Genomic DNA, 57,671 nt, shown 5'->3' on the forward strand with positions numbered 1-57,671 from the left:
TGGCGTAGTACCCGCGCCAAGGTGGGGGGCATGCTCGGCTCCGAGGCGGGGCGGCGGCACGCCGAGGAGTATCTCGTGCCCCTGACCGAAGCGCGACTCCATCTGCCGTTCGAGGTTGCCGACTTCGTGGACTTCTACTGTTCGGAGGACCACGCCAGCAACGTGGGACGGATGTTCCGGCCGGACCAGGAACCGCTGAAACCCAACTGGCGGCACCTGCCCGTCGGGTACCACGGTCGCTCCGGAACGGTTGTCCTGTCTGGGGGTGACATCGTACGCCCCCACGGCCAACGCAAGGCCCCCGATGCGGAGCTGCCGAGCTTCGGGCCGTCCGAACGTCTGGACTTCGAGGCCGAACTGGGCTTCGTGGTGGGAACCCCCTCGCGGTTCGGAAGCTCGGTGACCACCGCTGACTTCGCCGAACACGTGTTCGGGGTGGTGTTGGTCAACGACTGGAGCGCCCGTGACATTCAGGCTTGGGAGTACGTGCCCCTGGGGCCGTTTCTCGGCAAGTCGTTCGCAACCTCGATCTCCCCGTGGGTGGTTCCGCTGGACGCCCTGGCGGCGGCCCGTGTCCCGGGGCCGGTACAGGAGCCTGAGCCGTTGCCGTATCTTCAGCGGGTTGCCGACTGGGGCCTGGATCTACGAATGGAGGTTCGGGTCAACGACACCGTGCTCTCCCGGCCGCCCTACTCCCGGATGTACTGGACGGGAGACCAGATGCTCGCCCACCTCACCAGCAACGGGTCCCCCCTACGCACCGGCGACCTGTTCGCCTCGGGAACCGTGTCCGGGATGGATCGGGCAGAACGCGGCTCCCTCCTGGAGCTCAGCTGGGCCGGGACCGATCCCGTGACCCTGGCTGACGGCAGCGAGCGCACCTTCCTCGCCGACGGCGACACGGTGACGATCGGTGCGAGTGCCCCCGGAGCCGGTGGTTCCCAGGTCAGCCTGGGGGCCGTTACCGGGACGGTGCGGCCCGTGGCGTAGCCCGGACCGGGTACCCCCGGGTGGGGCCGCGGTAGCCCGAATCCGGCCGCGGGTCGATAGCCGATGAGGGCTCACCGCCCGCGGCCGGGTAGCGGCCCGGACTCACAGGCCGGGCAGTTGATGCCAGATGCGGTCTGCGGTGTCCGGCTGCTCGTCCGTGTCCGCCTCGACCACATGCGCGAACGGGGATGGAACCTCGTCCAGGTCCAGCTCCGTGACGCATTCCTCGACGGCGGCCGCCAGCTCCGTGGCCTCGGGTGTGTCGTCCGTGACCACCAGTGGTTCGAGCAAGGGTGTGGTGTCGGCGGCTGTGGTGGACGCGCCATCGATGCATGCGGCGAACTCCTCCTCGACATTCTCCGCATCCGATGACGGCGCTTCCGCGTCCGGATCCTCCGGGACGGTCCCGGTGTCCTCCTGCTCCGCGGATTCGGTGCCCGCTTCGGAGTCCTCGTCCGCCTCCCCAGTCCCGTCGGTCACCGGTGTGACATCGGCGTCGGAGTCCGCCGGTTCTTCGGCGTTCTCCGCTGCGTCGGCGGGCTCGTCACCGTCCTCGGACGCGCCGTCCGGGGGCTCGGTGTCGGTGGAGTCGGTGTCCTCGTCGCCGGGATCAGCCCCACCGGTCATCCCGTCGTCCTGGACGTCCTCGTCCGAGGCGCCGTCGGTTCCCTCGTCCGGCACCGGAGCCGGCTCATTGGGAAGCGCCGGCTCCGACGCTCCGCCGTCCGTGTCACCATCCGTACCGGCATCGGTGGTGTCTTCCGGCTCCTCCGTGTCGGTTTCGTCCTGCTCCGCAGCGTCGTCGCTGCCGGCAGGATCATCCTCGTCGTGGCTGTCCGCGTCCTCGCCGTCGGTCCCCTCCTCGGGGGCCTCGTCTTCGTCCTCCTCCTCGTCCTCCTCCTCGTCCTCTTCGTCGTCGTCTTCGTCGTCTTCGTCGTCTTCGTCGTCGTCCTCGTCCTGCTCTTCCTCGTCGTCTGTGTCGTCCTCGTCGTCCTCGTCCGTGGCGTCGAGGGAGACGACACCCTCACTGAGCTCCGACAGCTCCGCGGAGTCCCAGGTCTCGGGTTGGAGATAGGCCTTGACGATGGTTTCCGAGTCGGCCCGCCAGAACAGGTCCCCGGTCTTCTCGGAGAGATAGCCGTCATAGTCCCCGACTGTGACCGGTTCCAGAGTTCCGGGATTGAGGTGTGCGTAGTGGGTGTCCCGCACGTCCTCCAGAGTCTGTTCCCCGTCCGTGCGGATCACGGTGACCTTGCCGTAGACGATGCCGGGCCCCTGGACCCAGGCGATCTCCGACGTACGATTACCGCGCTGATCTGCCGACGACGACGCCTGCACCCCGTACCCGCCGAGCCCGGCGGGAAGGTAACGCAGCTCGAAGCCGTCCAGCAGGTAGGACGAGGACTGTGCCCGGACCACGGACTCCTCATGGTCGTCTGCTGCGGCGGTCGCCAGTGGCCCGAAACCAGCGATCGACACGCCTGCGATTCCCGCTAACCCAGCCAGCGACATCCAGCGGTGATGAAAGTTTCGCATGTCCGATCTTCCCCCGTGATGTAGGACCGACGACCGCTGCGGCGCTTGGAGCCGGACTGCGGTGGACCCGCAGCGGTTCCGCGGTCGCGTGTGGCCATGGTGGGGATTTCGCTCCCCTGCCATCGCTCCAAAAATCTCACACCAAGTAACTGAGATCGCACATATAGTCGCTCGTGTCGCGGACCGGACGGGATCGGGACAGTCGGGGACAACAGGTCTTGTTTTCCGTAGGCCCCAGAGTTCATGTTCCGGACAGGCCGGAGTCAATCAGCGCTGTGAGAGTTCCTGGCGGCCCCATCGGCACTACCCCGGTGCCGCTGGAGCCCGGATCCAGCGGATCGGGGAACCGGACCCACCGGGATTCGGGCGGCGGCCGAACGGCACTGCCAGCAGAACCGCCCCATCCACCAACGACAGGACATCCGATCCTGGTTGCACGACAGGAGTGCTGTGGTGAACTCTGCCCAGTTCGTATTCGACGATCCCCAAGCTCGCCCCGCGCTGAACCTGCGCCGCGCTTCCCTCCGCATCACGGCTGTCACGGCCGGATTGACGATGGTCGCCCTGTCCAGCACAGGCGTGGCCAACGCCGAGCGCGGCGCGCCAGCCGCCCCGAATACCGACGACGTCGGTGTCCCCGGGCCACCACACAGTTCCGAGGTCCTCGACATCGCGCATCGTGGAGCCTCCGGTTACGCCCCGGAGAACACCCTCGCGGCCATCGAGGAAGCCGCCCAGCGTGGCGCGAGCACTGTCGAGACCGATGTGCAGCGCACCGCGGACGGTGAGTTGATCTTCATGCACGACGCCGACCTGACCCGGACCACCGACGCAGCGGATGTGTATCCGGACCGCGACTCCTACGACGTCGCCGACTTCACCCTGGACGAGATTCGGGAACTTGACGCCGGCTCCTGGTTCAGCGAGGAGTTCGCGGGCGAGCCGGTTCCCACCCTTCAGGAGGGCCTGGACCTGATGCGTGAGCTGAAGCTGGGGTTCCTGCTGGAGATCAAACTCTCGCATCGCTATCCGGGAATCGACGAGGATATCGCCGAGGTCCTGTACGACAATCCCTGGTTCCTCTCCCCGGGGGCGCTTCCCGGACGTCCCGGCTACGACCGGTTGGCGATCCAGGACTTCAACTGGGACACCGTGCAAAGCTCCCGCGAGCTCTACCCCGACCACGTCCCGCACGGGCTGCTCGGGGTGGTTCCCGAGGACGAGCTCCAGGCGTACGGCGCGTGGGCCGATCAGGTGAACCCGAATCACAGCCTGATCGATGCCGACTATGTCGCCGCGGTCCAGGACGCGGGCATGGAGGTGCACGTCTACACCGTCAATGACCCAACCGACATGCGCCGGGCCATCGATCGCGGCGTGGACGGCGTCATCACCGACTACGTCGACGTTCTCCACGGGGTCATCGCCGAGAACCAGACGTAGCGCCCCCAGTGGCCCGGTCCGTGGCCCCAGCAGCCGCGGTGGTGGCCGGCGGTGCCGGGGTGGGGCACGATCCCCACCTCGGCCTCAGGACCGGCCCGCAACCCCCGGGCGTTGCTGCCAGGGGTGGGGACCGGACCGGGGACGGTATTCGACTCCGAGCGCGTCCAGACGCCGGAGGTGTTCGGTCAGGCGCGGGAGAAACTCCTGGTAAGAACGCTGCCCCCGCATCCACACCGATTCGGCGAAGGCCGAAACCCGCGGGAAAGCCATGTAGTCGACACGGCGTGCCGAGTCCAGGTGTTCACTCCAGATGTTGACCTGTCCCCCCAGGACGTGCTCGGCTTCCCGGGCACTCAGTTCACCGGGAACGGTCTCGGCCGTGTACACGTCTTCCAGACTCAACCGCGGCCCCACGGGAATCGGTTCCTGCGGGTCGTCGGACTGCCGGTAATCGAGGTAGGAGGTCTCGACGGGGCACATGATCACGTCATGGCCCGCCCGGGCCGCATCGATCCCGCCGCTGGTGCCCCGCCAGGACAACACGGTCGCCCCCGGTGCGAGACCGCCCTGGAGAATCTCGTCCCAGCCCAACAGCCGGCGCCCATGCGCGGTGAGGAAGTCGTCAAGCTGGCGGATGAACCAGCTCTGTAGCTCCTCCTCGTCCGCCAAACCCTCGGCGCGGATCCGTTCCTGGGCTTCGGGGCTGGCTCGCCACTGGTCCTTGGGGCACTCGTCTCCCCCCACACAGATATAGGGGCTGGGAAACAGGTCCATCAGTTCGGTGAAGACCCCCCGGTAGAAGTCCAGCGTCGCATCGGAGACGTTGAGAACCTCCGGAATGATGCCCCACTGCGTCGCCACCTCCAGGGTGGCGCCGGAGCCGAGTTCGGGGTAGGCGGCGATCGCGGCCTGGGAATGCCCCGGCACATCCACTTCGGGAACCACCGTGATGTGCCGCTGTGCGGCGTAGGCGACGATCTCACGAATATCGTCCTGGGTGTAGTACCCGCCGTGGGGGCGGTCATCGAAGGTCGGTGGCTGGCTCGCACCCACCTGACTTTCCCGCCGCCAGGAGGAGACCTCCGTGAGTTTGGGGTAACGCTGGATCTCGACCCGCCAGCCCTGGTCGTCGGTCAGGTGCAGATGCAGCACATTGAGCTTGTGCATCGCGAGCAGATCGATGTAACGCAGAATCTCGCGTTTGGGCAGGAAGTGCCGGGCGACATCCAGCATCACGCCTCGCCAGCGAAAGCGGGGACTGTCCGCGATATCCACCGCGGCGAGTTCCAACTTCTCGGTTCCGTGCACGGGGGCCTGACGGAAACTGCTGGCAGGCAGGAGCTGGCGCAGGGTCTGCGCGCCGTAGAACACGCCCGCCGGATCCGTCCCGAGGATGCGCACGCCATCCGGGGTCACGGTGAGGCGATACCCCTCCGAGGGCTCGCCCAGGGAGGCATCCACCGTGAGTTCGATCGTCGGGGCATCTCCGCTCTGGGGTGCCGTCAGGGGGAGTCCGGTGGCCGCGCCCAGCTCGCGTCGCAGCCAGTTCGCCGTGGCGACGGCCTCCGAGTTGGCGTCGAGGGTGCTGGTGATGTCCAGCTGGAGCGTGCCCTGGCCCGGGGTGAGTTCACGGGGATGGGGTACGGGGGCGGTGGTGGTCACGAGTGATCCTCCTGATCCGGTCTAGACCAGGTCCATCGTCGCATGTGGATGTGTATCGGCGCATGGGGTAGGACGATCCGATGTATAGGTGTGTCACCAATTCGTTGTCGGGATTGCGCAGTTTTTACGGGGTGACAGAACGTTGTTGCTCGAACACGGGAAACACCGTAGGTGTGTGGTTTTGGACGCGGACGAGGATGCCCCGGCGCACCGGCCAGCGCGCACGGGCCCTGCACCTGCGTGCCCGGGTCGAACAACTGGAGACCGAGGTGGTGTGTGCCGCGGACAATATGGCCACCTTGGAGGAGGAACACGCCCAACTGGACCGCAGGGTGGACAAGCTCGAGGAGGAGCTTGCGCAGGTCCGCCGGGAGCGTCTGGATACCTACACCCGGTGGTGGCGGGAGCGGGAGCGGCACAACCGCTCCCGGCACCTGATCCGACGGCTGCGTCGGCGCCTGGGCCGGCTACGGCGTGCCGCGGACCGGGCCGACGGGGCTGTCCATCCCAGCGGCAGCGATGGTTCCGAGAACGCGAACAGTCTCGACCCCGGAAACCGGTCCGACCAGTACTCTGACAACGGGCGCGCGCAGGGTCACGGGGACATGCGCGTCTCGGATGGACAGGGCAACAGCGAGCCCAGATCGCAGGTTGACGGGTCCAGTCGCCGACACGGTTAGGCCGGATACTGCGGGGCTGAAGTGCTCGCCTGGTGGGGGCGCCTTGGCGGTGAGCCCTGCCCGTTCCCATGTTGGTCTGGAATACGGACATAGGGCTCCCACGGGCGTCCCAGATCCTGGTCCGGGCACTGACCGATCCGCGCGCGCCGTGTTGGCCGCCGGCGGCGTCGCGCCCTGGGGGCGCTCCCCCGCACGACGGCCAGCGGGGTGGGGGCGGTGGTTGTGGGGGCGCCTTGGCGGTGAGCCCTGCCCGTTCCCATGTTGGTCTGGAATACGGACATAGGGCTCCCACGGGCGTCCCAGATCCTGGTCCGGGCACTGACCGATCCGCGCGCGCCGTGTTGGCCGCCGGCGGCGTCGCGCCCTGGGGGCGCTCCCCCGCACGACGGCCAGCGGGGTGGGGGCGTGGTGGCTGTGGGGGCGTAGCCCTTGTGGTGGGGGTGTTTCTCAGCGTGGTGGCCGTGCGGGTCGTGGTGGTCGTCGGTGGTGCCGCGCCTGGGGTGCTTTTCCGCAGGGTGGCCGGTGGGGTGTTGGGGTGGGGGTGGTTGGCATCGCGCGCGCCGTGTTGGCCGCCGGCGGCGTCGCGCCCTGGGGGCGTTCCCCCGCACGACGGCCAACGAGTGTGGATGCGGTGGCCGTGGAACGCATCCCGCTACCCGGGGGATGCGCCCACCAGCCGCCCCACATCCCGCTGGCCGTCGTGCGGCGGACCACGGCGCTCCCATCACAGGGGCACCCCCACAGCCACCGTGCCCCCACACCCCGCTGGCCGTCGTGCGGGGGAGCGCCCCGGAAACAGGACACCACTGGTGACCACCACGGCGCGACGCCGCCGGCGGCCAACACGGCGCGCAAGGTCAACCAATCACCGCCACCACGATCCCCTCGGGGACGGTGAGGCCTGCGGCTTCCTCGTGCCGCCCGGGTGCATCCCCACGGCGGGGACGCCGTGGTCTCCCACGCACCACGGGCCACCGGGCAGGCCGCCGTCCCCGGCACCCGCGCCCCAGAGCTGCGGGCCGTCACGTCACATCGTGCCCCCGCGGATATCCCAGTGGTCGGCACATCTAGCTCGGGTCGGGCTCTACGGGCAGTTCGGCGCTCAGGGTGCGGTTGATGTCGTGGGCCGCTGAGTGGATGGCCTGGAGCGTGACGTTCACGGCGGGGCGACGGACCCTGGCCGCGCGTACCACCGCGTAGACGTCGCGTACCGGGGCGTCCCCGGGAAGGCGTCGGAATCCGAGGCCGGCCGTTCCCGCGGTGAGTGCCAGCGAAGGCACGGTAGCGATCCCGATTCCCCGGGCGACCAGGCTCAGGATCGTGCCCAGACCCTCGAACTCCCAGGCTGTGGTGGGGGCTCCGACGACGTTGGCCAGGAGAGTGTCGGTGGCTCTGCGGGAGGGCTCCCCACTCGGAGTGGCCAACCAGGACTCCTCGGCCAGCTCCCGCAGATCGACGGGACGCTCCTGGTCGGCCATGGGGTGTGTCTCCGGCACAACCAGCACCATGGGGTCGCGCAGCAGGTGATAGTAGCGCAGTTTTCCCGCGGCGGTGTCGGGCGTTCGTCCGGACCAGTCGTCGATCAGCGCGATCTCTGAGCTTCCCTCACTGACCTTCTGGACTCCGGTGCCTTTCAGTGCCTGACGGAGGATCAGGCGCATGGCGGTATGTTCGCGCAGGCTGTGGGCCAGGGCGGGGGCGAATGCGACGGCGGCGGTGGGAAAGGCGGTTACCGACACCTCGCCGACCGCGGCGTCGGTCTGCTCGGCCAGCACGGACTCCGCGGCCTCGACCATGGCCAGGATCTGTTCGGCGTGTTGCACGAGGAGTCGGCCCGAGTCCGTGAGTTCCGCACTGCGGGCCGTCCGATCCAACAACGGGGTGCCCGCTTCGCGCTCCAGCCGTCCGATCTGCTGGGAGACCGCCGCGGGGGTGTAGCCGAGGGCCGCGGCAGCTCCGGCGATGCTGCCCTGTCGGGAGAACTCATGCAGGATACGGAGACGTCGAAGATCGAGCATAAGGTCAGCTTATGCTATGCATCGAAATTCGTTGCTTGTGCTAATGGATTGAGCGGGGCAGGATAGGGAGTGACCGGGACAAACGCAATGGTTGTCCACGCGATAATCCCCGAGTATGCGGAGTTGATCTCTTCATGCCTGTCGCCGTGTCCGCGACACTTGCCGCTAATGAGGCCCTCGCGCGCAAGCGCGGTGCGGGGGAGCCCGTACTACCGATGGCGTTCGGAGAGGCAGGACTGCCCGTCCACCCGGAGCTGCGGGCAGCCCTCACCGACGGTTCTGAGTACGGCGGATACGGGCCGGTCGCCGGCAGTAGCCGTCTGCGCGACGCCGCAGCCGGCTACTGGGAACGCCGGGGACTGCCCACCGATCTGGAGCTCGTGGTTGCTGGCCCCGGGAGCAAGCCACTGCTGTACAGCCTGTTGCTCGGCATTGGCGGCGATGTCGCCATGGCCAGCCCGAGCTGGGTGAGCTATGCGGCACAGACCCAGCTCGCGGGACGCGAACCCGTCTTCGTGCCCACCCCCCCGACCCAGGGCGGGGTTCCCGAGCCCGATCTGCTGGCCCAGGCCGTTCGGGAGGCACGGGGCCGGGGCCGCAGTGTGCGCGCGGTCATCGTCACCCAGCCCGACAACCCCACCGGCACCCTCGCGACGCGGGACACGATCCAGCGTTTGGCCGAGGTGGCCCGGGAACTGGACCTGGTGGTCATCTCGGACGAGATCTACCGGGATCTGGTGCACGATCCCACCGTGTCCGTCACCAGTCCCGCGGAGTTCGCCCCCGAACGCACGGTGATCAGTACCGGCCTGAGCAAGAATCTCGCACTGGGCGGATGGCGCCTGGGGATCGTTCGGCTGCCGGACAGCCCGCTGGGGCAGCGGCTGCACGCCGAACTGGTGGGAGTGGCCAGCGAGATCTGGTCCAGCCCCGCCGGACCCATCCAGCACGCGGCCGCCTACGCCCTCGACGAGCCGCGGGAGCTGGTGGACCACATCCACCGCAGCCGGCGACTACACGGAATCGTCGCCCACGCCGTGGCCGACCGGTTCGCCGCGGCGGGGGTGCTCGCGGTGCCGCCGCAGGGCGCGTTCTACCTCTATCCGGATTTCGCCGGCTGGCGGGACCAGCTGGCAGGGAACCACGGGGTGGCTACGGGGGCCGACCTCGCGGCCTTCCTGCTGGAGAATTTCGGCCTCGGGGTGTTGCCGGCATCCGAGTTCGGTGAGGGAACGGAGGCACTCCGGGTTCGGGCCTCGGTCAGCCTCCTGTACGGCGACACCGAAGCCCAGCGCTACGCCGCGCTCGCTGCGGAGGACCCGCTGGCCCTGCCGTGGGTGCGCCAGCACCTTGACCGGCTCACCGAGGTGCTCGCCATGGCCGGCCGGGGATGTGCGGTGACCTGCTGAGCCGCACTGTGCACACGGGCCGGGCTGGCCAGTACGGGGGCGCCGGGCGGGTCCGGCCCGCCTGGGCGACCCCCGGTTACGGAGACACCACCGGGGGAATGCAGCCGGCGTGAAACCGACATGCTGCACTCCCCAGATCTGCCGGGTCTATACCGCACTCCGTGGGGAAGTGCCGCCTGGGGCGCGCTTCCTCGTTGACCGGCTGTGGCCCCGCGGCGTCGCCGCGTCCCGACTGCTGCTGGAAGGCTGGCTTCGTGAGGTCGCCCCCAGCTCCGCACTCCGAAACTGGTTCGGGCACGATCCCGGACGCTGGGAGCAGTTCCGCACTGCCTACCTGGACGAGCTGGCCGAGCGGCCGGAAGCCGTGGAACCGATCCTGAGCGCCCTGGGGAACGGTCCGGTGGTCCTGCTCTACGCGGCCAGGGACACCGAGCACAACCACGCCCTGGTTCTCCGCGACCATGTGGCAGCGCTCTGCGCGCAACGGGCCACCCAGGGTGGGCCGGAGCGTTCATGAGCGCGACGCCAGCCCGCCACGGCCCCCACCAGCGGCCGACCGGCGGGATCCCCTGGCGTGTCGCGTTCCCGCGCGGGATGTCCTAAGGTTATGCCGTCGATACGCTGTGTCGACAACAGTGATGGCCGCAGCTGAGAGGAGTCCCGCGTGCAGCTGACCGAGTGGGCGCGGCTGGTACGCGCGGAGCTGGCTATGGAAGCCGAGGACAGCGGCTCCGGTCCGCGACCCGACAGGCTCACCCAGGCGGACATCACCCGAGTGCTCGATGTTGCCAGGGACGCTGCCCACAGCGTCACGCGCCCCGCGGCGCCGGTTACCACCTATCTGATGGGGATCGCGGTGGGGCGCGGCGCCGATCCGGAGGCCGTGGCGGCCACCTTGCGAGAGCTTGCGTTGGCGCAGGCCAGCGAGCCGGACGAGGACAGTTCCCCGGCTGGGTAGTTGAGAGCGGGATGTCGGGCAACCGTGACACCGTAGTGACGAATCGGTGTAAATCTGGCACGGCGTCGTTGCCGCCACAGCTGACTCTCCGGTCACTGTCGACACCACAAGTGAGCGACGCCGATGGTGGCACCCCCACTGATGAATAGGGAGCACAGGCATGGAGCAACTCGGGGACATCCTCGATCTGTTAAGCGGCATCATCTGGGGCCCGTGGGTGCTGATCCCACTGCTGTTGGCCACCGGAGTCTTCCTGACCGCCCGCCTCAAGGCGCTACAGCTCTGGACGTTGCCGCACGCGTTGTGGCTGGCCCTGATCCGTCGTAAGGAGCACGACGAGACCGAGGGCGACATCTCCCATTACCAGGCGCTGAGCACCGCCCTGGCCGCGACGATCGGAATCGGCAACATCGGTGGTGTCGCCTCGGCGATCGCGATCGGCGGGCCGGGCGCCCTCTTCTGGATGTGGGTCACCGGGCTGCTGGGCATGGCCACCAAGTACAGCGAGGCGCTGCTGGGGGTTAAGTACCGCGAACGTGACGCCAAGGGCCAACAGAGCGGTGGCCCCATGTTCTACCTGAAGAACGGGATCGAGGGGAACCTGGGCCTGATCCTGGGTGGCGCCTTCGCCGTCTTCGGCGCCATCGCCGCCTTCGGGATCGGCAATGGTCTCCAGGCCGGTCAGGCCTCCGGACAGCTGGAGGACACCTGGGGTGTTCCGCAGTGGCTGACCGGTGTGCTGCTCGTCGTCGCCGCCGGTGCCGTGATCCTCGGCGGAATCAAGAGCATCGGTCGTGCCGCGGCAGCGATTGTCCCGTTCATGGCGCTCGTCTACATCTTCAGCGCCATCTTCGTGCTGATCGTGTTCGTCGGTGACCTTCCCGCGGCGCTCGCGCAGGTGTTCAGCGACGCCTTCACCGGCAACGCTCTCGTCGGTGGGACCACGGGCGCCGCCATCATGATCGCTCTCCAGATGGGCCTGGCGCGTGGCATCTTCTCCAACGAGTCCGGTCTGGGCACCGGCGCCATCGCGGCGGCGGCCGCCAAGACCACCCAGCCGGTGCGTCAGGCCATGGTCTCCATGACCCAGACCTTCATCGACACCCTCATCGTGGTCACCCTGACCGGACTCACCCTGATCGTCACCGGCGTGTGGGAGGCCGGCGAAGACGGTTACGAGGCCGACGTGCTGATGACCTCGGCCGCCTTCGACCAGGGACTGCCCCTGGAAATCATGGGGATCGGTCTGGGCACGCACGTGATCACCTTCAGCGTGCTGATCTTCGCGTTCACCACCATGCTGGGCTGGTCCTACTACGGTGAGCGGTGCATGGACTTCCTGTTCGGCCGGGGTGCGGTTGTGCCCTACCGGGTGGTGTTCGTCGGGCTGATCTTCGTCGGTGCGACCGTGCCGCTGGACCTGCTGTGGACCTTCTCCGACATCTTCAACGGCCTGATGGCACTGCCCAACCTGCTCGGGCTGCTCCTGCTGTCGCCGGTGATCGTGGCGGAGACACGCCGCTACTTCAACAACCCGCAGTGGAAGAATCCCGATCTGAAGATTCCGGACGTGCGGGAGTAGGAACCGCACCGGCACGGATACGGCACACGGTGGGGGCGGGATCACGATTCCGCCCCCACCGGCCTTACCGGCCCCCCATCGGCGTCCCTGTTCCTCTCGTGTGGGGTTCACTCCAGACGTCATAGCCGCCCTGAGCCCACCCGCACCGGTGCCCGGGCCCACCGGTGGCGCCGCGCCCCAGGTCTGGTGGATACGGGAGGGGCCGGCTGCGGGGCCTACTACCGCGAGTCCTCCGGCTCGGGCCACCACGCGTGGAAGTGCTGTACCGGGCCGCGGCCGCGTCCAACGTTCAATTCGTCGGCGCGACGCAGGGCCTGAGTGAGATAGTCCTTGGCATCTCGGACCGCCTCGTGCACGGTCGGACGCTGCGGCAGCAGGGAGGCGATCGCCGAGGACAGTGTGCATCCGGTGCCATGCGTGTTGCGGGTGGCGACCCGTTCCGCGGACAGCGAGTCGGGGGCTGCCCCGGGCACGGCGAGCAGGTCGGTACTGGACTGTCCACTCAGATGTCCGCCCTTGACCAGTGCTCGCTGTGGTCCCAGTTCCAGCAGCCGGGTCGCCTGGTCCGCCATGGCGGCGAGGTCGTGGACCTCGGGCTCGTCCAGCAGATCAGCGGTCTCCGGGAGGTTGGGGGTGACGATGTGGGCCAGCGGCAGGAGGCGGCTGCGCAGGGCCTGCACGGCCTCGGCGGCGAGGAGCCGGTCTCCGCTCTGCGCCACCATGACCGGATCCACGACCACGTTGGGCAGTTCGTACTCCTCGACCGCATCGGCGACCGCGGCCACGATGTCGGCGTTGGCCAGCATGCCGATCTTGACCGCGTCCACCCGAACGTCGGCCAGCAGGGTCTCGAGCTGTTCGGTGACGAACTCCGCCGGGACGGCGTGCACCCCGGTAACCCCCGTGGTGGACTGCGCGGTCAGTGCGGTCGGTACCGCCATGCCGTAGCACCCGAGCGCGGAGAAGGTCTTGAGGTCTGCCTGGATACCGGCCCCGCCACTGGGGTCGCTGCCGGCAATGGTCAGGAGCTTATACGTCACGGAGGTCTCCTCGGTATGCGCTGACTCGCCCAGGTCATGCTCGCACTGGGACGCCGCGGGGGGCCACTCGGCCCGCCCCGGAGCCCCCGGGGCTCAGGAAGTTCCGGCCGGGGTCGAACCGGACGGGGTGGGGGCCGTGTTCGTGCTGCTCGCGGCCTGAGCGTCGCTCCCGTTATGGGGGCTGCGCGCCCGAACCATCCGCTCGATGACGAGGATGGCCGTGACCACCGCGAAGCCGGCCACGATCAGGGAGACGTTCAGCCCCACGTCGGTGGTGGGCGCCAACAGGCTACGATCCCCGTCCACCTCCCAGGGCTGCCAGGGCCACATGGCCCGCAGCGCCCCCGCCATCAGCCCGGTGATGATGACCAGGGTGACGCGGTGGTGGTGCTCCAGCAGCCACTGCAACACCTTGACAATGACCACCAGCCCGATGACCGCGCCCACGGCGAAGGTTCCGATGAAGGCGAAGTCCAGGTCCCGCGCGGCCTGGCTCGCGGGTTCGTAGACACCGAACACCTCCAGCAGGAACGCACCCGAAACCCCGGGCAGCACCAGCCCGGACACCGCGACGGAGGCGGCGCCCAGCACCGCGAGGGAACCCGGTTCCCCCTGGGCCATCGGAAGCCCGGTGAGGAAGAACGCGCCCGCGGTCATGACTGCGGCGAGTAGCCATTCGGGGGCGCGCCACCGCCCCCCGGACTGGCTGTAGGGCACCCACAGGGAGGCCAGAACCAGCCCGAAGAACACCGCCGAGGCCTGCGGCCGGTAGTGCTCCAACAGCGGGGCCAGCAGGGGCAGGCCGGTGGCGAAAGCCAGCACCATACCGATCAGAACCGCGACGACCACCGCCCAGTGTGCCTGGCGGAACTCACCGCTGGCACGCTGCCAACCGCGCCCACGGGGCAGGTCAGCGACCATGCACTTGATCCCGCTGAGCACGTGCCCCGCGGAGCTGATCAGGCGTTCGTACACCCCGGTGATCAGAGCGATGGTTCCACCGCTGACGCCGGGGACGATCTCCGCGGTACCGATAAGCGCACCGCGGATTCCGTTGAGCAGGTGGAATCCCGCCCGGGGGGCGGGGCGGTGCTGGGGGGATGTCGCTGCGTGGGCCATGCTCGAAAGACCTGTGTTCCCTCATGGTTCGATCGCGATGTGCTGCCCCAGTGTAGGGCCGCCAGCGCGACGGGGGAGCACGGCCGGGCCGCACCGTGTGGGCGTTGTCGGCTGGCCGGGCCGCCCACCAGCTGGGGTGGGGGCGCCGGAACCGGCCGGACCCGAGTGTGCGGGCCCGTGGCTTCACAGAATGTTCTCGGTGATCTCCTGCGCGGTATCCATCGCCTCCTCGGCGCGGATGGAGGACGCGTCGGTGCTGCTTCGGGCGGCGTCGTAGCAGGTGCGTACGTACAGACGCCCCGTTGCCGTACCCAGGCAGCCCACGTTGTTGTCCTCGTCGTACCACCGTTGTGCCCTGTCCCCGATGCCTTCGACCGGGGTGCCGCCGAACTCCTGGGCGTCGAGGTCCAGCTCGGTGGCCGCGGCCTCCGGGCCGTCCCGGTTGTCCAGCATGAGCACCGATGCGAAGCCGTCGGCCTCCTGGGTGGTGGGGGCGCTCTCCCATTCGCAGTACCGCCCGTCCCCCTGCGGATCGTCCAGGAACTCGTCGTCCTGCTGCTCCAGGTCGGGAATGTGGCGGGCCAGGACCTCCCCGTCCACATCGGCACACTCCGGTACGGGGTCCGCGCCCGCGACCACCCCCCGCTCTGACGCGGTTTCATTGGTGTCGGCGGTGTCGTCGTTGTCGCCGGCGGCGTTCGCGTCCTCCGCGGCCACCTGCGCGGGGTCGTCCCCGCCCGTCCCGACGACCTGGGTCACCAGGAGCACACCGACGATGCCGAGGATCGCGACGACCAGCACACCCGCTGTCACCAGGGCGACGATTCGGCCGGTGCTGGATCCGGCCCCGGACTTCTCGGCGGCGGGCGGAGCCCAGTGCGGGGGTGGTGCATGCTGTGCGGGTCCGGGATGCGGGGCCGGCCCCGGCAGGGCCTCCGCCGGCCGTGGGTCGGAATCGTGGGGTGGCGCAGCCCTATGGGCAGCCTCGGGGGGCGGGGCTGCGCCGGGGGCGGTGTCCGGGGACTCGTGCGCGGCCACCGCCCCGGGGTCCGAGCCCACGGCACGCAGTCGCGATTCCAGGGTGGAAACGTCGGGGCGGGCGGTGGGATCCCGGCTGAGGAGCTGCTCCAGCAGGGGCCACAGGGATCCGGCGCGCTGCGGAGGATCGGGGTCGGTGGTCAGGGGGGCCATGGCGGTGGCGGCCGCGGTCTCGCGCCGATAGGCCGGGCGGCCCTCCACCAGATAGTAGAGGGTGGCGCCCAGAGCCCACAGATCGGCGGCGGGGCCGACCTGGTCCTGCTGGAGCTGTTCCGGGGCCAGATAGCCGGGGGTGCCGATCACCCCCGCCTGGGTCAGTCCACTCTCGCCCTGCTGGGTGGCGATACCGAAGTCGGTGAGGACCACCTGGTCCTCGTCGTCGATCATGATGTTCGCGGGCTTGATGTCCCGGTGCAGCACCCCGGCCTCGTGGGCGCGGCGGAGTGCGCTGGCGGCCTGCGCCCCCACGTCGGCGGCCCGGGCCGGGGTGAGCGGACCCTGTTCCGCGACGATACTGTCCAGACCGCGTCCCTCGATGAGCTCCATAACCACCCAGGGGCGTTCGTCCACACGCACCACGTCGTGCACGGTCACGATCGCGGGATGGTTGAGCTGGGCGCAGATCCGGGCCTCGCGCATCGTGCGTTCCACGAGTCGGTCCCGCTCGTCGGGGGGCAGCCCTTCGGCGATGCGGACTTCCTTCACGGCCACCGAGCGGTCCAGTAACTCGTCGTGGCCCAGCCACACCGTCCCCATTCCGCCGCGGCCGATGGTGTCCACCAGTCGGTACCGCTGTGCCAGCAGGCGCTCAGACATGACAGCGACCATATCGGGAGATAACGGCGGTAGGGGAGTCGAGGACGGCGGCGAACCGCCGCGCAACCACTATTGCGCCGGCGATGGGATGTTTGGTCCACTACCTGGGTGCCCCGGCGGCGACCGACCCCGCCGGAACGATCAACGGTGATCGGAGGAGGACTCATGAGCCATCCGCTCAGTGTCACATCGAGCGCGGCCAACGGTGGAAACCCCGCCGGGTCCGCGGATTCGGTATCGGAACACATCGCGGCTGCCACCGCGCACTCGGCCCACAACTACAAGCCATTGCCAGTCGTGCTCGCCGAGGGGGAGGGGGCTTGGGTCACCGACGTGACCGGTCGTCGTTACCTGGACTTTCTCGCGGGCTACTCCGCGCTCAACTTCGGTCACCGCAATCCGGAGCTGCTCGGCGCCGCCCAACGCCAGCTGGAGCGGCTAACCCTCACCAGCCGGGCCTTCCATAATGACCAGTTCGCCCCCTATGTGCGTGCCCTGGCCCGCCTGGTGGGCAAGGACCAGGTCCTTCCGATGAACACCGGGGTCGAAGCCGTCGAGTCGGCCATCAAGGTCGCCCGTAAGTGGGGATATGAGGTCAAGGGAGTGCCCGAGGGCGCGGCCACGATCGTGGTCGCCGGAGGTAACTTCCACGGACGTACCACCACCGTGATCTCGTTCTCGCAGGATGCCGACGCCTACACGGGGTTCGGCCCCTACACCCCCGGCTTTCGGGTGGTGCCCTACGGTGACGCCGACGCCGTCGCCGAGGCGATTGACGAGACCACCGCTGCCGTGCTTGTCGAACCGATCCAGGGAGAGGCCGGGGTGGTGGTTCCCCCCACCGACTACCTGCCCCGTCTCCGAGACCTGTGCGACCAGCGCCGAATTCTGCTAATCGCCGACGAGGTGCAGTCGGGGCTCGGACGGACCGGCACCGTCCTCGCCTGCGAGCATGCGGGCATCGAAGCGGATGCCTACGTGCTGGGCAAGGCGTTGGGCGGGGGAATCCTGCCGGTGTCGGCGGTGGTCGCCGACAGTGACGTTCTCGGGGTACTCCAGCCGGGGCAGCACGGCAGCACCTTCGGTGGCAACCCCCTCGCCTGCGCGGTTGGGCGGGAGGTCGTGCGCCTGCTGGAGGAAGGTCCGTACCTCGCCGACGCGCGACGGCTGGGAGAGAAGCTGCATGCGCGGGTGCAGGGCTTCCTCGGCCGGGGCCTGGTCGCGGTGCGTGGCCTGGGTCCGTGGGCCGGACTGGACGTGGATCCGGCGCTCGCCACTGGCCGGCAGCTGTGCGAGCGCCTGGCCGAGCGTGGAGTTCTGGTCAAGGACACCCACGGCTCGACCATTCGGCTGTCCCCGCCGCTCACCCTGAGCGCCGAGGATCTCGACTGGGGCTTGGACCAGATCGAGTCGGTGCTGACCGAACTGGCTCGGTGACGGGGCTCATGTCCCGGTGACCAATGCTGGCCGTCGTGCGGGGCGTGCCGCCAGGCGCGATGCCGCCGGCGGCCGGGGCGGTGCGTGCGGGTGGCCAGGTGCCGGCACCAGGCTCTCAGTGGACCTGGCCGCGGGGCTCGTTCTGTCGCTGGGTAGGGGCCAGTCGCGGGCGGCGTCGCGCGCGGGACGCACTAGTCCCGCACCGCGGCCCGCTGCCGCCCCTGAGTCACCCCCATCGGCCGTTCCTGGCCCCCATCGGCCTTCCCCAGCCCCTATCCCTTGAGGGCTGCCCCCCAGACGCTAATACCGCCCCAATTTCGCCCAGTCAAACGCCGGCCCGGGCTCAGCTGTCGCCGGCGGCCAGCGGGCCGTCGGCGACCCGGTCCAGGGTGTTCTGACGCACGTAGACCTCCCGGCCGGGTCCGTCCTCGACCTGCTCGGCGACCCGGTCCCCGACGGCGCTCTGCCCGGCGGCGGTGGGGTGGAACGTGGCCCGGTCCACGGTGACCGCCTGCTGCGTCCCGCGGTCGAGAATCACCCCGTTCACCCAGGACTCGTCCGTGCTCACCTCGTGCCCGTCCAGGGCGTCGTAGGTGTCCACGAACTCGACCGAGCCCACGGCCCCGGCCTCGGCAATCTGCGCATCGGTTTCCACCACCGCATCACGGATCTGGTTGTTGAACCGTTGGATCGTGGTGTTGAGCCAGCTCTGGTCGCCCGTGCTCAGTGTGTAGTACATGCTCTGTGGATCCTCGGGGAAGATCCGGGGGTAGCCAACGACCAGGACGCGCGCGTCGGGGGCGCGGGTGCGCACCTCGGTCAGGAGCTCGGCGAAGGTGTCCTCGAACTCCTCCATCCGGTCCTCGATCTCGTCCTCCTGCCCGACACAGGCGTTGCGGTCGACGAACGGGACGCGGAGCATGCAGGCCTGGAGCACGCTGGAGAAACCGATGTCGTTGCCCCCGATTCCGATGGTCACCAGGGAGGTTTCCGGGGTCAGCGCCGCCAGCTGTGCGTGCTCCTCGTCCAGGTTCTCCAGCATGGAGGAGCCACGCTGTCCGCTACAGGCAAGGAAGGACAGGTTTCCAGCGAAGTCGCTGGACTCGGCGAGCCGGTGGGGGTAGGCGTTGGCGGAGCGGTAGCAGTTGCGGTCCCGCTGTGTCTCGTTGCTGTAGTCGTCCGCCCCGTCCCCAGAGGAGTAGGAGTCCCCCAGCGCCACGTAGTGTCCCCACGTCGCCGCGTCCTGCGGGGCCAGCTCCTGGCGCCACGCGGGGTCGTCCTCCTCGTCCGGGCCGGGTTCTCCCGGAACCGGGGGACACCCCAGGCCCAGGAGTGCGCAGGAGGCGTTCTGTATCGCGGTTCGAGTGGCCGGGACGGAGGCGAGTACCACACAGATGATCAGAACCGACGCGATGCTGACGGTGATGATCCAGCCCCGCCTGCCGAGCGACGGCATCCACTGCTCCTCTTGTCTGCTTCGGCCGGAATATCCCTCCAGAGATTACATTATTGTCACGGCGTGTGGGAGTGGTCGGGATCCGCCCCACGCCTGGCCCCTGGTGGCGCGGTGGCGGTGATCGCCTCCAGGGCGCGCGTGACGTCCTCGTCCCCCAGATCCGCCCGCGCGGTGATTCGGAGCCGGGACACACCGTCCGGAACCGAGGGTGGGCGGAAACAGCCGACCCGGACGCCACGTTCGCGGCACTGCTGCTGCCAGACGACAGCGGTATCCGGCGAGGGAGCCCGCACGGAGGCAACGGCGGCCGTGGGCTGCTGCACGGCGAATCCGGCCCGTGCCAGCTCCTGAGCGAACTGGCGGGCCACGGCCCGCGCGCGGTGCGGCCGCTGCGGCTCGGCCCGGATCCGACGCAGCGCTGCCAAGGCCCCCGCTGTGGCGGGAGGCGCGAGTCCCGTGTCGAAAATGAAGGTGCGCGCCGTGGACACCAGGTGTTCGATGACGCGGCGCGGGCCGAGAACCGCACCCCCCTGGGCGCCCAGGGCCTTGGACAGCGTCACCGACACCACAACGTCGTCACAGCCCCGGCGGCGACCGCCGGTGTCGCTGACCAGGCCCGCCTCGGCCGGGGCGCCGGCCCCTGCCGGGCCCAGAACCCCGATCCCGTGGGCGTCGTCCAGCAGCAGCCCGGCACCCCGTTCCCGGCAGGTGCGGTGCAGAGCCGGGAGATCGGTGAGGTCGCCGTCCACCGAGAACACCGTGTCCGAGACCACCAGGGCGGGACGGTTCGAGGCGGCCAGCAGCCGGTCCGCCGCACCGGGGTCCGCGTGCGCGTACACCTGCACCTGTGCCCCACCCGCCTTGGCCAGCCGGGTCGCGTCGATGAGGGAGGCGTGGTTGTTCCGGTCACACACCAGCAGGCCGTCGCGGGGGCACAACGCGGTGAGCATGCCGAGGTTCGCAGCGTAGCCGGAGGAGAAGACGAGCGCGGACTCGGCTCCGTACAGGTCGGCGAGTTCGGCCTCCAGCTCCGCATGCAGCTGGGTGCTCCCGGTGACCAGACGCGATCCGGTAGCACCCGCCCCCCACGCACGGGCGGCCGCGGCTGCGGCCTCGGCGATGTCGGGATCCAGCGACAGGCCCAGGTAGTCGTTACTCGCGAGGTCCATCAGGGGTGGATGCTCGGTAGCCGGGCGGATCTGGAGGCGTCGGGTCAGTCCGGCGGCCGAACGGCGTGCCGCGGCCTCGTCCAGCCAGGAGAACGGGTGGGACCGGTGCTGTGCGGCCATCGGAGCTCCGGGACTCGGTTGGGGACTCGGCCGGTACTCTGCGCCCTCATCGTGACGTACCGATCCCGCGGGTGCCGAAGCCGAGCCCCACAAGGTGGTGGACCGAAGGTCTGTAGGGTTCGGCAGGGTAGGTGTGCGGACACATGGTGCACCATCACCCGTATGACCGGCAGCACCGCAGGAGCAGGATCGGGACCGAGGTCCACGGGCAGGAACCCCTCCGCCGCACCGGACCCGGCTGGCCAGGTAACGACAAGCGCGGACGCGGGGGGCCATCCGCGGTCGGATCCCCAGCCACGGGGGCAGGCAGCTAGTGGCACCGGCTCCGGTGCCCGCGTGGGAACCGAGCATGAGGCGAGCAGTTCCTGGATCCGAAGCATCGACCAGGAGCATGTGTGGCATCCCTACGCCACGGTGCCGGCGGCGCACCCGCCGCTGGTGGTGCGTTCCGGACGCGGTGCCTGGCTGCGGATCGTGGATGAGGGCGGGACGGAACGCGCCGTCCTGGACGGCATGTCCTCGTGGTGGTCGGCGATTCACGGTTACGCCCACCCCGTGCTGGACCGGGCGGTGACCGAACAGCTCGGGTCCATCAGCCACGTCATGTTCGGCGGGCTGACCCACGAGCCGGCGGCGCGCCTGGCCCGAATCCTGGTGGAAGTCACCCCCGAGCCGCTGCACCACGTGTTCCTGGCCGACTCCGGGTCCGTCTCGGTCGAGGTGGCGCTGAAGATGTGCCTCCAGTACTGGCGCTCGCGCGGGCGGCCGGAGAAACGGCGAATGCTCACCTGGCGGGGTGGCTATCACGGGGACACCTTCCACGCCATGTCGGTGTGCGACCCGGAGGGTGGGATGCACCGGCTGTGGGGGGACACCCTGCCACGGCAGGTGTTCGTGGACGCCCCACCGAGTGGTGTCGACGTGCCCCCGGACCCGAGCTACCTGGACCACATGGAGGAGCTGCTGGCCAGACACGCCCACGAGGTCGCCGCGATCATCGTCGAGCCGATCGTGCAGGGCGCCGGTGGTATGCGGTTCCACCATCCGGGATACCTCACCCGGCTGCGGGAGCTGGCCGACACCTACGATGTCCTGCTGGTCTTCGACGAAATCGCCACGGGCTTCGGCCGCACCGGCGAGTTGTTCGCTGCCGACCATGCCGGGGTGAGCCCCGACGTGATGTGCCTGGGCAAGGCGTTGACCGGTGGATACATGACGATGGCGGCGACACTGTGCACTTCCCGGGTAGCCCGCGGGATCGCCGGGGGAGAGGTGCCCGTGCTGGCCCACGGGCCCACGTTCATGGGTAATCCCCTCGCGGCCGCGGTCGCCCACGCCTCGGTGGACCTGCTGCGCCAGCGGGACTGGCGGGCCGAGGTGTCCCGCATCTCCGAGGGCCTGGCCACCGGGCTGGCGCCGGCGCGGTCGCTGCCCACGGTGGCCGATGTGCGGGTCCTGGGGGCGATCGGGGTGATCGAGCTCGCCGCGGGCCTGGAGGTGGACATCCCCGCGGCCACCCGCGCCGCCCTGGACGCCCACGTATGGCTGCGCCCCTTCCGTAATCTCATCTACGCGATGCCCCCCTACATCTGCGACGACGCCGAGATCGCCGGGATCGCCTCCGGAATGCTGGCCGCGGCGCGCGCCGGCACCGGGAACGGACAGACGCAGTGACCCCGGACGATGCTCGGCGGTACGGGATCAGCGCACGGATATACGTCGTCACCGGCACCGACACAGGAGTGGGCAAGACCGTTGTGACGGCGGCCCTGGCCGCCACCGCGCGTGCAGCCGGGCAGAGGGTCGCCGTCCTCAAGCCGGCGCAGACTGGATGTCCGCCCGTGGGCGCGGATTCGGATGATCCCCCGGACACCGCGGAGGTGACGCGTCTGGCCGGGCGGGTGACCGAGCGGGAGCTGGTGCGGTACCGGGAGCCACTGGCCCCGGCCACGGCGGCGCGCCGGCTGGGGGAGGATGGCGTTGCCGCCGCGCGGGTCGTGGCGGAGGCTCGCCGACTTGCCTCCGGTCATGATCTCGTGCTCGTCGAAGGTGCCGGTGGGCTCCTGGTTCGGCTCAACACCCAGGGGGAAACCATCGCCGAGGTCGCCGATGCGCTGGCGGCGGAGGTGCTTGTGGTGACACGGTGCGAGCTGGGAACGCTCAACGCCACGGAACTCACCGTCGAAGCGGCCCGCCGCCGCGGACTGCGCATCCGTGGTCTGGTGATCGGCTCGTGGCCGGAGAATCCCGATGTGGCGCAGCGCTGCAACCGGCAGGAGCTCCCCGAGATCACCGGCGTTCCACTGCTGGGGGTCCTGCCCGCAGGGGCGGCTCGGCTGGGCCGGGAGGGGTTCCGGGACGTGGCGGCCGCCCTGAACGTCGCCGCCGACCATCGACCGCGACCGCCCGCCGATGCGGTGCCGCGACCGCACGCCGACCGGCCCGGACCCTGCTGACAGGGAGGCCCCGGAGACAGAGGCGTCCGAGGTGTCCTCGGTCTCGGCCCGTGGATGTGGCATCCCTTACTCTTGGGGAGCGAGATCGCTGGTTGCCCGGGGCTATGGAGAACGAGGAGACACACGATGCCACAGGGGCCACAACCCCGCGTGCTCTGGCAGCCCGACGCCGATCGGGTGGAGCAGGCCAACATCACGGCGTTCGCTCGCTGGGTCCGTAAGCACTACGGGGTCCACGTGGAGGACTACCACGCGCTGTGGCGTTGGTCCACCACCGAGTTGGCCGACTTCTGGGCGGCGATCTGGCAGTACTTCGACGTGCACAGTGATACGTCCTATGAACGGGTGTTCGACGAGGAGCGGATGCCCGGGACCAACTGGTTCCCCGGGGCGCGCCTGAACTACGCCCAGCACATCTTCCGTGCGCGCGGAGACAGTGGAGACGCAGACGCAGACACAGACACAGACACTGTGGCGATCCGGCACGCCTCGGAGCTGCGGGCCACCGGCACCTGGACCTGGGCACAGCTACGCGAGCGTACCGCGGCGATCGCCGAGGGCCTGCGTAAGCTCGGGGTGCAGCCCGGAGATCGGGTCGTGGCCTACATGCCCAATATTCCGGAGACCGTGGCGGCGTTCTACGCCTGCGCGGCGGTCGGAGCCGTGTGGTCCTCCTGTTCCCCCGACTTCGGGGTGCGTAGCGTGGTGGACCGGTTCGCCCAGATCGAACCCACCGTTCTGCTCACCGTCGACGGCTACCGCTACGGCGGCAAGGACTTTGACCGCCGTAGCGAGCTCGCCGAAATCCGGGCGCAGCTGCCGACACTGCGGCACACGGTGCTCCTGCCCTATCTCGACGCTGGCCCCGTCGAGGGCGCCATGTCCTGGCAGGACCTGGAGGACTCCGGCCGGGGCGCCGACCTCCGATTCGAACCGGTCCCGTTCGACCATCCGCTGTGGGTCCTGTACTCCTCCGGAACCACGGGGCTACCCAAGGCGATCATCCACGGCCATGGCGGAATCCTGCTCGAGCAGCTCAAGTCGCTGTACCTGCACGTGGACTGCCACGACACCGACCGCGTGTTCTGGTACACCACGACCGGCTGGATGATGTGGAACTTCCTGGTCAGCGTGCTGCTCACCGATGCCTCCATCGTCCTGTACGACGGGAGTCCCCAGCACCCCGACCTCGGTGTGCTGTGGGACCTCGCCGCAGAGACCGGAGTGACCGTGTTCGGGACCAGCGCCAGCTACCTGTCCGCGTGTATGAAGGACGGGGTCGAACCCGCCACCGATCGGGACCTCTCGGGACTGCACGCGATCGGCTCCACCGGGTCGCCCCTCACCCCGGAGGGGTTCACCTGGGTCTACGAGCAGTTCGGCGACGAGCTGTGGTTGTTCTCCACCAGTGGCGGTACGGATATCTGTAGCTCCCTCGTGGGAGGTGTGCCCACACTGCCCGTCTTCGAGGGGGAGATCCAGGCGCGGCTCCTGGGCTATGCGGTCGCCGCCTGGGACCCGGACGGGAGGGAACTCGTAGGTGAGGTCGGCGAGCTCGTGGTCACCCGTCCCGCCCCGTCGATGCCCCTGGGGCTGTGGAACGACCCGGACGGCCGCCGCTACCACGAGAGCTACTTCTCCATGTACCCCGGAGTGTGGCGCCACGGTGACTGGATCGAGATCACCGAGCGAGGCACCGCCGTCATATACGGCCGCTCGGACTCCACCATCAATCGGGGCGGCATCCGGATGGGAACCAGCGAGTTCTACCGGGCCGTGCTCGCCCTGGACGAGGTGACCGACGCGCTCGTCGTGGACGTGCCGTACCAGGACACCGGGCGTATCAACCTGTTCGTGGTGCTGCGGGCGGGCACCGAACTCGACGAGGAGCTTCGGCGCCGCCTCGCCCGGGCCATTCGCGAGGACTGCTCCCCACGTCACGTCCCGGACGAGGTGCACGCCATCCAGGAGGTTCCCCGCACCCTCTCCGGGAAGATTCTGGAGGTTCCGGTCAAGCGCATCCTGATGGGAGAACAGCCGGAGCAGGTCGCCAGCCGCGATTCGCTGGCCAACCCGAGTGCGCTGGACTACTTCGCCCGGATGGCGGACCGGGACTGACGGTGCGCACAGTGTTCACGGTGTTCTGGAGTCTGCTTTCGGTTCCGGCCCCGCTTCCGGGCGGCTTCCGAGCCGCGGCGCGTACCGTCCACGCGGCGCGAGGACGCGGAATGCGGGCACAGTGAGTCCACGATCCACCCCGTCCGTCGAGCCGGACCCCGACCAGTCCCCGCAGCGCCTGGTCGGGGTGGACGTCGCCCGTGCGCTCGCGGTGTTTGGCATGTTCACCGTGCACCTCGGTGTCGGTTCCCTGGGGCTGCTCGGGCTGTGGGACGTGCGGTTCGACGTCGGGTCCCTGGGAGCCCTTGGGGAGACCGACCCCGCCGAGGTCTTCCACCAGCTCACGCGTGGGCGGTCCTCGGCGTTGTTCGCGTTTCTGGCCGGCCTGTCCCTGGCCCTGATCTCCGGCCGGGAGACGCCCCCGTTGGGAGGACACCTGCGGGCGATCCGCGGGCGGGTTCTGGCGCGAGCGGTACCGTTGGTGCTCCTGGGCATAGCCGTGGAGCTGCTCGGCACACCGGTGGCGATCATCCTGGTGTACTACGGGGTGTTCTTCGTCCTCGCGGTGCCACTTCTGGGGCTGCGCGCCCCGGCTCTGGCCGGTATCGCCGCCGCGACGGCCCTGATCGGGCCACAGCTGTCCTACCTGGTGCGGGCGGTTGCTCCGCTGGATCCGGACTCCAGCGCGCTGCGTCAGTTCGGGATCCCCGGACCCACGGATCTGCTACTGAGCGGGTCCTATCCCGCGATGAGCTTCATGGGATTTGTGATCGCCGGTATGGCCGTGGGGCGGCTGGACCTACGCGCCACCCGGATCCGGACCGGGCTGGCCGGCCTGGGAGTCGGACTGGCCACCCTCGGGTACGGCGGGTCGTGGCTGGCGCTCTATCCGACCGGGCTGGTGGACCGCCTGGCAATTGCCGAGCTGGCCCGGCACGATGCCCAGAACCCAACCGTCACCGAACCACCCGGCGATGCCGGGGATCGTGCGCAGCTGCGGGAGTGGTTCGGCGCCGAAGGCATCAACGCCCTGCATGGGGAAGTGCCCACCGACACACCGTTGTGGCTGCTCGTGGCCTCGCCGCACAGCGGGACGACCGGTGAGGTCCTGGGGGCGACCGGAACCGCACTGCTGGTGCTGACCACCTGTCTGGTCCTGGCCGACCGCCTTGGACGACTGGTGTACCCACTGGCCGCGGTGGGGTCGATGGCGCTGTCGGTGTACGTGGGACATCTGGTCGCCATCGCCGTGATCGGCGCATCCCCGTGGGAGGGGGTGCCGTTCCGGCTGGAGATCTTCGTTTTCGGCGCACTTGTGCTGGCGACACTGTGGCGGGTGGTCCTCGGCAAGGGCCCCCTGGAACGGCTCCTGGCCGCCGCGGCCGATCAGGGAGCGGACATGGAGCAGGACCGCAGCCGGTAGCCGCCCCACCAGCCGCGGCTGCGTCGCGCTCTGCCCGCGTGTCTACCCGGGCGCGTGGCCGGTCGCTGCGGCGATCCGTTCCCGGATCTCCGCGACGTCCAGGAAATTGTCGATCACCACCACCGGCACGCCGACCTCTCCCAGCTCCCGAGCGAGATCGGGAGAGGTCAACACCAGATCCGATCGTGACGTAGCGGTGCGCGCGGCATCCAGGTCCGTGACCTCGATTTCTGCGTCCAGCCCCAATTCCCGAACGGCCTTCTCGGCATTGGTCTGTAGGACGATGCCAGTGCCGATACCCATACCGCACACGGCGAGGATCACCATCCGCTCTGCCCTCCGTCCTGGTCCGCGCTGCCGAACCCCGGCGAACCCACGTCTGTGCGAATACGCCGAGTTCGTCCCCGGACATCGGCACCGCGACGTCCCGACGTTGACTCGCCGGGCCTCGTCCCTTGCTTCAGGGTAGACGCCCCGCGCCGCCGTGTCCCGGACCCGCGGTCGTTGCTGCCCGGTTCACGCTCCGAGCGGATTCCGTCCGCTACTCCGTGCGGCGGATGCGGGCCGCCGTGCGCTGCTGATGCTCCAGGGTGTTGCTGGTGGTGCGGTAACGAGCCTGGATCAGCCGGCGGGCATCGTCTGCGGCGGCACGCACCTGCTCCGGACGTGCCGGAGTAGCCCGCCCGGTGACCGACCCAGCCCCGGTGGCCCCCTCGGCCATGATCGAGTCCGAGGACACCCCGGCCCGGTGCACAACCCGCAGTGCGGCCTCCTCCTGGCTCACCGAGGGGCGCACCCCACCCTCAGCGGTACGCCAGTCCCGTAGCCGGTGCTGCAACCAGGATGTTCCCTCGGCGTGGTACTCCGCGCCGGTCGGCCACCGGGTTCCGTCTCGCGCATAGCTCAGAGCGTGGACGAGATCCACCACCGACCACCCCGCCAGCTGGAACGGCTCCACTTCACTGCGCAGCTCCGCAAACGGCACATGGCGCAGTGAATCCGCGACCTCGGGATGCTGTTTGAGCTGTTCGCAGGCTGTGTGTCGGGCGGTGCGCGTGTGCGCCGGCTGGCGATGTGGGTCACTCTCCGGCGGGTGCAGCAGATCATCGGGAACCGTCACCACCACATCGCCGGTGCGGTTGTCCCAGACACTCACCTGATCCCGGGGCCAGCCCTGGGCCTCCACGAACGCCGTCGCCGCGTGGCGAAGATCGACCGCTGTCGGATCGTCGCAGGTGATCCGGAACTCGACCACGGTGACCAGCACCTCCCGCCTTCTGAGCCGTCCCCGGAACCGTCTCCACCATGGTCGCACAGCAGCCCCGCGCAGCGACGGCCCCAGGGCGCGGCGTTATCGTCGAGGCATCCCGGTGCTACCGAGGCCATCCCCGAACCAACCCCCGTCAAGGAGCCGGTGTCGTGCATCTACGTGGCGAGATCCGTCCCGACCTGCCGCTGCTGGTCGTCGCGCTCGAAGAGGAGGCCGCCCACCTCGACGACCGGCTACCCGTGTTGGTCACCGGGGTGGGCAAGGTCAACGCGGCCACCGCGGTGGCGACGATGGCGCTGGGCTCCACCAGCCGCCCCGCGGGCCTGGTGAACCTCGGTACCGCCGGGGCCCTGCGTGCACAGGCCGGGGGAACGCACGAGGTCGGCACCGTCCGGCAACATGACCTCGACGACGAGACCCTGTACGCGCTGACGGGACGCAGATTCGCACCCCCGATCCAGCTCACGGAGCAGGATGTCTGCTTGGCGACCGGGGACGCCTTCGTGGCCGACCCCCAGACGCGTAGCCGACTCGCGGCCATCGCGGATCTCGTGGATATGGAGGCCTACGCGGTGGCTGTTGCCGCCCGCCAGCTCCAGCTTCCAGTTCGCGTGGTCAAACATGTCAGTGACGCGGCCGACGACACCGCGGCCGCCAGCTGGCGCGACACGGTCGATTCCTGTGCCCGCGCGCTCGCGCAGTGGGTACGTACCCATCTGTAGCCACCGCCGGCACGAACACGTGGCCCGGCCCAGTGTGGCCGGCCCTGGCGCCGCACGGCCGGTGACCCCGTACCCGGCGTGGGCCACGGCCGGCCCATCGCCCCACCTGCCTCGCGCCGCCCCGGACGGGACGGTCCGGCACCCGCACAACCAGGAGAAGCGATGATCGCCACCACCGATCCGGGCGTCGTGGACCCCCGGGAGGTCCACCTCGTCGCGTTGTATCCCGGGGATGATCCCGCCCGCGCACAGCTCCGCCGTGCCGTCCTGCGGCTGCGTCCCGCGCCCGGGCAGCGCCAGTTCAGCGGAGCCGCGGAGCAGACCCTGCCGCAGGCCGATGCCGACCCGGATCGGATCCCGTTCGCGGTGGTCTGGACCGGGCAAAACGCTCCCCCCGGCGGCGCGGCCGTGGGTTTCGGCGTGCTGGACGGTGGGAGCGCCCGCATGGAACTGTCCGACGACCCGGCGCAGGTTGTGCTGCTGCGGGCCTTCTATATCGAACCCCACTGGCAGGGGTACGGCGTTGGCCGGGCCGCCTGCCTGGCACTGGACACACTCGTGTCCGAGGCCCTGCCCTGGGCGCGACACGTGCTGCTGACCGTGAACGAACGCAATGAGCCCGCCATCCGCGCCTACCGCGCCGGGGGCTTTCGCGACACCGGACGCCGACACCTCGGCGGCCCCCACGGTTACCAGCTGGTCCTTGCCCGCACCGTCGGCAGCGAAGCCCCCGCCTGAGGTGGTGGGCGCGCCGCGCCGATGGTGCCCCGACACGGCCCGCTTGATCCACAATGGAACTGCTGCGAACCAAGGACACGAGAGGTGGTCGCGACATGGTGGACGGCACGCCCGCCCCTGGCGGCTCGACGACACAACCCGGCGACACGTCCGCGGACCGGGACCCCCACCAGGCCGCCCACCGCGCTGCCGCGGAGCTTCGGGACCACACCGGCATCGACGCCTACGACGCCGCGGTGATCATGGGCTCGGGCTGGGCCCCCGCGGCGGACACCCTCGGCGCCACGGGAACCGAACTCGCCACCGGGGACCTGCCCGGGTTCCGGGCCCCGGGCGCATCGGGGCACGCGGGGACCATCCGCAGTGTGACCGTGGGGGGATCCCGCCTGCTGGTTTTCCTCGGCCGGACCCACCTCTACGAGGGGCACGGGCCGGTGCCGGTGGTGCACGGCGTGCGTACGGCCCTGGCCGCCGGGGTGCGCACCGTCCTACTCACCAACGCCGCCGGCGGGTTGCGGGCCGACTACACCGTCGGCCAACCGGTGCTCGTCAGTGACCACATCAACCTGACGGGGCGTTCTCCCGTGTCCGGCCCCAACTTCGTCGACCTGACGGAGGCCTACAGCCCACGCCTCCGTGCGTCCGCGCGGGAGGTGGACGCCAGCCTCGCCGACGGCGTGTACGCGGCGATGCCCGGCCCGCACTACGAGACACCGGCCGAGATCCGGATGCTGCGGGCCCTGGGGGCGGACCTGGTCGGCATGTCCACGGTCCTGGAAACCATCGCCGCACGCGAAGGTGGAGCCCAGGTTCTGGCGCTGTCCCTGGTCACCAACATTGCAGCGGGCCTGTCGGACGCCCCGCTGGACCACAGCGAGGTCCTCGCCGCGGGCCGTAGTGCAGCCGCGGACACCGGCGCGCTCCTCGAAGGCATCGTGCGACGCCTGTCGGAGTGACCACCCCCCGAGGCGGCCCCCGGCCACCGGCCACCGGCCAACCCGGTCCCCGTCCCGACACTGCGAGGAGCCGCACCAGCATGCAGGAGCTGTACCGCCAGGCCCGAGAGTGGATGGCCCAGGATCCGGACCCGCGGACCCGAGCGGAGCTGGAACAGCTCCTGGCCACAGCCCCCTCGGATTCCGCGGCCGAAGACGAGCTTGCCGACCGGTTCCGGCAGCGGCTCCAGTTCGGTACCGCCGGACTGCGCGGCGCGCTGGGCGCCGGGCCGAACCGGATGAACCGGGTCACGGTCCTGCGGGCCGCCGCGGGGCTCGCCGCGTGGCTGCACCACAACCATGATCGGGAGCGGGCCCCACTCGTGGTGGTCGGCTACGACGCCCGGCACAATTCGGCTCGTTTCGCGGTGGATACCGCCTCCGTCCTAAGCGCGGCCGGGATCATCGTGCGCTGCCTGCCCGAACCACTACCGACACCCGTGTTGGCGCACACCGTGGCGGACCTCGGAGCCGCGGCGGGGGTAATGGTCACCGCCAGCCACAACCCGCCCCAGGACAACGGCTACAAGGTGTACGTCGGTGGGGCTGGCCCCGCGGCTGGAAGCCAGATCCTCCCCCCGATCGACACCGAGATCTCCGCCGCGATCGACGCCGTCGGCCCGGTGGACCAGCTTCCCCTGGACGAGGAGGGGTGGCGCACCTTCGGCACCGAACCGGTGCACCGCTACCTGGATTCGCTCAGCCAGCTGCCACTGGGGCCGGATCGCGACCTCAGCGTCACCTACACCCCGCTGCACGGGGTGGGAGCCGAAACGCTCCAGGCGGCCTTCGCCCGGCACGGGTTTCCCGCACCGCACCTCGTGCCACAGCAGGCCAGACCAGACCCGGACTTTCCCACGGTCGCCTTTCCCAACCCGGAGGAGCCCGGTGCTCTCGACCTGGCCCTGGCCGAAGCGGATCGGGTCGGAAGTGACCTGGTACTGGCTAACGACCCGGACGCGGACCGGCTCGCCGCCGCCGTGCCCGGGCACGGCATGCTCACCGGCGACGAGGTCGGCGCGCTCCTCGCCGAACACGTCCTGGCACACACGTCCGGACCGGATCGGATCGTGGCGACCACCGTGGTCTCGGCCAGCCTGCTGTCCACCCTGGCCTCCGCCTACGGGGTGCGCTACGAGGAGACCCTCACCGGGTTCAAGTGGTTGGCCCGGGTGGGCGGGGACGGCTCAGATCCCGCACGGTGCGTCTGTGCCTACGAGGAGGCCCTGGGCTACTGCCTGGCCGGAGACACCTGCCGGCCGGTCGCGGACAAGGACGGGATCGGGGCGGCCCTGGTTCTGGCCGCGGTCGCCGCCACGGCCAAACGCAGCGGACGTACGCTGGTGGACCTGCGGGACGAGCAGGCCCGCCGGTACGGTCTCCACCTCACCCGCCAGCTCACCCGCAGGTTCGCCAATCCCGCCGAGCGGACGGCCGTCATGGCGCGGTTGCGGCAGCATCCCCCCACCCAGCTGGCCCAGCTGCGAGTGAGCCAGGTTGTGGACCTGGCCACCGGCGAGGCTGGGCTGCCCCCGACGGATGCGATCCGCTACCAGCTCACCGGTCCGGTGACGGCACGGCTGGTGGTGCGCCCCTCGGGAACCGAGCCGAAGCTGAAATGCTACCTGGAAGTGGTGTGTGCACCCCAGGACGATGTGTCGGCCGCGCGGGCCGAGGCCAGCCGGCAGATGGACGAGCTCGCCGAGGCCGTGCACGGGCTCGTGCTGGGCTGAGCGCGAGGCACCAGGCGTGGACACCGATCGCCGCGCTGGACCCAAAGGCGCTCCACCCGCCTGCGGGGGCGGCTCAGTTCCGGTGGTCGTTGGCCACCCGCTCCAGAACCAGGGACGCCGGGGGGCCGAGCGTGTGATCCGGGGCCACATCCTCGACGGTGTAGCTGTCCGTCAACTCGCGGGCGGCGTCCTGGAGCCGATCCGCCTCGTCGGTGTACAGGGTGAACAGTGGCTGGGACGCCTGGATTCGGTCCCCGGGTTTGGCGTGCAGCCGCACCCCGGCTCCGGCACTGACCGAATCCTCCTTGCGGTCCCGTCCCGCACCCAGACTCCAGGCGGCTCGGCCCACGGCCAGGGCATCCAGTCGGCGCACCACACCCGAGCGGCCGGCGAGGATCTGGGCGTGCTCGCGAGCGGTGGGCAGCGGTGCGTCCGGGTCGCCGCCCTGCGCCCGGACCATCCGGCGCCACACGTCCATGGCGGAGCCGTCGGCCAGCGCGGTCGCCGGATCTTTCGCCGCCGTCAGGCCGGCGGCGGACAGCATCTCCCGCCCCAGAGCGACGGTCAGTTCCACCACATCCTCCGGACCACCACCGGCCAGGACCTCACACGCCTCGGCGACTTCGCGTGCGTTGCCGACCTCCCGGCCCACGGGGGTGTCCATCGCGGTCAGCAGGGCCACGGTCGCCACCTCGTGGTCGGTGCCGATGTCGACCATGGTGCGCGCCAGGGCGCGCGCGTCGGACATGGTTTTCATGAAGGCGCCGGATCCGACCTTGACGTCGAGCACGAGCGCGCCGGTGCCTTCGGCGAGCTTCTTCGACATGATGGAGCTCGCGATCAGCGGGATCGACTCCACGGTTCCGGTCACGTCGCGCAGGGCGTAGAGCTTGCGGTCGGCGGGGGCGAGGTCGGGACCGGCCGCGCACACCACCCCGCCGACGTCGCGTAGGGCCGAGCGCATCTCGGTGGGGGAGAGGTGACTGCGCCAGCCGGGAATCGCCTCCAGCTTGTCCAGGGTTCCACCGGTGTGGCCGAGCCCGCGTCCAGACAGCTGCGGAACGGCGGCGCCGCAGGCAGCCACCGCGGGGGTCAGCGCGAGCGTGATCTTGTCCCCAACCCCGCCGGTGGAATGCTTATCCGTGGTGGGGCGGGGCAGGTCCGCAAAGTCGAGGCGGGTACCGGACCGGGTCATCGCCTCGGTCCAGCGGCTGACCTCCGCACGACTCATCCCCCGCCACAGCACCGCCATACTCAGCGCGGCCATCTGTTCCTCAGCGACCGCATCGCGGGCGTAGGCCTCGACCACCCAGTCGATCTGTGCAGGCGTCAGCTCCCGGCCGTCGCGCTTGGCCACGATGATGTCGATAACGTTCACCGGCCCCTCCTTATAGGTCGTGTGGCCCGAAGGCCCGCGGGAGCAGGTCGCACAGGCGCAGTGGCCCGTCGGACGTGCCGATCAGTAGCTGTTCCCCGCCGTGCTCGTGCAACAGCTGTCGACAGCGGCCACACGGCATCAAGAAGGCATCCGAGCCGTCCACGCACACGAAGGCCACCAGCCGCCCACCCCCACTCGCGCGCAGCGCCGAAACCAGGCCACACTCCGCACACAGCCCGAGGCCGTAGGAAGCGTTCTCCACATTGCAGCCGGACACGATCCGGCCATCGTCCACGAACGCCGCCGCGCCCACGGGAAACCCGGAATAGGGCGCATAGGCCCCCGCGCGTGCGGTGCTGGCCGCGACACGCAGGCGAGGGAGCCAGTCTGGGGGCGGCGCGGGGGCCGGCATCAGGCCCCCTGGCTGCGTCGCCACTGCCGGCCCACGGCCGCGGGTGGTCGCAGCCGCTGGGAGGCCAGGGCGAGCACCAGCAGGGTGGTCATGTGTGGGCTGTAGGTGGCCAGCTGGCGGGGCACGCTGTCGGCGTTGAGGAACCAGGTCAGCAGGCCGGCCGCCACGACGACACACACCGCGGCCACCATGCGGTTGCCCCGGCGCAGCTGCCACACGGCCACCGCGAGGAGGGCGATACCGAGCAGCAACAACAGTGCGTGCACGGCCTCGCCGCCACCGCGGATCTGGAGCGCGTCCGTGTAGCCGAACAGGCCGGCCCCCATCGCCACGCCGCTGGGCCGCCAGTTGCCGAAGATCATGGCGGCCAGGCCGATGTAACCCCGGCCCCCGGTCTGACCTTCCTGATAGGCCGAGGAGGCCACCATGGCCAGGAACACGCCACCCATTCCGGCGAGTCCCCCGGAGACCAGCAGCGCGATGTACTTGTAGGTGTACACCGGGATTCCCAGGGACTCGGCGGCGTCCGGGTTCTCCCCGACCGAGCGCAGCCGCAGCCCGAAGGGGGTGCGCCACAGGATCAGGTAGGTGGCCGGAAGCAGCAGCACCGCGATCAGGGTGATCACGGACATGGACGTGGTCAGGCCGATGACCAGTGCCGCCAGGTCGCTCACCAGGAACCAGCGCAGCTGTTCCACCGGACCCAGCGCCTGTTCGACCAGCGGCAGGCTGACGCCGGGAAAGTTCGGGAGGGGGGGTGACTGCCCCGCACCGCCGCCGGGCATACCCTCGAAGAACTGGATGGCGAGGAACCGTACAGCCCCCTCGGCCAGCAGGTTCACTGCCACCCCGGACACGATGTGGTCCACCCCGAAGGTCACGGTGGCCAGGGCGTGCAGCAGTCCGCCGAGCACGCCGCCGCCGATGCCCGCGACCAGACCGATCCAGGGACTCCCGGTGGTCACGGCGAAGTAGGCCCCGAACCACGTCCCGAAGATCATCATTCCTTCGAGACCGATGTTGATGATCCCGGAGCGTTCCGCCCACAGCCCGCCCAGGGCCGCCAGGCCGATCGGCACCGCGAAGGCGAGCGTGGTGCGGACCGTACCGCTACTGGTGAGCACGTCCATACCGGTGATCAGCCGCACCCCGGACAGGGCGACGAGAGCCGCCAGCAGAAGGCTGACCAGGCGCCACACGTGGCGGGTGCGCCGTTGCGCGCGCCCCGGGGGACTCGGGGTCACCACCTCGGGTGTCACCGTCATTCGGACTCCACCCCCGTTCGGCCCAGGGCCTGCCCGACCTGCTGTTGCTGATACCGGCGTGCCCAGCGGTGCACGGCCTCGTAGACGATGACCACGGTCAGCACCATGGTGGCCTGCATGATCACCGAGATTTCGGTTGGGGTGCCGTGGATCGCCAGGATTTGCGCGGACCGGTCGAGGAACGCCCAGAACAGTGCGGCCAGCGCGATCCCCAGCGGATGGTTCCGCCCCAGCAGCGCGATCGCGATACCGATAAAGCCCAGACCGGCGGGGAAGTCCAGGGCGTAGGTGTAGGACTCGCCGAGCAGCTGCGGCATCCCCACCAGCCCGGCCACCGCTCCGGACAGCAGCATCGTGATCAGGGTGATTCGTTTGACGTTGACGCCGCTGGCGGCCGCCGCGGTGCTGGACTGGCCGGCGGCCCGCAGGTCGTATCCGAAGCGGGTACGGTTCAACACCACCCAGTAGCCGACGCCCACGAGGGCAGCGAGCAGCACCAGCCCGAACACGACCCGGTCCGAGCCCAGAAAGTCTCCGGGGATTCCGGGCACCCGTCCGGATTCGTCGATGGGCGGGGTTCCGATGTTGTTGACCCCGATCGGGACCGCCAACCGGTCCACGTGCAGCAGGTAGGCGGTGATGCCGGTCGCGATGAAGTTCAGCATGATCGTGGAGATGACCTCGTGCACACCGCGGGTCACCTTCAGGTACCCCGCGATGCCGGCCCACATTCCGCCCACGAACATCGCGGCGAGGATGATCACCAGCTGGTGCAGCACCGGCGGCAGGGTGACCGCTCCACCGAGGGCCGCCGCCAGGAGCGCCGCCAGCCGGTACTGCCCATCCACCCCGATGTTGAACAGTCGCATCTTGAACCCGATGGCGACCGCGACGGCGGAGAGGTAGTACGTGGTGCCGTTGTTCAGGATCCGCACCATACTGTCCGGCGTGGTGCCGTGCTCCAGCATGCGCTCGAAGGTGAGCAGCGGGGGCACGCCGGTGGCGACCAGGACCGCCGAGGTGATCCCCACCGCGATGACCAGAGCCACCGCAACGGCGACCACGACCATCCCGATCGGATGTGCCAGCACTCGTTTCACGACGCACCCCCGGTTGCCGCCGTGGCCCCGGTCATCGCCGACCCCAGCTCTTCGGGGGTGAGCGCGTGGGGGTTGTCGATCTCGGTCACGAGCCGGCCACGCAGGATCACGTGCAGGGTGTCGGACATGCCGATCAACTCGTCCAGGTCCGCGGAGATCAGCAGCACGCCCAGACCCTCGTGCCGGGCGGCGCGGAGATGCTCCCAGATCGCGGCCTGTGCCCCCACGTCCACGCCGCGGGTGGGATGCGCGGCGAGGAGCACGGTGGGTGCGGAACTCATCTCCCGACCGACGATGAGCTTCTGCTGGTTCCCCCCGGACAGCGCATCGGCCAGCACGTCGATGCCAGGGGTACGGACGTCGTAGCGGTCCACGATACGGCGCGTGTCGGCGCGGGCTCCCGCACGGTCGATCCAGACCCCGCGGGCGTTGGGCGGCTGCGTCTGGTGTCCCAGCATCCGGTTCTCCCACAGCGGGGAGTCCAGCAGGAGGCCGTGCCGGTGCCGGTCCTCAGGGATATAGGCCACACCCTTCTCCCGCAGGCTGCGGGTGGTATCTCCGGTGACGTCCTGGCCGGCCACCCGCACGGTTCCGGCGCTGGGCTGGCGCATGCCCATCACCGCCTCGACCAGTTCGGCCTGGCCGTTGCCCTCCACCCCGGCGATCCCGACGATCTCCCCGGCGTGCACCCGCAGGCTGACATCCTCCACGACGGCGCGTTCCCCGGAGTGCACCGTCAATCCCTGTAGCTCCAGCAGCGGCCGGTCGGTCACGGTGGACTCCCGCAGCTCCGGAACAGGAAGCTGCTCGCCCACCATGAGGGTGGCCAGCTCGCGGGCGCTGGTCTCGGTGGGATCCACGGTGGCGACCGTGGTGCCCCGACGGATCACCGTGATCGTGTCCGCGATGGACAGCACCTCGTCGAGTTTGTGCGAGATGAACAGGACCGTGAGCCCTTCTCGGGTCAACTCCCGCAGGTTGCCGAACAGTTCCGCAACCTCCTGCGGTACCAGCACGGCGGTGGGCTCGTCCAGGATCACGGTGTGCGCCCCGCGGTAGAGCACTTTGAGGATCTCCACCCGCTGTCGCTGCCCGACCCCCAGTTCGGCCATCCGCTCGTCGGGGTCAACCCCCAGGCCATAGGCCTCCGACAGTTCGAGGATGCGCGCGCGGGCCCGCGCGCCGATGCCGTGGCGCCGCTCCGCCCCCAGCACGACGTTCTCCAGCACGGTCAGATTGTCGGCCAGCATGAAGTGCTGGTGCACCATGCCGATCCCGTGCCGGATGGCCTCGGACGGTGACCCCAGCCGGACCGTGGTGCCACCGACCGAGATCGTTCCCTCGTCGGGCTGGTGCATCCCGTAGAGGATCTTCATCAGCGTGGACTTGCCGGCGCCGTTCTCCCCGACGATGGCGTGCACGGTCCCCGGGGCGACCCGGATATCGATGTCGTGGTTGGCCACGACCCCCGGGAACCGTTTCGTGATCCCGTGGAGTTCGACGGCTGCCGGAACGTCCGGCGGGCTCGCTGCCCCGTCGCTCATGGTCTCCGGCCTCTTCTGTGGCGGTTTCCGGGATGGTTAGGGTTCGGCCGGTACCTCGATGTCGCCGTCGATGATCTGCTGGCGCAGGTCGTCGAGTTCCTCGGTGTAGTCCGAGATCAGATCCTCGTTGGAGTCGGAGTAGTCCACGCCCTCGTTGGCAAGGTCGAACCGCTCGATACCACCGTCGACGGCACCGTCCCCGACGTCCTGCACGAACTCGAACACCGCGGTGTCGACCCGCTTGATCGCCGAGGTGAGCACGTAGGGCTGGGACTCCTCGGGAGCGTTGAGGTACTGGTCGGAGTCCACCCCGATGAACAGCTCCTCGCGGTCGGTCGCGGCCTCGAGAACTCCGGTTCCGGAGGCGCCGGCAGCGTGGTAGATCACATCGGCGCCCGCGTCGTACTGGCCCTCGGCCGCGGACCGGCCGCGGGCTGGGTCGTTGAAGCCGTCGAAGTCGGGGGGCTGGGTCAGGTAGTCCGTGTCCACCTCGACGTCCGGGTTGATGTGCTCGACCCCGGCCACGTATCCGGCCTCGAACTTCCCGATCAGCGGCACCTCGACCCCGCCGATGAACCCGACGTGGTCCGTCTCGGTGGCCATCGCCGCGGCCGCACCGACCAGGAACGAGGCCTCCTCCTCGGCGAACAGCAGACTGGTCACGTTCGCCAGCGGATCATCGGGGAACTCGGCCCCGTCCTCCTCCTGCTGTTCGAGAACCTGGGTCATGTCCTCGTCGACGATCGCGAACTCCACATCCGGGTACTGCGGAGCGACCTCGAGCATGGCGGGGCCGTAGGCGAATCCGACTCCGATGACCGGGTTCATGCCCTCCTCGGCCATGAGTTCCAGACGCTCGACCTTCTCCGCGTCACTCTCTCCCTCGGAGGCCTCGATGTCGTTGACTTCCAGGTCGAGCTCCTCGGACACCAGCTCCAGGCCCGCGTAGGCAGCGTCATTGAACGAACGGTCGCCCCGTCCCCCGATGTCGTAGGCCAGGCCCACGTTCAGCGCATCGGCGTCCGGCCCGTCGCCATTTCCAGCGCCGTCGCCGTTCTCGCCGGTGTCACAGGCGGTCATGGCTACGGTCAACGTTCCTGCGGCGACGCAGGCCGTCACCTTCCGGGCGATCTTCACCATCGGCTCCCCTCTGAACCCCGCGGTGGCCCGACCTGACCGGGAACACACCAGCTCATCGTCCTGGGCGGAGGTTATCCGGTCATCGGGGGTATACCCCGGGGCGCCACGGCCTTTGTTATGAATGCGAGAGCAGAGCGCAACGGACGTTACCGGCAGGTTGTCGGGGTTCGCTGCGCTTGCGGGACATTAGCTCAGCCACGGGGACGCGACCTCAACGGCGATCCTTGCCAAAGGCGCGTGGGGCGCTTGGTAGTGGCGTGAACTCGCCTGGGGCCACCATCTCGGGCGGCACCGCCAGCGCGGGGTCGTGCGAACCATGAAGGTCCCGCGCTCCGCGCACGGTCAGCCCTCTTCCTCGAGGAACTCCACAACGGCGGTCTTCAGGCCGCGGGCCGCCACGGCCGTGCGGTGATCCCGCCCCGGGATCCGCAGTGTGCGCGCGTCGGTGAGCCTCTCCGCCAACAGCTCCATGTCCGTGGCCAACTCGTCCTCGGTACCGGCGGCCAGCAGGAGCGGGGAGACCCCGGGTGCGGGGTCGGCGGTGAACGGGTGCTGCTGTTCGCCCTGTTGGCAGGCGGCCAACGCCGCCTGGTCGTTACCCGGTAGCGCGCTGGCCGCGGCCAGGACGGCGTCGGCCGTCCCAGGGTCGCTACGCCCTGCCACCCGAGGGGCGCTGTAGGGACCGAAGCCCGCCAGCGCCGCCCGCCGGACCCGCCCCGGATGACTGCGCATGAATTCCCAGACCATCCGGGAGCCCATGGAGTAGGCCACCACATCGACCCGACCGAGGTCGAAGGAGTCCAGCACGGCCTCCAGGTCGGCGACATGCTGGGCCGGGCTGTAGTAGCTGGCCTGCTGGGGTTTGGCGCTGGCCCCGTGCCCACGCAAGTCGAGACCGACGACGGTGCGTCCGGCCGTCGTCAGGGCCCGCACCCAGCCCGTCTGTTCCCAGTTGAACCGGAAGCTGGAGCCGAAGCCGTGCACGAGGAGCACCGGAGGCGGGCCGGCCGGTTGGGTTGGGCACGTGCCGTCCGACTCCGGGCCGGCGGGCGGGGTGGCCTCGGGTGCGGATCCCGACGCGGTGTCACCTGGCTCACCTGGGTCGACCCGGTAGGAACGCACGTACACGGTGGGCTCCCGGTCCACGTCGCGCGTGGTCACACCCGAGGTGGACGGGGCAGGATGGGGTGTCATTCTCGGGATGCTCCTCTACTCCTCCGGTGGACGGAGCCGCACGCGGCGCTGCCGGGGTTCGGATCCCGTCGGGACCGTTCCCACGATCCCGGCGGAGTCGGATCCGTGCTCTCGGCCTTCCGCGGCACCGGTCGCGGTTTCCGTGCTGTCCGTGCTGGTGCCGGGATCGTCTCCGGAGAACGAGACGAGGGGCGCCCCGACCGGAACCACGGTTCCCGGCTCGGCGTGGAGCTGCGTGACGGTCCCGGAGCAGGGGGAGGGGATCTCCACCGTGGACTTCGTGGTCTCGACCTCCACCATGGCTTCGTTCCGCTCCACATGTTGACCCGGGGTCACCAGCCACTCCACCACGGTCGCCTCGACGAGGCCCTCACCTAGGTCGGGCAGCACGAAGGTCTGCTCGCTCATCAAAACTCCAGGGTGTGTTGGACCGCGAGTAGGATGCGGTCGAGCGTCGGTAGGTACTGATGTTCCAGCGGGCCCGCCGGGTAGGGAACGTCGAATCCGCTCACCCGCTGCACGGGGGCGCGCAGCTCACCGAAGCAGCGCTCCATGAGGCGTGCGGAGACCTCCGCCCCCAGCCCTGCGGTCAACGGGGCTTCGTGCACCACCACCGCACGTCCGGTGCGGGCCACGGATGCGGCCAGGCCCGCGGTGTCCAGCGGTTTCAGCCACCGCAGGTCCAGCACTTCCAGGTCCACACCGTCCTCCGCGGCGAGTTCCGCGACCTCGAGGCAGGTTCGGACCATCGACCCCCAGCACACCAGGGTGGCGTGCCGGCCTGGTCGCGCCACGCGGCTGGTGCCCAGCGGAGCCGCGTCCAGCTCCTGGGTGCTGTCCGGTGGGGGAAGCTGGATCTGCTCCCGGTCCCAGTAACGGGCCTTGGGTTCCAGGAAGATCACCGGGTCGTCGCAGCGCACCGACTGCAACAGCAGTGTGTAGGCCTCGGCCGGGGTGGACGGCGCGACCACGTTGAGCCCGGGAACGTGCGCGAACAGGGACTCCAGGCTCTCGCCGTGGTGTTCGGGGGCCTGGATACCGCCGAAGCTGGGTAGCCGCAGCGTCACGGGCATCGGGAACGCGCCCCGGGACCGGTAGCGCATACGGGCCAGCTGGTTCACGATCTGGTCGACGGCGGGGTAGGCGAAACCGTCGAACTGGAGCTCCGGGATTGGCCGCCACCCCTGCATGGCCAGGCCCACGCACAGGCCCATGATTCCGGACTCGGCCAGGGGAGTGTCGAACACCCGGTGGTGGCCGTGCCGTTCCTGGAGCCCGGCGGTGACCCGGAACACCCCACCCAGCCGTCCCACATCCTCGCCGAGGACCAGAGTGCGCGGATCCTCGGTCAGGGCACGGTCCAGGGCGGCGTTGAGCGCCTGCCGGAGGTCCGGCCCCTCGTGGTGTGCCTCGGGGCGGCGCGACGCCGACGCCGACGCCGACGCCGACACTGCGGTCCCCGGCCCCTGGCCGGAATCGGCGTGCAGTAGCTGGCTCATCCGAGTTCCACCTCCTCACGCCAGGCCCGTTGCTGACGCAGTAGCTCGTCGGTCGGTTCGCTGAACACGTGCGTGAACATTTCCTCTCCCGAAGGGGGCGGCGCCACACGCACACCCGCACGCATCGACGCCGCGGCCTCCTGTGCCTGTTCGCGCACCTCGGCGGCGAACGAGTCATCGCCGGGGACAGTCCCGGCGGCGAGCATCGCCGTGTATAGGCGCTCGATGGGGTCGGCTCGTGCCCACTGGCGTTCGGTGTCCTCGCTGCGATAGCGGCGGGTGTCGTCCGAGGTGGAGTGCGGGCCCAGGCGGTAGGTTCGCGCCTCGATCAGGCTGGGGCCACCACCGGAGCGCGCCCGCGCCAGCGCCGCCCGGGTCGTGGTGTAGACGGCGAGCACGTCGTTGCCGTCCACCTCGTGTCCCGGCATGCCGTACCCGGCTGCGCGGGCCGCAATCGAGCCACCCGCCACCTGGTCCCGGTTGGGTACGGACAGGGCCCACTGGTTGTTCTGGCAGAGAAATACCACCGGCGCCTGGAACACCGCGGCCATGTTCATCGCCTCGTGAACGTCCCCCTCAGAGCTCGCTCCGTCGCCGAAGTACGCCAGTGCACATCCGGGGGTGCCGTCGAGCTGGGCGCCGAGGGCCCAGCCTACTGCGTGGGGCACCGGGCCTCCCACCACGGCGTTGATGGGGGCGAGTCGGGAGCGGCTCGGGTCGTATAGGCCGCCGTGCCACAGCGCACGGTGGGAGGCCATGTAGCCGACCATGTCCACGCCGAGCGTGACCGCTACCGCCATTTCCCGGTAGGTGGGGAAGGCGAAGTCGCTGGTGCGGTCCATGGCCGCGGCGCTGCCGACCTGGGCGGCCTCCTGCCCACGCAGCGGCACATAGGCGGGGAACACGCCCTGGCGTTGGAGTGCTACCGCCTCGTCGTCGAGATGGCGGGCATAGACCATGTCCCGGTAGAGGGCCCGCAGCACCTCCGGCGAGACATCGGTTCCGGTCAGGTCAACGGGATGCGTGGGCGGTGTCGCGTCGGTCGTGCTGGATGCGTTGCGGTCCTGGTCACGTGGCGGGGACGACATAGTTCACATTCTGGTCTGATGCTTGACACTTTCGCTAGATCTTGCGTGATGATTGATACAAACGGATACGCACACCGATCAGACAATCGGATTTGTCCAAAACGATGGTGGCTGCTGGGGTCCGTGTCGGACAGGGTGTCGGAGGGGTGGATCCGGAGCCGGCCGTGGAGGCTGACCCGAGTGGTCCAGGCGGAAGGGTGGTTCACGGATGGTGACCGACGGGTATTCCCGGCCGGAGCCGGACACGACGGACCGGGCGATCATCGGGATGTTGGCTGAGGACGCACGCACGCCGGTAACGGAGATCGCGCATCGGGCGCGGGTGTCCCGCGCGACGGCCTACAACCGAATCGGCAGGCTCACCGAGCAGGGTGTGATCCGCGGCTACTCGGTGGTCGCCGACCACGCCAAGTTGGGACTGGGAATGACGGCCCTGATCCTGATTTCGGGGAGTCAGCCGGACTGGCGGGCGAACCGGGAGATCATCTCCGCCTATCCGGAGGTGGAGTACGCCTGGTACGTGGTTGGATCCGCCGACATCGTGCTGCTGGTGCGCGTGGCCGACACCGACCAGCTGCGTGACCTGATCCTGACCCGGCTTCAGTCGCTGCCCGGGGTCACCGGGACCCAGACGCTGACCGTGATCGAGGAGGTCGTGCACCGGCCCGTGGTGCGGCCACACGCCTGAGGGCACACACGGTTGCGGCCGGGGCTTCCATCCGCCCATCGCCCGGGAGGCTCGGGCCGCAGAAGCGCGTGGGGGCGGGGCCCAGGGCCCCGCCCCCACGTCCCGCTGCCAGCTACTGCGGGCTCAACTCTTCTTCTTGCTGCTCACCCGGATCCGCTTCGGGGCACTGGCCTCCGCAGCGTTGCGGACCGTGACCTCCAGCAGTCCCTCATCGAACTTGCCTTCGATGTCGTCCTCGTCGACCCCCTCCGGCAGGGTGATGTCCCGGCGGAAGGTGCCGTAGAAGCGTTCGCTGGCGTAGTAGATGGCGTTCTCCTCGTCCTCGCCGCGCAGGCGCTCCCCGGTGATGGAGAGGACCCCGTGCGAGAACGAGACCTCCACCATGTCGGAGGAGACCCCGGGGAGCTCGCTGCGGATCACGAGGTCGGACCCACGGGCGAAGATGTCCGTGGTGGGCGTCCACGCATCGGCGAAGCCCCGGACATCCGCGGGTCCATGCGTGTCCACGGTGGACATGGCGTCCGAGATGCGGCTCATCTCGCTCATGACGTCCATGACACCGCGGAACGGGTTGCGGACTCGGCTCTTCGGCGGCATTTCACTCACCTCCTGTTCCGCGGTTGGACTGTTCCTCGGTGGTGTCCTCGCTGCTGCTGGACACGTTCACAGCGGTGCTCGGCTCGGGACCAGACCCTTCCTGGGACGGGCTTCCACCGTACTGACTGAGGGTCGGTGCGGGAATTCCCATCTCCCGAGCCTGGAGGGCCGCCAGGTTCTCCTCCCGGAGAGCCCGTGCCAGTCCGATGGCGACGAAGATCAGCACCACCGCGAACGGTAGACCCGTGGTGACCGAGGTGGCTCTGAGGATCATCAGGGCACCGGTTCCACCACCGACCAGGATCACCGCGGTCACGATGCCCTCGAGCAGGGCCCAGAAGGCGCGCTGGTACGGAACCGGGTTGCGGTCCCCACCGTTGGTGAGCATGTCGATCACCAGCGAACCGGAGTCCGAGGAGGTGATGAAGAAGATCGCCACAACCAGGATGGTCAACAGTGTGGCCAGCCACACGACGGAGGACGCGATGGGCAGGAACTCCAGCATGCGGAACAGGGCGTCGCCCTCACCACCGGCGCCGATGGTGCCGGCTTCGCCGTCGTCCACGGCCTCGTGGAACCCGTCCACGCCGAGCTCCTGGGTGAGGTCATTGACCAGCGGGATGTCGTAGTACAGCCCGCTGCCACCCAGGGTGGAGAACCAGGCGATCGACACACCGACCGGGGCGAACAGGGTGCCGACCACGAACTGGCGGATGGTACGCCCCCGGGAGATACGGGCGATGAACATGCCCACGAACGGCGCCCAGGAGATCCACCAGCCCCAGTAGAAGAAGGTCCACGCCGACTGCCAGGCCGCGTGATCCTCCGCGGTTTCGGGGTTGGCGACCGTGAGGCTGTTGTTGACGAGGTTGGACAGGTAGGTACCCGTCCAGTCGAACATGCCGCTGATGATGAACGCCGTGGGACCGGCGATGAACACGAACACCAGCAGGGCGGCGGCCATCCACAGATTGACGATGGACAGACGACGCACACCCTTGTCGATCCCGACCAGCACACTGACCAGGGCAACCAGGGTGATGACACCAATGATGCCCACCTGAACCGCGACACTCTCCGCGGGGATGGCATCACTGAGCCGGGCGAGCCCCGCGTTGATCTGCTGGGTGCCGATACCCAAGGAGGTGGCCAGGCCGAACATGGTGCCGAGCACGGCGAGGATGTCGATCAGGTAGCCGAGGCCCCCGTAGATGCGGTTGCCGATCAGCGGGTAGAAGGCGGCCGCCGGGCGCATCGGCAGGCCCTTGCGGTAGGAGAAGTAGGCCAGGGCCAGACCCAGCACGATGTAAATCGCCCACGGCTGGAAACCCCAGTGGAACAGCGAGGGATCCATGGCTTCCCGGGCCTGGAGGGCCGGGTTCTGGGCGTCCGGGTTGTCCGAGAGTCCGACCACGACTCCGTTGGTCACGTAGCCGGTCGGCTCCGCCGTGCCCCAGAAGACCAGACCGATCCCCATGCCGGCGGTGAACAGCATCGCGAACCAGGCGATGGTGCCGAATTCCGGCTTGGAGTCGTCCGCGCCGAGCTTAACTTTTCCGTATCGGCTGAACATCAGCCAGATGACGAAAACCAGGAAGAAGGCGGTGGCCAGTACGTAGAACCAGCCCATGGTGTCGCTGATAGCGATGAGCCAGTCCCAGGCTAGAGCCGAGGCATCCTCGGAGCCCATCGCCTGCGATACGCCGATACCGGCGGCAACGAATGCGAGGATCAGGATCCCCGATGTGAAGAACACCGGCGGGCTCGTGTGCTCCCTGATGTAAGTCGCTAACCTGCTAATTTTTGCTTCCCTCCTCCAGGTCGGAGGCCGTCGCGCACCGGTCCGTGGCTGGATGCCGGCGCGGAGGGCGGCACAGTCTCAGAGGATGATTCAATCACGTTTGTCGGATGTGACTCGAACGTAGCGATCATCGACTGAGTTGGGCGGTTCTGCGGTCGCTGAATGAAATCCTAGAGCGAATTTCGGTGTACGTATAGTCACTTCGCCGCGCGGCCATCCCCGTTGATTACGACCCCGCAAATACGGAGACATACTCGGAGCGATCGCTGTATTGTTTCGGGTTCGAGTTCTGCGCCGTGCCGCCCCTCCACTTCGTGTCGTGATTCTCGTGGTGTGGCTCCGCGAGCAAATTCACTGGCCGGGGCCGGCCATTGGGAGGTGCCCCGCGACCGGCCACGGAGGTCCCGTCCCGTAGGATTACCCCCGATGCCGATCCCCAATCGAGCCGGTGACCTGCAACGCAGAGGGGTGTTGCGGGGGTGGTCGCATGAGTGGTGACGCGCCACAGCAGCCCCCACCCGACAGCGATGAGCCCCACCCGGGCGCGCCCCTGTCCGTGGTCGGTATCGGCGCCGGTGGCTGGGACGGGCTCAGCCCGCGGGCCCGAACCGAAATCGCCGCCGCGGAGGTTCTGTTCGGCAGCGATCGCCAGCTGGCGCTCCTGCCCGCGGAGGTCACGGGCCACCGGGTGGCCTGGCCCCGCCCCCTGCTGCCGGCGTTGCCGGAACTGCTGGATACCTACGCGCGGCAGCGCAGATGCGTCCTCGCCAGCGGCGACCCGATGAGCTACGGCATCGGGGCGACGCTGGCCCGTCTGGTGGGACCCGATCGGCTCCGGGTGATCCCCCACCCCTCCGCGTCCTCCCTGGCCTGTGCCCGGATGGGCTGGCCCAGCGACGAGGTCACCGTGGTGAGCGCCGTCGCCCGCCCCTTGGACGCGCTGCGGCGCCTGCTCGCCCCGGGCCAGCGTCTGCTGGTGCTCAGCGAGGGCCCCACCACCCCCGGCGCTGTCGCCGCGCTGCTACGCGAAGCCGGCTTCGCCCACAGCCAGATGACCGTGCTCGCGGACCTGGACGGGCCCGAGGAGTACCGCCGCCAGGCCACAGCCGCGGACTGGACCGACAGCCGGGAGCATCCGCTGAACGTGGTCGCCGTGGAGTGTGCCGCCAGCGGCGCTCCCGCCTACTCCACCCTCGCCGGCCTGCCCGACGACGCCTACGACCACGACGGGCAGCTCACCAAGCGGGAGGTGCGCGCGCTCACGCTGGCCCGCCTCGCCCCCCTGCCCGGACAGCTGCTCTGGGACGTGGGAGCGGGCTCGGGAAGCGTGGCGATCGAATGGATGCGGTCGCATGCCACCTGCCGCGCGGTGGCCCTGGAACGCGACCCGGGCCGGGCCGAACGCATCCGCCACAACGCCGCACGGCTGGGGGTGCCCGGCCTGGAGACCCACACCGGCGAGGCACCCGGCGGGCTGTGCGGGCTGCCGGCTCCGGACGCCATCTTCGTCGGTGGGGGCGCCAGCGACCCCGAGGTACTCTCCGCATGCTGGGCGGCACTACCGAGCGGCGCCCGGATGGTGGTCAACGCGGTCACACTCGCAGCGGAGGCGTGCGTGCTCGACGCACAGCGGCGCCTCGGCGGCGAGCTGACCCGGCTGGAGGTGCAGCGTGCCGGATCGATCGGCCAGGCCGGGCACGCGGTGTGGCGCCCGGCCCTGCCCATCACACAATGGACGGTGGACAAGACGTGACGGTGTACTTCATTGGCGCGGGCCCCGGCGCCGCGGACCTGATCACCCTGCGTGGGCTGAACCTCCTGTCCTCCTGCGGGGTGTGCCTCTACGCGGGAAGTCTCGTACCCGAGGAGCTGTTGGAGTCCTGTCCCGCCGATGCACGCCGGGTGGACACCTCGACGCTGACGCTCGACGAGATCACCGCCGAATACGAACAGGCCCACCGCGGCGGGTGCGACGTCGCGCGGCTGCACTCCGGTGATCCCACACTGTGGAGTGCGGTCGCCGAACAGATGCGCCGGCTGGACACGCTCGGCATCGACTACCAGCTGGTTCCCGGCGTTCCGGCGTTCACCGCCGCCGCTTCCAGCCTGGGGCGGGAACTCACCGTCCCCGAGGTGGGACAGACCGTGGTCCTCACCCGGGTCGCCAACCGCGCCACCGCGATGCCCCCCGGTGAGGACCTGGCGACACTCGGCGCCAGCGGGGCCACGATCGTGCTGCACCTGGCCGCGCGGGAGATCGATCGGGTTGTGGCGGAGTTGCTGCCCGGCTACGGGCCGGACTGTCCCGCAGCCGTGGTGGCCTACGCCAGCCGCTCTGACGAACGCGTCCTGCGGGGAACCCTCGCCGACATCGCCGAACAGGTCCACCAGTCCGGCATCGTGCGCACTGCGGTGATCATCGTGTCCCGGGTGCTGACGGCCGCGAGTTTCCCGGACAGCCATCTGTACTCCTGTGCCCGCCAGGAGCTGCTGGCGAGCGGGGGCGAATCCACGTGACCGCCAGCACCGTGCTGATCCTCGGCGGCACCGGTGAGGGGCGTCGACTCGCCGATCTGCTGCGGGTGGAACTGCCCGGGGCACACGTGGTCTCCTCGCTGGCGGGTCGGATCGCCACCCCCCGACACCCGGCCGGCTCGGTGCGCGTGGGAGGGTTCGGCGGTGTCGGCGGGCTTGCCACCTGGCTGCGGGAACATCGGGTGTGCGCGGTCGTGGATGCCACACATCCCTTCGCCGCCCGGATCAGCGCGGCGGCGGCCGAGGCTACCGCCGCGTGTGGAGTGCCGCTGCTGGCCCTACGGCGCCGCGCCTGGTCGCCGGGGTCGGGAGACGACTGGCGCTGCGTGGACTCGATGGAGGAGGCCGCGGCACTGGTTCGAACCATCGCGTCCCGGGTGCTGTTGACCGTGGGTCGCCAGGAGCTGGGCGCCTTCGCCGGAGATCGACACACCTGGTTCCTGGCACGCTGTGTGGACCACCCCGATCCTCCCCTGCCGGCCCGGGTGGAGGTCCTGCTCGACCGGGGGCCCTACACGGTGGCGGCCGAGCGGGCGTTGCTCGACGAACGGGGCATCGACGCGGTGGTGACCAAGAACAGCGGGGGGCCGGCGACGGCGGCGAAACTGACCGCGGCCCGGGAACGGGCACTCCCCGTGGTCATGGTGCGGAGACCCGCATGCCCGCACGATGTGCCCGAGGTCAGCGATGTCGACGCGGCGGTTGCCTGGGTTCGCCACCGTCTGGCCGTGCCGGCGGATCACTGAGCCCCTCGGACGCGACCGGGGCTGAGCCCGCCGGCTCCCGGCCGCGTCCGTGGACCGGTTACAGCCCCAACACACTCATCGCGATCAGGAAGTAGATGATCAGTCCGGTGGCATCCACCAGGGTCGTGATCAGCGGGGCGGAGACGACTGCGGGGTCGATACCGACCCGCTTGGCCACCATCGGCAGCATCCCGCCGACGAAGGACGCCCACAGACAGATCAGGGCGAGACTGCTCGCCACGATGACCGCGAACTCCAGGCCGAAGAACGTCCAGATCACCGGCAGCGCGATCGCGCCGAGCATCAGCCCGAGCATCAGGCCAACCTGCGCCTCCCGCCACACCACCTTGACGAAGTCCCGCAGGCGCACCTCACCCACCGACATCGCGCGGATCACCACGGTCGCCGCTTGGGACCCCGAGTTGCCCCCGGTGTCGATCAGCAGGGGGAAGAACAGGGCCAGGGCGACCACGGCCTCCAGCGTCTCCTCGAAGACCGCCAGCACGTTCACGGTCAGCACGGCCGCGACCCCGAGCAGCAGCAGCCACACCGCGCGCTTCCGGGCGAGATGGAAAGGTGTGGCCAGCAAGTACGGGCGGCTGAGCGGTTCGGAACCACCCGTGCGCGCGAGGTCTTCGCTGGTTCCCTCCTCCAGGACACGAATGGCGTCGTCGGTGTGGATAATGCCGACCATGCGTCGTTCGGAGTCGACCACCGGAACCGCCGTCAGGTCGTGCCGCTGCGGAAGGCGCGCCGCGGTCTCGGCGTCCTCCGTCGTGGCCACCGCGATGTCCGGCAGCCGTGCCAGATCCGCGACCTGCTGGCTCTCGGGAGCCTTGACCAGCTCCACCACACTGACCAGACCGAGGTAGCGCCGGTCCACGTCGATGACGAACACGGTGCCGAGGTCCTCGGCGTCCAGATGGGAGTTGCGGATCGTCGCGAGTGCCTCGCGGGCGGTGACATGAGGGCGAACGGCGAGATAGTGCGGGTTGGCGATCCGGCCGGCACTGTCCGCGGGGTAGGACAGCAGGGTACCGACCCGTGCCCGGTCCGCGGCGGACAGTGCCGCCAGCAGGCGCTTCGCCACCGCGGCGGGCGCCTCGTCCACCAGCCGGGCCTGGTCGTCCAGGTCCAGCTCAGCCAGGACATCGGCCGCTTCCGAGCTGGTCATCGCCTCCAGCAGGTTGACCTGCTCGTCCTCACTGAGGAGCTCGAACACCTCGATCGCGAACTGCTTGTCCAGTAGCCGAAAGGCCAGAACATGTTCGGTGGCGGGAAATTCCCGGAGGGCGGCCACGGCCTCGTCGGGGCTCAGCAGGTTCAGGCTCTCCTTGGCGCGGGCGAGGTTCCGCTCTTGCAGCCGCTCCAGCAGCATGCTGTGCATGGGTGTACTCCTTGCGTGCAGGGCCTACTCCACACGCCGCCCGTGCCGCAGCGGGCACCGCTGGGCTCAGGCGCGTGGGGGCAGGAGAACGAGGATGGGGGACGGGGGTGCTGCGACTGCGGCCAGGCGCACAGTCTCTGGTTCGGCTAAATGGTCCGGGTCCGGCACTGCCCACACCCCCTTTCGTTCCGCCCCACACAACAAAGAAGACCTCCCGCATGCCGGGAGGCCCAGAACGAAAGTCTCGCACCACAGTGCGGTATGGCACCGAATGGGGATGATCCGGTGCGCTCCCAACGTCCGTGCTTCAGCACTGCGCTGCTAGGAGGTCACGACCTCCGGCCCGCATTAGGCCAAGCCTTGATTCGACAGGGCCTGTTCAACCCATGGGGGTCTCTCGACCTTTCTGGGCAGCGGACACATACAACACGCAGGAGCCTCGCCTAACGGGAAACCTGTTGTGAATGTAACCGTCGTCGATTGTATCGACACGTACCGTCGGGAATCAACTCACGCCCGGACACGGTGGGTCCAAGCGGGCCGGGGCGACGGCGCGTTCACCCCATCGTTCCGCCCGCCGCCGCTGGTGCTCCCCGCCCCGGCCAGCGGCCCGCGGCGCGGTCGACGGGGAGCACCCAGCTCATTCGGAGGCCGGGTAGCGCCGCGGGGTCCACACCACGGTGTGTCCATTGCCACGCTCGGTCACCTGGGTGGTGGACGATCCGACCAGCAACAGACAGCGCATGTCCACGGCCTGCGGATCCAGCTCGGCCAGGGTGGTGATCTGGATGTCCTCCTGCGCCCCGCCGACGTCTCGCGCCCGAACCACGGGGGTGTGTCCGGGCCGGTGTTCCAGCAGCAGGTCCCGAGCCGCCTCCACCTGCCAGGTGCGGCTGCGCGAGGCCGGATTGTAGATGGCCAGAACGAGATCGGCCGCGGCGGTGGCCCGCAGCCGCGACTCGATCACGTCCCAGGGCTTGAGCCGGTCGGACAGCGACAGCACGCAGAAGTCGTGCCCGAGCGGGGCCCCGGCCCGTGCGGCGGCGGCCTGGGCCGCGGTGAGCCCCGGAAGCACCTCCACCGGCACGTCCTTGAACCGCGGTTCGGCGGCGACCTCCAGGACCGCGGCGGCCATCGCGAACACCCCCGGATCGCCCGAGGACACCACGGCCACCCGCGCCCCGGCGGCCGCGAGCTCCAGCGCGGCGGCCGCGCGTTCACTCTCCACCTGGTTGCCGGAGGCGTGCCGACGCTGGCCCGGCCACAGCTGCACCCGATCCAGGTAGGGGCCGTAGCCCACCAGATCCTCGGCGTCGGCCAGCGCGTCCCGGGCCTCGGGGGTCATCCAGGCACGGCCGGCGGGGCCGAGGCCGACCACCGTCACCGAACCGCGCGCCTCCATGGCCTGCGCCGCAGTGTGGGGATGAGCGGTCGCGATCTGCTGGGCGGACGGACTGGGCACCATCGCCAGGGAGAAGTAGGGGACCCGCTCGTCGTCCACCTCGGCGAGCGGCGCTACCCGCTGCCGCTGGGTGGTCGCCCGCTCCACGTACCACGCCTCGTCGAGCTTGCCCGCCCGCTCCAGGGCACTGCGCACCTGTGGAAAGGTCCGGCCGAGTTTCATGATCACCGTGGCGTCGGCCGAGGAGACCCGGTCGGCCAGTTCCTCGTCCGGCAACGTCCCGGACAGCACGGTCAAGGTCTCGTCATGCTGGGCCAAGGGGCGGCCCAGCGCGGCCGAGGCGCCGCTCACAGCGGTCACCCCGGGCACCACCTCCGCCCGGAACCGGTGCGCCAACCGCTGGTGCATGTGCATATAGGAGCTGTAGAACAGGGGGTCTCCGGCGGCCAGCACCACCACGTCCCGTCCCGCCTCCAGGTGCGCGGCAAGCTGCTCGGCGGCCTCGGCGTAGAACTCGGCCATCGCCGCGGTGTAGCCACCCGGATGGTCCGTGCCCTCGGTGGTGACCGGGTACACGAGGTGTTCCTCGATCTGGTCTCCGCGCAGGTACGGTTCGGCGACGGACCGCGCGATGCTGCGCCCGTGCTGGGCACTGTGGTAGGCGACCACGTCCGCGGAACCGATCAGTCGCGCCGCCTTGACCGTCACCAGCTCGGGGTCGCCGGGCCCCAGGCCCACGCCCCACAGCCGTCCCGTTCCGCGGGGCGCACCCTCCGGAGACGGATGCTCGGGGTAAGCGCCGTTGTCCGCACTCGTGGACTGTGTATCCATTGCCTCTACTCCACCTCGCTCGCCAGGGCATTGAGGGCGGCCGAAGCCATGGCGCTGCCACCGCGCCGGCCGTGGACGACGAGGTACTCGGCGCCCTTCGGGTCCGCAGCCAGGGCTTCCTTCGACTCCGCGGCGCCGATGAAGCCGACGGGAATCCCAAGAATCGCCGCTGGGGGCGGTGCACCCGCCGCCAACAGTTCCAGGAGTCGGAACAGGGCCGTGGGCGCGTTGCCGACCGCGACCACCGCGCCGGCCAGTCGTTCGCCCCACAGGTCCACCGCGGCGGCACTGCGGGTGGTGCCCAGCCGCTGGGCGAGTTCGGGTACGGACGGATCATCCAGCGTGCACAGCACCTCGTTATCGGCGGGCAGGCGCGCACGCGTCACACCCGCGGCCACCATCTGGGCGTCGCACAGGATGGGTGCCCCATCCCGCAAGGCGTGACGGGCCCGGTCCACCACCTTCGGTGAGTACGCCACATCGGTGGGCAGGTCGACCATGCCGCAGGCGTGGATCATGCGTACCACCACCTGGGCGACGTCGGCGGGCAGCCGCTCCAGCGGTGCCTCGGCGCGGATCGTGGCGAAGGAACGCCGGTAGATCTCCGCGCCTTCGCGAATGTAGTCCATCACTGGCTGTCCAAGGCTTGGGCCACGCGCGCGGGCGCGTCTCCAGCGGAGACGCCCGAGTCGGTGGCGTCGATCTGGTAGGTGTCGGTGGCGGTCGCCACAACCGCCGTATGGGGCGTACTCGGGGATCCGCAGCGCCGGGAGCAGCCGACCCAGTGCACCCGGGTGCGGGTGTCCGGATCGGTGCGGAGCCGCACGAAACGGGTGGCATCCGCGCGTACGTCGGTCAGGGACTTGGCGCATCCGGAGATCCCGGCGCACGCGGAGACCCCGTGCCAGGGCGACTCCGGATCCACCACCAGCCCGGCCTCCCGAAGACGCTCTTCCGCCCCGACGGCCGGGCCGGGCAGCACTATGTCCCGCCACGGGGTGACCACGAGGCTCCGTGCGTGGTGGTCCCCGGTGCGATCCCCCGGTTCCACGTCGGTCGCCCCCGAATCGCCGCTATCGCCGGGGGCTCCGGTGGTGTCTGCAAGCTCCGCACGTTCGGTCAGGTCGGCGAGGTCGGCGAGTCGGTGTGCCTGGGTCGCGGTCAGCCGGCCCAGGGGCGGGGTGATCACCCGTGCCGTCACCGTCGAGCGTGGGTTCGGATCACCGTCGCTGCCAGCAGAAGCCCGGCTCGTCTGGGACGCGCCGGAGCGCAGGACCGTCCCAACGGTGGGCGGAGCCGCCGGGGAGGGCAGGGCGCCCTCCCCGGGCGTGGGCCGGTGATCCAGGCGCGCCACCGTCGGAACCGCGGCGCGTACGGCCGCGGCGAGGGCATCCGCCCCGCCCGGGAGGTCCCGGAGGCGCCAAACACCCGGGTCCCCACCACGCAGCCGCAGGAACTCCACCGCCGCTGTGACGAGCACCCCACAGGCCTGGGCCGCCGTGGGGCGCAGTCCCGTGTCCTGTCCGCAGAAGGTGAGAGCCCCCCGCGCCGGGTCGATGGCGCACCAGGACACGTCGGCGCGCAGCCCCAGAATGTCCCCGCGCCCATCGTCCAGACCGAAGAGGAAGCGCCCGCCCAGTTCGGACAACTCCGGCCGCGCGCACAGGCGTTGGTCCAGCTCGTGCACCAGGGGGGACAGATCCACCTGCCCCGCGGCGTCCAGCCCGGACAACGGGCTGGCCACGATGTTGCGTGCGCGCTCGTGCGTGACCGAGGGCAACATGCCCGCACTGCGCAGGACCTCGGCGAGACGTCCCAGCACCGCGGTGTCCAGGCCACGCAGCTGGATATTGCCCCGGCCGGTGATATCCAGACGACCATTGCCCCAGCGCGACGCGGAGTCGCTGAGGGCGCGCAGGCCCTGCGGGCTGATGCGTCCCCCCGGCAGGCGGATGCGCACGAGTGCACCGTCGGCCGCGTGGTGCGGTCGCAGCGCCCCCGGACAGGCGTCTGGGCGTGCCGCAACGGCACCAGTTAAGTCGGACATTTTTCCTATCGTAGGTGACCTGCGATGCCGCCCCGCAGACGGGCCCGTTCCCGGACCGGGCCCGCCCCGAGAGCGGCCCCGTGGCGACACTATCCCGAACACCGCGCCCAGAGTGGGCAATGCCACGACATGTGCCGTCCAGGGTCCTGAATTCGGCCAGATCTTGGGTTCCCGCTAGGGTGGCGAGCGCAGTCCACGACAGTGAACCGTAGCGAACCGAAGCATCACGGGGGGGCACCAGCATGGGGCAGCCGACGGCCGACGACGTCCAGACCGGTCCGGACCACGGTGGGTCGGGTGAAGCGACCACCATCCTGCTGCTGTCGACGTCGGACACGGACCTGCTGTCCGCCCGCGCCAGCCAGGCTCCCTACCGACTCGGGAACCCCGCACGCCTCACGGAGGAGGACATCCCCGGCCTCACCGACGGTGTGGCCGCGGTCGTGGTCCGGCTGCTGGGGGGACGCCGTGCCTGGCCCGAGGGGCTGGACGCACTGCTGGCCACCGGGCTCCCGGTCCTGGTCCTGGGCGGGGAGCAGCTCCCGGACGCCGAACTGATGACCCTGTCCACCACGCCCGCCGGTGTCGCGGCCGAGGCACACGCCTATCTGGCCCACGGGGGGCCGCAGAATCTCGCCCAGCTGCACGCCTTCCTCTCCGACACCCTGCTGTTGACCGGGTACGGATTCCAACCACCGCAGGAGACGCCCAGCTGGGGGCTGCTGGACCGGACCCCCGGCCGAACCGAGGGCCCCGTTGTTGGGGTGCTCTACTACCGGGCGCATCACGTCGCGGGCAACACGGCCTTCGTGCACACCCTCGCCGAGGCGGTGGAGAAGGCCGGCGCGCAGGTGTTGCCCATCTACTGCGCCTCCCTGCGCGGGGCCGATGACGAGCTCCTCACCAAGTTGGGGGAGGTGGACACCCTCGTGGTCACCGTGCTGGCGGCCGGGGGCGCCGCCGGGGCGAAGCCGGCCGAAGTCGGCGCCGGGGGAGACGACGAGGCCTGGGACATCGGCGCGCTGGCGGAGCTGGACGTACCCGTCCTCCAGGCGATGTGCCTGACCTCCAGCCGGGCCGAGTGGGCCGACAGCGACGACGGCCTCAGCCCGCTCGACGCGGCCACCCAGGTCGCCGTGCCCGAGTTCGACGGGCGGGTCATCACCGTGCCCTTCTCCTTCAAGGAACGCGACGACGACGGACTGCCCCACTACGTCCCCGATCCGGAGCGCGCCACACGGGTGGCCCAGCTGGCCACCCGGCACGCCCAGCTACGACACACGCCACCCCAGGAACGTCGCCTGGCCATGGTGCTGTCCGCCTACCCGACCAAGCACTCCCGCATCGGCAACGCTGTCGGCCTCGACACCCCGGCCAGTGCCGTGGCCCTGCTGCGCGAACTCCGTGCCCAGGGCTATGACGTGGGGCCCGAATCGGGGCCCGACGCCCTGCCCGGAATCACCGCCGACCCCGACGGTGGCCACGACGGCGACGCCCTGATCCACGCGCTGATCGCCGCGGGCGGTCAGGACCAGGACTGGCTGACCCAGGACCAGCTGGAGTCCAACCCCGTGCGGATTCCCGCCGCGACCTACCGCGAATGGTTCGCCGAGCTGCCGCAGGACCTGCGTGCCGAGATGGAACGCCACTGGGGGCCACCCCCGGGTGACATCTTCGTGGACGACACCCACAACCCCGACGGCGACATCGTGCTGGCCGCCCTGCACGCCGGCAACATCGTGGTGCTGCTGCAACCGCCCCGTGGCTTCGGGGAGAATCCGATCGCCATCTACCACGACCCCGACCTTCCGCCCACCCACCACTACCTCGCGGCCTACCGGTGGCTGGAGCGCGAGTTCGGCGCACATGCCGTGGTGCACCTGGGCAAGCACGGAAATCTCGAATGGCTCTCCGGGAAAAACCTCGGCATGTCGGCCTCCTGTGGACCCGACGCCGCCCTGGGCAGCCTCCCGCTGGTCTACCCGTTCCTGGTCAACGATCCCGGCGAGGGCACCCAGGCCAAGCGCCGCGCGCACGCAGTGATCGTGGACCACCTCGTCCCCCCCATGGCCCGCGCGGAAAGCTACGGCGACATCGCCCGTCTGGAACAGCTCCTGGAGGAGTACGACACCGTCTCCACCATGGACCCGGCGAAGGTGCCCGCGGTGCGTTCGCAGATCTGGACCCTGATCCAGGCCGCCAAACTGGACCACGACCTGGGCTTGACCGAACGGCCGCACGACGCGGAGTTCGACGACGTGCTGCTCCAGGTGGACGGGTGGCTCTGTGAGGTCAAGGACGCCCAGATCCGCGACGGACTGCACGTGCTCGGACAGGCCCCCACGGGCGAGGCGCGCCGCAACCTCGTGCTCTCGATGCTGCGCGCCCGACAGCTGTTCGGGGGACGGCAGGCGGTGCCGGGCCTGCGCCAGGCCCTCGGGCTCAGTGAGGCCGGCGACGAACAGCGCGAGCGCGTTGACGCCACCGAGCAGCAGGCCAGCGATCTGGTCGCCACCATGGAGGAACACGGCTGGGACCCGGACCCCCAGGTGGCCGCCACCGTGGTGCGCCAGGTGCTGGGCGGCGACCACCCCGCCGCCGAAGACGTCGCGCAGGTGTTGGCGTTCGCCGCCGCCGAGGTCGTGCCGCGGCTCGCCGGAACGAGCGACGAGGTCACCAACGTGCTGCGAGCCCTGGAGGGACGCTTCGTCCCGTCCGGGCCGAGTGGCTCTCCCCTGCGTGGTCTGGTCAACGTGCTGCCGACCGGCCGCAACTTCTACTCTGTGGATCCCAAAGCCATCCCCAGCCGGCTGTCCTGGGAGACGGGCTGGGCCATGGCCGAGTCCCTGCTGGAGCGCTATCGCTCCGACAGCGGGGACTGGCCCGCTTCGGTGGGCCTGTCCATGTGGGGCACCAGCGCCATGCGCACCGCCGGTGACGACGTGGCCGAGGTCCTGGCCCTGCTCGGGGTGCGCCCCGAGTGGGACGAGGAGTCCCGCCGCGTTACCGGACTCACCCCGATCCCGGTGGCGGAGCTGGGGCGTCCCCGGGTCGACGTCACCGTCCGGATCAGTGGCTTCTTCCGCGAC

Annotated in this window: 46 protein-coding genes, 1 pseudogene and 1 riboswitch (2 of these 48 cut by a window edge); of the genes and pseudogenes, 21 read left to right on the top strand and 26 right to left on the bottom strand. The window is 69.8% G+C overall.

Annotated elements, in window-relative coordinates; all coding sequences use genetic code 11:
* On the top strand, positions 1–990 hold the 3' portion of the coding sequence (fahA, locus tag RIF23_RS11730; protein ID WP_310912527.1) for a fumarylacetoacetase. The gene continues 204 nt to the left of window position 1, outside the view; 990 of the gene's 1,194 nt are visible here — the last part of the coding sequence; the start codon falls outside the window, past its left edge; its stop codon occupies positions 988–990.
* A gap of 102 nt (positions 991–1,092) precedes the next feature.
* Here fahA and RIF23_RS11735 read toward each other — a convergent pair whose 3' ends face one another.
* Entirely contained in the window at positions 1,093–2,526 is a 1,434-nt protein-coding gene (locus RIF23_RS11735; protein WP_310912528.1) for a prolipoprotein diacylglyceryl transferase, read from the bottom strand.
* Positions 2,527–2,979: 453 nt separating this feature from the next.
* Between RIF23_RS11735 and RIF23_RS11740 the strand changes: the two genes are divergently transcribed.
* Positions 2,980–3,969 carry a glycerophosphodiester phosphodiesterase gene (locus RIF23_RS11740; protein ID WP_310912529.1) on the top strand — a complete coding sequence of 330 codons (990 nt, stop codon included), beginning with the start codon at positions 2,980–2,982 and terminating at the stop codon, positions 3,967–3,969.
* An 84-nt stretch (positions 3,970–4,053) separates the two neighbouring features.
* On the opposite strand, the gene RIF23_RS11745 is transcribed toward RIF23_RS11740, so the two are convergent.
* Positions 4,054–5,631 (bottom strand): beta-N-acetylhexosaminidase, encoded by a 1,578-nt coding sequence (locus RIF23_RS11745; protein WP_310912530.1) that lies wholly within the window; start codon positions 5,629–5,631, stop codon positions 4,054–4,056.
* 197 nt (positions 5,632–5,828) lie between these two features.
* Here RIF23_RS11745 and RIF23_RS11750 point away from each other — a divergent pair, with 197 nt between their 5' ends.
* Positions 5,829–6,311, top strand: coding sequence for a hypothetical protein (locus RIF23_RS11750; protein ID WP_310912531.1), 483 nt, complete (start codon positions 5,829–5,831; stop codon positions 6,309–6,311).
* Between the two features lie 1,067 nt (positions 6,312–7,378).
* On the opposite strand, the gene RIF23_RS11755 is transcribed toward RIF23_RS11750, so the two are convergent.
* Positions 7,379–8,329, bottom strand: coding sequence for a LysR family transcriptional regulator (locus RIF23_RS11755; RefSeq protein ID WP_310912532.1), 951 nt, complete (start codon positions 8,327–8,329; stop codon positions 7,379–7,381).
* 134 nt (positions 8,330–8,463) lie between these two features.
* Here RIF23_RS11755 and RIF23_RS11760 point away from each other — a divergent pair, with 134 nt between their 5' ends.
* From RIF23_RS11760 to RIF23_RS11775, 4 genes are all read left to right on the top strand, one after another.
* Positions 8,464–9,738 (top strand): pyridoxal phosphate-dependent aminotransferase, encoded by a 1,275-nt coding sequence (locus RIF23_RS11760; protein ID WP_310912533.1) that lies wholly within the window; start codon positions 8,464–8,466, stop codon positions 9,736–9,738.
* A gap of 109 nt (positions 9,739–9,847) precedes the next feature.
* Positions 9,848–10,255, top strand: coding sequence for a DUF488 domain-containing protein (locus RIF23_RS11765; protein WP_310912534.1), 408 nt, complete (start codon positions 9,848–9,850; stop codon positions 10,253–10,255).
* Positions 10,256–10,402: 147 nt separating this feature from the next.
* On the top strand, positions 10,403–10,696 hold the full coding sequence (locus tag RIF23_RS11770; RefSeq protein ID WP_310912535.1) for a DUF6457 domain-containing protein: 294 nt from the start codon (positions 10,403–10,405) through the stop codon (positions 10,694–10,696).
* Positions 10,697–10,856: 160 nt separating this feature from the next.
* The gene (locus tag RIF23_RS11775) at positions 10,857–12,278 is read left to right on the top strand and encodes an alanine/glycine:cation symporter family protein (RefSeq protein WP_310912536.1); all 1,422 of its coding nucleotides are present in this window, start codon (positions 10,857–10,859) and stop codon (positions 12,276–12,278) included.
* A gap of 218 nt (positions 12,279–12,496) precedes the next feature.
* On the opposite strand, the gene thiD is transcribed toward RIF23_RS11775, so the two are convergent.
* From thiD to RIF23_RS11790, 3 genes are all read right to left on the bottom strand, one after another.
* The gene (thiD, locus tag RIF23_RS11780; protein WP_310912537.1) at positions 12,497–13,318 is read right to left on the bottom strand and encodes a bifunctional hydroxymethylpyrimidine kinase/phosphomethylpyrimidine kinase; all 822 of its coding nucleotides are present in this window, start codon (positions 13,316–13,318) and stop codon (positions 12,497–12,499) included.
* A 93-nt stretch (positions 13,319–13,411) separates the two neighbouring features.
* Positions 13,412–14,437 (bottom strand): DUF368 domain-containing protein, encoded by a 1,026-nt coding sequence (locus RIF23_RS11785; RefSeq protein ID WP_310912538.1) that lies wholly within the window; start codon positions 14,435–14,437, stop codon positions 13,412–13,414.
* Positions 14,438–14,620: 183 nt separating this feature from the next.
* Positions 14,621–16,291, bottom strand: a complete 1,671-nt coding sequence (locus RIF23_RS11790) for a serine/threonine-protein kinase (protein WP_310912539.1) — start codon at positions 16,289–16,291, stop codon at positions 14,621–14,623.
* Positions 16,292–16,456: 165 nt separating this feature from the next.
* Here RIF23_RS11790 and rocD point away from each other — a divergent pair, with 165 nt between their 5' ends.
* A complete protein-coding gene (gene rocD, locus RIF23_RS11795; RefSeq protein ID WP_310912540.1) occupies positions 16,457–17,728 on the top strand; it encodes an ornithine--oxo-acid transaminase in 1,272 nt (423 codons plus the stop codon).
* Positions 17,729–18,071: 343 nt separating this feature from the next.
* On the opposite strand, the gene RIF23_RS11800 is transcribed toward rocD, so the two are convergent.
* Complete coding sequence (locus RIF23_RS11800; protein ID WP_310912541.1) at positions 18,072–19,184, bottom strand: SGNH/GDSL hydrolase family protein; 1,113 nt, start codon at positions 19,182–19,184, stop codon at positions 18,072–18,074.
* A 56-nt stretch (positions 19,185–19,240) separates the two neighbouring features.
* Positions 19,241–20,473, bottom strand: a complete 1,233-nt coding sequence (locus RIF23_RS11805) for an 8-amino-7-oxononanoate synthase (RefSeq protein WP_310912542.1) — start codon at positions 20,471–20,473, stop codon at positions 19,241–19,243.
* A 336-nt stretch (positions 20,474–20,809) separates the two neighbouring features.
* Here RIF23_RS11805 and RIF23_RS11810 point away from each other — a divergent pair, with 336 nt between their 5' ends.
* The 4 genes from RIF23_RS11810 (at position 20,810) to RIF23_RS11825 (ending at position 26,470) form a co-directional block, all read left to right on the top strand.
* Positions 20,810–22,147, top strand: a complete 1,338-nt coding sequence (locus RIF23_RS11810) for an adenosylmethionine--8-amino-7-oxononanoate transaminase (protein WP_310912543.1) — start codon at positions 20,810–20,812, stop codon at positions 22,145–22,147.
* Positions 22,144–22,929 carry a dethiobiotin synthase gene (gene bioD / locus RIF23_RS11815; protein ID WP_310912544.1) on the top strand — a complete coding sequence of 262 codons (786 nt, stop codon included), beginning with the start codon at positions 22,144–22,146 and terminating at the stop codon, positions 22,927–22,929. The genes RIF23_RS11810 and bioD overlap by 4 nt, the downstream gene beginning before the upstream one ends.
* A 126-nt stretch (positions 22,930–23,055) precedes the next feature.
* Entirely contained in the window at positions 23,056–25,047 is a 1,992-nt protein-coding gene (locus RIF23_RS11820) for an acetoacetate--CoA ligase (protein ID WP_310912545.1), read from the top strand.
* A gap of 121 nt (positions 25,048–25,168) precedes the next feature.
* The gene (locus RIF23_RS11825; RefSeq protein ID WP_310912546.1) at positions 25,169–26,470 is read left to right on the top strand and encodes a heparan-alpha-glucosaminide N-acetyltransferase domain-containing protein; all 1,302 of its coding nucleotides are present in this window, start codon (positions 25,169–25,171) and stop codon (positions 26,468–26,470) included.
* Positions 26,471–26,512: 42 nt separating this feature from the next.
* Here the strand turns inward: RIF23_RS11825 and RIF23_RS11830 are convergent, their stop codons facing one another.
* Together RIF23_RS11830 and RIF23_RS11835 are read right to left on the bottom strand one after the other, a co-directional pair.
* Positions 26,513–26,797, bottom strand: a complete 285-nt coding sequence (locus RIF23_RS11830) for a PTS sugar transporter subunit IIB (protein ID WP_310912547.1) — start codon at positions 26,795–26,797, stop codon at positions 26,513–26,515.
* Between the two features lie 214 nt (positions 26,798–27,011).
* Positions 27,012–27,737, bottom strand: a complete 726-nt coding sequence (locus tag RIF23_RS11835) for a hypothetical protein (RefSeq protein WP_310912548.1) — start codon at positions 27,735–27,737, stop codon at positions 27,012–27,014.
* Between the two features lie 152 nt (positions 27,738–27,889).
* Between RIF23_RS11835 and RIF23_RS11840 the strand changes: the two genes are divergently transcribed.
* From RIF23_RS11840 to RIF23_RS11855, 4 genes are all read left to right on the top strand, one after another.
* Positions 27,890–28,462, top strand: coding sequence for a nucleosidase (locus RIF23_RS11840; protein ID WP_310912549.1), 573 nt, complete (start codon positions 27,890–27,892; stop codon positions 28,460–28,462).
* Positions 28,463–28,624: 162 nt separating this feature from the next.
* Positions 28,625–29,200: a GNAT family N-acetyltransferase gene (locus tag RIF23_RS11845; RefSeq protein WP_310912550.1), complete on the top strand. Its 576-nt coding sequence runs from the start codon at positions 28,625–28,627 to the stop codon at positions 29,198–29,200.
* A gap of 95 nt (positions 29,201–29,295) precedes the next feature.
* Positions 29,296–30,156 (top strand): purine-nucleoside phosphorylase, encoded by an 861-nt coding sequence (locus RIF23_RS11850; protein ID WP_310912551.1) that lies wholly within the window; start codon positions 29,296–29,298, stop codon positions 30,154–30,156.
* Between the two features lie 80 nt (positions 30,157–30,236).
* A complete protein-coding gene (locus RIF23_RS11855; protein WP_310912552.1) occupies positions 30,237–31,928 on the top strand; it encodes a phospho-sugar mutase in 1,692 nt (563 codons plus the stop codon).
* 73 nt (positions 31,929–32,001) lie between these two features.
* On the opposite strand, the gene RIF23_RS11860 is transcribed toward RIF23_RS11855, so the two are convergent.
* The 10 genes and pseudogenes from RIF23_RS11860 to RIF23_RS11905 all read right to left on the bottom strand — a co-directional run bounded on the left by RIF23_RS11860 (position 32,002) and on the right by RIF23_RS11905 (position 42,548).
* Positions 32,002–33,306, bottom strand: a complete 1,305-nt coding sequence (locus RIF23_RS11860) for a thymidine phosphorylase (RefSeq protein WP_310912553.1) — start codon at positions 33,304–33,306, stop codon at positions 32,002–32,004.
* A gap of 10 nt (positions 33,307–33,316) precedes the next feature.
* Positions 33,317–33,718 carry a cytidine deaminase gene (locus RIF23_RS11865; RefSeq protein ID WP_310912554.1) on the bottom strand — a complete coding sequence of 134 codons (402 nt, stop codon included), beginning with the start codon at positions 33,716–33,718 and terminating at the stop codon, positions 33,317–33,319.
* A complete protein-coding gene (locus RIF23_RS11870) occupies positions 33,718–34,983 on the bottom strand; it encodes an ABC transporter permease (protein ID WP_310912555.1) in 1,266 nt (421 codons plus the stop codon). Before RIF23_RS11870 ends, RIF23_RS11865 begins: the two co-directional genes overlap by 1 nt.
* Positions 34,980–36,041: pseudogene (locus tag RIF23_RS11875) on the bottom strand (ABC transporter permease); the annotation flags it as partial. The gene RIF23_RS11870 and the pseudogene RIF23_RS11875, both read right to left, overlap by 4 nt.
* Before the next feature lie 38 nt (positions 36,042–36,079).
* Positions 36,080–37,627, bottom strand: a complete 1,548-nt coding sequence (locus tag RIF23_RS11880) for an ABC transporter ATP-binding protein (protein ID WP_310912556.1) — start codon at positions 37,625–37,627, stop codon at positions 36,080–36,082.
* A 36-nt stretch (positions 37,628–37,663) separates the two neighbouring features.
* Positions 37,664–38,767 carry a BMP family lipoprotein gene (locus RIF23_RS11885; RefSeq protein ID WP_310912557.1) on the bottom strand — a complete coding sequence of 368 codons (1,104 nt, stop codon included), beginning with the start codon at positions 38,765–38,767 and terminating at the stop codon, positions 37,664–37,666.
* A 342-nt stretch (positions 38,768–39,109) separates the two neighbouring features.
* A complete protein-coding gene (locus RIF23_RS11890; protein ID WP_310912558.1) occupies positions 39,110–39,961 on the bottom strand; it encodes an alpha/beta fold hydrolase in 852 nt (283 codons plus the stop codon).
* 15 nt (positions 39,962–39,976) lie between these two features.
* Positions 39,977–40,369 carry a biotin/lipoyl-containing protein gene (locus RIF23_RS11895; protein ID WP_310912559.1) on the bottom strand — a complete coding sequence of 131 codons (393 nt, stop codon included), beginning with the start codon at positions 40,367–40,369 and terminating at the stop codon, positions 39,977–39,979.
* A complete protein-coding gene (locus RIF23_RS11900; RefSeq protein ID WP_310912560.1) occupies positions 40,369–41,460 on the bottom strand; it encodes an alpha-ketoacid dehydrogenase subunit beta in 1,092 nt (363 codons plus the stop codon). The genes RIF23_RS11895 and RIF23_RS11900 overlap by 1 nt, the downstream gene beginning before the upstream one ends.
* Positions 41,457–42,548, bottom strand: coding sequence for a thiamine pyrophosphate-dependent enzyme (locus RIF23_RS11905; protein ID WP_407659455.1), 1,092 nt, complete (start codon positions 42,546–42,548; stop codon positions 41,457–41,459). The genes RIF23_RS11900 and RIF23_RS11905 overlap by 4 nt, the downstream gene beginning before the upstream one ends.
* Positions 42,549–42,756: 208 nt before the next feature.
* Between RIF23_RS11905 and RIF23_RS11910 the strand changes: the two genes are divergently transcribed.
* Entirely contained in the window at positions 42,757–43,236 is a 480-nt protein-coding gene (locus RIF23_RS11910; protein WP_310912561.1) for an Lrp/AsnC family transcriptional regulator, read from the top strand.
* Between the two features lie 123 nt (positions 43,237–43,359).
* On the opposite strand, the gene RIF23_RS11915 is transcribed toward RIF23_RS11910, so the two are convergent.
* Positions 43,360–43,833: an Hsp20/alpha crystallin family protein gene (locus tag RIF23_RS11915; RefSeq protein ID WP_310912562.1), complete on the bottom strand. Its 474-nt coding sequence runs from the start codon at positions 43,831–43,833 to the stop codon at positions 43,360–43,362.
* 1 nt (position 43,834) lies between these two features.
* Positions 43,835–45,589: a BCCT family transporter gene (locus RIF23_RS11920; RefSeq protein WP_310912563.1), complete on the bottom strand. Its 1,755-nt coding sequence runs from the start codon at positions 45,587–45,589 to the stop codon at positions 43,835–43,837.
* Positions 45,590–46,121: 532 nt separating this feature from the next.
* Here RIF23_RS11920 and cbiE point away from each other — a divergent pair.
* Genes cbiE through RIF23_RS11935 form a run of 3 tightly spaced genes read left to right on the top strand, consistent with a single transcriptional unit; the run spans position 46,122 to position 48,915 of the window.
* The gene (gene cbiE / locus RIF23_RS11925) at positions 46,122–47,387 is read left to right on the top strand and encodes a precorrin-6y C5,15-methyltransferase (decarboxylating) subunit CbiE (RefSeq protein WP_310912565.1); all 1,266 of its coding nucleotides are present in this window, start codon (positions 46,122–46,124) and stop codon (positions 47,385–47,387) included.
* Entirely contained in the window at positions 47,384–48,151 is a 768-nt protein-coding gene (gene cobM, locus RIF23_RS11930) for a precorrin-4 C(11)-methyltransferase (protein WP_310912566.1), read from the top strand. The genes cbiE and cobM overlap by 4 nt, the downstream gene beginning before the upstream one ends.
* Positions 48,148–48,915, top strand: coding sequence for a cobalt-precorrin-6A reductase (locus tag RIF23_RS11935; protein ID WP_310912567.1), 768 nt, complete (start codon positions 48,148–48,150; stop codon positions 48,913–48,915). Before cobM ends, RIF23_RS11935 begins: the two co-directional genes overlap by 4 nt.
* A gap of 58 nt (positions 48,916–48,973) precedes the next feature.
* On the opposite strand, the gene mgtE is transcribed toward RIF23_RS11935, so the two are convergent.
* The 4 genes from mgtE to RIF23_RS11955 form a co-directional block, all read right to left on the bottom strand.
* Positions 48,974–50,302, bottom strand: a complete 1,329-nt coding sequence (mgtE, locus tag RIF23_RS11940; protein ID WP_310912568.1) for a magnesium transporter — start codon at positions 50,300–50,302, stop codon at positions 48,974–48,976.
* A gap of 285 nt (positions 50,303–50,587) precedes the next feature.
* Positions 50,588–50,760: riboswitch (M-box (ykoK) riboswitch) on the bottom strand.
* A gap of 182 nt (positions 50,761–50,942) precedes the next feature.
* Positions 50,943–52,535: a precorrin-2 C(20)-methyltransferase gene (locus RIF23_RS11945; RefSeq protein WP_310912569.1), complete on the bottom strand. Its 1,593-nt coding sequence runs from the start codon at positions 52,533–52,535 to the stop codon at positions 50,943–50,945.
* A 5-nt stretch (positions 52,536–52,540) separates the two neighbouring features.
* Positions 52,541–53,164 (bottom strand): precorrin-8X methylmutase, encoded by a 624-nt coding sequence (locus tag RIF23_RS11950; protein WP_310912930.1) that lies wholly within the window; start codon positions 53,162–53,164, stop codon positions 52,541–52,543.
* Positions 53,164–54,582: a hypothetical protein gene (locus RIF23_RS11955; RefSeq protein WP_310912570.1), complete on the bottom strand. Its 1,419-nt coding sequence runs from the start codon at positions 54,580–54,582 to the stop codon at positions 53,164–53,166. The genes RIF23_RS11950 and RIF23_RS11955 overlap by 1 nt, the downstream gene beginning before the upstream one ends.
* 242 nt (positions 54,583–54,824) lie before the next feature.
* Between RIF23_RS11955 and cobN the strand changes: the two genes are divergently transcribed.
* Positions 54,825–57,671, top strand: the 5' portion of a protein-coding gene (cobN, locus tag RIF23_RS11960) for a cobaltochelatase subunit CobN (RefSeq protein ID WP_310912571.1). The gene runs 861 nt beyond the window's last position; 2,847 of the gene's 3,708 nt are visible here — the first part of the coding sequence; its start codon is at positions 54,825–54,827; its stop codon lies beyond the right edge, outside the window.

This window comes from Lipingzhangella rawalii (assembly GCF_031628175.1).
In the GTDB taxonomy this organism is placed as follows: Bacteria; Actinomycetota; Actinomycetes; order Streptosporangiales; family Streptosporangiaceae; genus Lipingzhangella_A; species Lipingzhangella_A rawalii.

Bases quoted from the DNA above. Each gene is read 5' to 3' on its own strand.
- RIF23_RS11735 (WP_310912528.1), bottom strand. From the start codon at position 2,526: ATGCGAAACTTTCATCACCGCTGGATGTCGCTGGCTGGGTTAGCGGGA.
- RIF23_RS11750 (WP_310912531.1), top strand. From the start codon at position 5,829: ATGCCCCGGCGCACCGGCCAGCGCGCACGGGCCCTGCACCTGCGTGCC.
- RIF23_RS11755 (WP_310912532.1), bottom strand. From the start codon at position 8,329: ATGCTCGATCTTCGACGTCTCCGTATCCTGCATGAGTTCTCCCGACAG.
- RIF23_RS11760 (WP_310912533.1), top strand. From the start codon at position 8,464: ATGCCTGTCGCCGTGTCCGCGACACTTGCCGCTAATGAGGCCCTCGCG.
- RIF23_RS11775 (WP_310912536.1), top strand. From the start codon at position 10,857: ATGGAGCAACTCGGGGACATCCTCGATCTGTTAAGCGGCATCATCTGG.
- RIF23_RS11785 (WP_310912538.1), bottom strand. From the start codon at position 14,437: ATGGCCCACGCAGCGACATCCCCCCAGCACCGCCCCGCCCCCCGGGCG.
- RIF23_RS11790 (WP_310912539.1), bottom strand. From the start codon at position 16,291: ATGTCTGAGCGCCTGCTGGCACAGCGGTACCGACTGGTGGACACCATC.
- rocD (WP_310912540.1), top strand. From the start codon at position 16,457: ATGAGCCATCCGCTCAGTGTCACATCGAGCGCGGCCAACGGTGGAAAC.
- RIF23_RS11800 (WP_310912541.1), bottom strand. From the start codon at position 19,184: ATGCCGTCGCTCGGCAGGCGGGGCTGGATCATCACCGTCAGCATCGCG.
- RIF23_RS11805 (WP_310912542.1), bottom strand. From the start codon at position 20,473: ATGGCCGCACAGCACCGGTCCCACCCGTTCTCCTGGCTGGACGAGGCC.
- RIF23_RS11820 (WP_310912545.1), top strand. From the start codon at position 23,056: ATGCCACAGGGGCCACAACCCCGCGTGCTCTGGCAGCCCGACGCCGAT.
- RIF23_RS11830 (WP_310912547.1), bottom strand. From the start codon at position 26,797: ATGGTGATCCTCGCCGTGTGCGGTATGGGTATCGGCACTGGCATCGTC.
- RIF23_RS11845 (WP_310912550.1), top strand. From the start codon at position 28,625: ATGATCGCCACCACCGATCCGGGCGTCGTGGACCCCCGGGAGGTCCAC.
- RIF23_RS11850 (WP_310912551.1), top strand. From the start codon at position 29,296: ATGGTGGACGGCACGCCCGCCCCTGGCGGCTCGACGACACAACCCGGC.
- RIF23_RS11855 (WP_310912552.1), top strand. From the start codon at position 30,237: ATGCAGGAGCTGTACCGCCAGGCCCGAGAGTGGATGGCCCAGGATCCG.
- RIF23_RS11865 (WP_310912554.1), bottom strand. From the start codon at position 33,718: ATGCCGGCCCCCGCGCCGCCCCCAGACTGGCTCCCTCGCCTGCGTGTC.
- RIF23_RS11870 (WP_310912555.1), bottom strand. From the start codon at position 34,983: ATGACGGTGACACCCGAGGTGGTGACCCCGAGTCCCCCGGGGCGCGCG.
- RIF23_RS11880 (WP_310912556.1), bottom strand. From the start codon at position 37,627: ATGAGCGACGGGGCAGCGAGCCCGCCGGACGTTCCGGCAGCCGTCGAA.
- RIF23_RS11885 (WP_310912557.1), bottom strand. From the start codon at position 38,767: ATGGTGAAGATCGCCCGGAAGGTGACGGCCTGCGTCGCCGCAGGAACG.
- RIF23_RS11890 (WP_310912558.1), bottom strand. From the start codon at position 39,961: ATGACACCCCATCCTGCCCCGTCCACCTCGGGTGTGACCACGCGCGAC.
- RIF23_RS11895 (WP_310912559.1), bottom strand. From the start codon at position 40,369: ATGAGCGAGCAGACCTTCGTGCTGCCCGACCTAGGTGAGGGCCTCGTC.
- RIF23_RS11900 (WP_310912560.1), bottom strand. From the start codon at position 41,460: ATGAGCCAGCTACTGCACGCCGATTCCGGCCAGGGGCCGGGGACCGCA.
- RIF23_RS11905 (WP_407659455.1), bottom strand. From the start codon at position 42,548: ATGTCGTCCCCGCCACGTGACCAGGACCGCAACGCATCCAGCACGACC.
- RIF23_RS11910 (WP_310912561.1), top strand. From the start codon at position 42,757: ATGGTGACCGACGGGTATTCCCGGCCGGAGCCGGACACGACGGACCGG.
- RIF23_RS11915 (WP_310912562.1), bottom strand. From the start codon at position 43,833: ATGCCGCCGAAGAGCCGAGTCCGCAACCCGTTCCGCGGTGTCATGGAC.
- cbiE (WP_310912565.1), top strand. From the start codon at position 46,122: ATGAGTGGTGACGCGCCACAGCAGCCCCCACCCGACAGCGATGAGCCC.
- mgtE (WP_310912568.1), bottom strand. From the start codon at position 50,302: ATGCACAGCATGCTGCTGGAGCGGCTGCAAGAGCGGAACCTCGCCCGC.
- RIF23_RS11945 (WP_310912569.1), bottom strand. From the start codon at position 52,535: ATGGATACACAGTCCACGAGTGCGGACAACGGCGCTTACCCCGAGCAT.
- RIF23_RS11950 (WP_310912930.1), bottom strand. From the start codon at position 53,164: ATGGACTACATTCGCGAAGGCGCGGAGATCTACCGGCGTTCCTTCGCC.
- RIF23_RS11955 (WP_310912570.1), bottom strand. From the start codon at position 54,582: ATGTCCGACTTAACTGGTGCCGTTGCGGCACGCCCAGACGCCTGTCCG.